General features: G+C 72.2%; 49 protein-coding genes and 5 tRNA genes (1 of these 54 only partly in view). 26 read left to right on the forward strand and 28 right to left on the reverse strand.

What is annotated here, in order from left to right; genetic code table 11:
• Positions 1 to 577 precede the first annotated feature (577 nt).
• Entirely contained in the window at positions 578 to 1,393 is an 816-nt protein-coding gene (locus D0Y53_RS09040; protein ID WP_199492038.1) for a 2-hydroxyacid dehydrogenase, read from the forward strand.
• Positions 1,394 to 1,534: 141 nt separating this feature from the next.
• Here the strand turns inward: D0Y53_RS09040 and D0Y53_RS09045 are convergent, their stop codons facing one another.
• The 10 genes from D0Y53_RS09045 to D0Y53_RS09090 form a co-directional block, all read right to left on the reverse strand.
• Positions 1,535 to 2,194, reverse strand: coding sequence for a thiopurine S-methyltransferase (locus D0Y53_RS09045; RefSeq protein ID WP_117202910.1), 660 nt, complete (start codon positions 2,192 to 2,194; stop codon positions 1,535 to 1,537).
• Between the two features lie 241 nt (positions 2,195 to 2,435).
• Positions 2,436 to 4,679 (reverse strand): DNA topoisomerase IV subunit A, encoded by a 2,244-nt coding sequence (parC, locus tag D0Y53_RS09050; RefSeq protein ID WP_117202911.1) that lies wholly within the window; start codon positions 4,677 to 4,679, stop codon positions 2,436 to 2,438.
• Between the two features lie 83 nt (positions 4,680 to 4,762).
• Positions 4,763 to 5,902: an acyltransferase family protein gene (locus D0Y53_RS09055; protein WP_117202912.1), complete on the reverse strand. Its 1,140-nt coding sequence runs from the start codon at positions 5,900 to 5,902 to the stop codon at positions 4,763 to 4,765.
• Complete coding sequence (locus tag D0Y53_RS09060) at positions 5,889 to 6,689, reverse strand: M15 family metallopeptidase (protein ID WP_117202913.1); 801 nt, start codon at positions 6,687 to 6,689, stop codon at positions 5,889 to 5,891. The genes D0Y53_RS09055 and D0Y53_RS09060 overlap by 14 nt, the downstream gene beginning before the upstream one ends.
• 9 nt (positions 6,690 to 6,698) lie before the next feature.
• Positions 6,699 to 7,361: a hypothetical protein gene (locus tag D0Y53_RS09065; RefSeq protein ID WP_147319048.1), complete on the reverse strand. Its 663-nt coding sequence runs from the start codon at positions 7,359 to 7,361 to the stop codon at positions 6,699 to 6,701.
• A complete protein-coding gene (locus D0Y53_RS09070; RefSeq protein WP_233511730.1) occupies positions 7,351 to 8,718 on the reverse strand; it encodes an alpha/beta hydrolase in 1,368 nt (455 codons plus the stop codon). The genes D0Y53_RS09065 and D0Y53_RS09070 overlap by 11 nt, the downstream gene beginning before the upstream one ends.
• Positions 8,715 to 8,897 carry a DUF4177 domain-containing protein gene (locus D0Y53_RS09075; RefSeq protein WP_117202915.1) on the reverse strand — a complete coding sequence of 61 codons (183 nt, stop codon included), beginning with the start codon at positions 8,895 to 8,897 and terminating at the stop codon, positions 8,715 to 8,717. The genes D0Y53_RS09070 and D0Y53_RS09075 overlap by 4 nt, the downstream gene beginning before the upstream one ends.
• Complete coding sequence (locus D0Y53_RS09080; protein WP_117202916.1) at positions 8,887 to 9,069, reverse strand: type II toxin-antitoxin system antitoxin; 183 nt, start codon at positions 9,067 to 9,069, stop codon at positions 8,887 to 8,889. Before D0Y53_RS09080 ends, D0Y53_RS09075 begins: the two co-directional genes overlap by 11 nt.
• Before the next feature lie 65 nt (positions 9,070 to 9,134).
• Complete coding sequence (locus D0Y53_RS09085) at positions 9,135 to 9,998, reverse strand: SPFH domain-containing protein (protein WP_117202917.1); 864 nt, start codon at positions 9,996 to 9,998, stop codon at positions 9,135 to 9,137.
• Between the two features lie 282 nt (positions 9,999 to 10,280).
• Positions 10,281 to 11,189 carry a hypothetical protein gene (locus tag D0Y53_RS09090; protein ID WP_117202918.1) on the reverse strand — a complete coding sequence of 303 codons (909 nt, stop codon included), beginning with the start codon at positions 11,187 to 11,189 and terminating at the stop codon, positions 10,281 to 10,283.
• Between the two features lie 96 nt (positions 11,190 to 11,285).
• Here D0Y53_RS09090 and purT point away from each other — a divergent pair, with 96 nt between their 5' ends.
• Together purT and D0Y53_RS09100 are read left to right on the forward strand one after the other, a co-directional pair.
• Complete coding sequence (gene purT / locus D0Y53_RS09095; RefSeq protein WP_117202919.1) at positions 11,286 to 12,497, forward strand: formate-dependent phosphoribosylglycinamide formyltransferase; 1,212 nt, start codon at positions 11,286 to 11,288, stop codon at positions 12,495 to 12,497.
• Between the two features lie 81 nt (positions 12,498 to 12,578).
• Positions 12,579 to 12,965 carry a hypothetical protein gene (locus D0Y53_RS09100; protein ID WP_117202920.1) on the forward strand — a complete coding sequence of 129 codons (387 nt, stop codon included), beginning with the start codon at positions 12,579 to 12,581 and terminating at the stop codon, positions 12,963 to 12,965.
• A gap of 13 nt (positions 12,966 to 12,978) precedes the next feature.
• On the opposite strand, the gene D0Y53_RS09105 is transcribed toward D0Y53_RS09100, so the two are convergent.
• From D0Y53_RS09105 to D0Y53_RS09120, 4 genes are all read right to left on the reverse strand, one after another.
• Complete coding sequence (locus D0Y53_RS09105) at positions 12,979 to 13,728, reverse strand: arginyltransferase (protein WP_117202921.1); 750 nt, start codon at positions 13,726 to 13,728, stop codon at positions 12,979 to 12,981.
• Positions 13,729 to 13,803: 75 nt separating this feature from the next.
• Positions 13,804 to 14,580 carry a hypothetical protein gene (locus D0Y53_RS09110; protein WP_117202922.1) on the reverse strand — a complete coding sequence of 259 codons (777 nt, stop codon included), beginning with the start codon at positions 14,578 to 14,580 and terminating at the stop codon, positions 13,804 to 13,806.
• Position 14,581: 1 nt separating this feature from the next.
• Positions 14,582 to 15,475: an acyl-CoA thioesterase gene (locus tag D0Y53_RS09115; RefSeq protein ID WP_117202923.1), complete on the reverse strand. Its 894-nt coding sequence runs from the start codon at positions 15,473 to 15,475 to the stop codon at positions 14,582 to 14,584.
• Between the two features lie 203 nt (positions 15,476 to 15,678).
• A complete protein-coding gene (locus D0Y53_RS09120; protein ID WP_117202924.1) occupies positions 15,679 to 16,257 on the reverse strand; it encodes a peptidoglycan recognition protein family protein in 579 nt (192 codons plus the stop codon).
• Positions 16,258 to 16,313: 56 nt separating this feature from the next.
• Between D0Y53_RS09120 and D0Y53_RS09125 the strand changes: the two genes are divergently transcribed.
• The 4 genes from D0Y53_RS09125 (at position 16,314) to D0Y53_RS09140 (ending at position 20,668) form a co-directional block, all read left to right on the forward strand.
• Positions 16,314 to 16,838, forward strand: coding sequence for an alpha/beta family hydrolase (locus D0Y53_RS09125; protein WP_117202925.1), 525 nt, complete (start codon positions 16,314 to 16,316; stop codon positions 16,836 to 16,838).
• A gap of 53 nt (positions 16,839 to 16,891) precedes the next feature.
• Positions 16,892 to 19,051 carry a bifunctional 23S rRNA (guanine(2069)-N(7))-methyltransferase RlmK/23S rRNA (guanine(2445)-N(2))-methyltransferase RlmL gene (gene rlmKL, locus D0Y53_RS09130; protein WP_117203002.1) on the forward strand — a complete coding sequence of 720 codons (2,160 nt, stop codon included), beginning with the start codon at positions 16,892 to 16,894 and terminating at the stop codon, positions 19,049 to 19,051.
• A gap of 35 nt (positions 19,052 to 19,086) precedes the next feature.
• Positions 19,087 to 19,701: a class I SAM-dependent methyltransferase gene (locus D0Y53_RS09135; protein WP_117202926.1), complete on the forward strand. Its 615-nt coding sequence runs from the start codon at positions 19,087 to 19,089 to the stop codon at positions 19,699 to 19,701.
• 94 nt (positions 19,702 to 19,795) lie between these two features.
• Positions 19,796 to 20,668 (forward strand): pirin family protein, encoded by an 873-nt coding sequence (locus D0Y53_RS09140; RefSeq protein ID WP_117202927.1) that lies wholly within the window; start codon positions 19,796 to 19,798, stop codon positions 20,666 to 20,668.
• A gap of 204 nt (positions 20,669 to 20,872) precedes the next feature.
• Here D0Y53_RS09140 and D0Y53_RS09145 read toward each other — a convergent pair whose 3' ends face one another.
• The 5 genes from D0Y53_RS09145 to D0Y53_RS09165 all read right to left on the reverse strand — a co-directional run bounded on the left by D0Y53_RS09145 (position 20,873) and on the right by D0Y53_RS09165 (position 27,262).
• Entirely contained in the window at positions 20,873 to 21,394 is a 522-nt protein-coding gene (locus D0Y53_RS09145; protein WP_117202928.1) for a hypothetical protein, read from the reverse strand.
• Between the two features lie 92 nt (positions 21,395 to 21,486).
• Positions 21,487 to 22,347, reverse strand: a complete 861-nt coding sequence (locus D0Y53_RS09150) for a pirin family protein (RefSeq protein ID WP_117202929.1) — start codon at positions 22,345 to 22,347, stop codon at positions 21,487 to 21,489.
• Positions 22,348 to 22,476: 129 nt separating this feature from the next.
• A complete protein-coding gene (locus D0Y53_RS09155; protein WP_147319049.1) occupies positions 22,477 to 22,881 on the reverse strand; it encodes a hypothetical protein in 405 nt (134 codons plus the stop codon).
• Between the two features lie 233 nt (positions 22,882 to 23,114).
• Positions 23,115 to 26,585, reverse strand: coding sequence for a transcription-repair coupling factor (mfd, locus tag D0Y53_RS09160; protein ID WP_117203003.1), 3,471 nt, complete (start codon positions 26,583 to 26,585; stop codon positions 23,115 to 23,117).
• Positions 26,586 to 26,725: 140 nt separating this feature from the next.
• Positions 26,726 to 27,262, reverse strand: a complete 537-nt coding sequence (locus D0Y53_RS09165; protein WP_117202931.1) for a GNAT family N-acetyltransferase — start codon at positions 27,260 to 27,262, stop codon at positions 26,726 to 26,728.
• A 187-nt stretch (positions 27,263 to 27,449) separates the two neighbouring features.
• Between D0Y53_RS09165 and D0Y53_RS09170 the strand changes: the two genes are divergently transcribed.
• Positions 27,450 to 28,376 (forward strand): cation diffusion facilitator family transporter, encoded by a 927-nt coding sequence (locus D0Y53_RS09170; protein ID WP_117202932.1) that lies wholly within the window; start codon positions 27,450 to 27,452, stop codon positions 28,374 to 28,376.
• 124 nt (positions 28,377 to 28,500) lie between these two features.
• Here D0Y53_RS09170 and D0Y53_RS09175 read toward each other — a convergent pair whose 3' ends face one another.
• Complete coding sequence (locus D0Y53_RS09175) at positions 28,501 to 29,361, reverse strand: 23S rRNA (adenine(2030)-N(6))-methyltransferase RlmJ (protein ID WP_117203004.1); 861 nt, start codon at positions 29,359 to 29,361, stop codon at positions 28,501 to 28,503.
• Between the two features lie 54 nt (positions 29,362 to 29,415).
• On the opposite strand from D0Y53_RS09175, the gene creB reads away from it, so the two are divergent.
• From creB to D0Y53_RS09215, 8 genes are all read left to right on the forward strand, one after another.
• On the forward strand, positions 29,416 to 30,081 hold the full coding sequence (creB, locus tag D0Y53_RS09180) for a two-component system response regulator CreB (RefSeq protein ID WP_117202933.1): 666 nt from the start codon (positions 29,416 to 29,418) through the stop codon (positions 30,079 to 30,081).
• A gap of 13 nt (positions 30,082 to 30,094) precedes the next feature.
• Positions 30,095 to 31,540 (forward strand): two-component system sensor histidine kinase CreC, encoded by a 1,446-nt coding sequence (gene creC / locus D0Y53_RS09185; protein ID WP_117202934.1) that lies wholly within the window; start codon positions 30,095 to 30,097, stop codon positions 31,538 to 31,540.
• Between the two features lie 87 nt (positions 31,541 to 31,627).
• Complete coding sequence (gene creD, locus D0Y53_RS09190) at positions 31,628 to 32,998, forward strand: cell envelope integrity protein CreD (protein ID WP_117202935.1); 1,371 nt, start codon at positions 31,628 to 31,630, stop codon at positions 32,996 to 32,998.
• A gap of 196 nt (positions 32,999 to 33,194) precedes the next feature.
• A complete protein-coding gene (locus D0Y53_RS09195) occupies positions 33,195 to 34,796 on the forward strand; it encodes a M20/M25/M40 family metallo-hydrolase (RefSeq protein ID WP_117203005.1) in 1,602 nt (533 codons plus the stop codon).
• Positions 34,797 to 34,940: 144 nt separating this feature from the next.
• Positions 34,941 to 35,351, forward strand: coding sequence for a GntR family transcriptional regulator (locus D0Y53_RS09200; protein WP_117202936.1), 411 nt, complete (start codon positions 34,941 to 34,943; stop codon positions 35,349 to 35,351).
• A 21-nt stretch (positions 35,352 to 35,372) separates the two neighbouring features.
• The gene (locus tag D0Y53_RS09205; protein ID WP_117202937.1) at positions 35,373 to 36,290 is read left to right on the forward strand and encodes an ABC transporter ATP-binding protein; all 918 of its coding nucleotides are present in this window, start codon (positions 35,373 to 35,375) and stop codon (positions 36,288 to 36,290) included.
• A complete protein-coding gene (locus tag D0Y53_RS12900; protein ID WP_158550634.1) occupies positions 36,287 to 38,131 on the forward strand; it encodes a hypothetical protein in 1,845 nt (614 codons plus the stop codon). The genes D0Y53_RS09205 and D0Y53_RS12900 overlap by 4 nt, the downstream gene beginning before the upstream one ends.
• Entirely contained in the window at positions 38,128 to 40,191 is a 2,064-nt protein-coding gene (locus D0Y53_RS09215) for a S9 family peptidase (RefSeq protein WP_117202938.1), read from the forward strand. Before D0Y53_RS12900 ends, D0Y53_RS09215 begins: the two co-directional genes overlap by 4 nt.
• Before the next feature lie 30 nt (positions 40,192 to 40,221).
• Here D0Y53_RS09215 and D0Y53_RS09220 read toward each other — a convergent pair whose 3' ends face one another.
• From D0Y53_RS09220 to D0Y53_RS09250, 7 genes are all read right to left on the reverse strand, one after another.
• Entirely contained in the window at positions 40,222 to 40,773 is a 552-nt protein-coding gene (locus D0Y53_RS09220) for a phosphatase PAP2 family protein (RefSeq protein WP_117202939.1), read from the reverse strand.
• Complete coding sequence (locus tag D0Y53_RS09225) at positions 40,751 to 41,902, reverse strand: glycosyltransferase family 4 protein (protein ID WP_117202940.1); 1,152 nt, start codon at positions 41,900 to 41,902, stop codon at positions 40,751 to 40,753. Before D0Y53_RS09225 ends, D0Y53_RS09220 begins: the two co-directional genes overlap by 23 nt.
• Before the next feature lie 401 nt (positions 41,903 to 42,303).
• Positions 42,304 to 43,851: an exopolyphosphatase gene (gene ppx / locus D0Y53_RS09230; RefSeq protein ID WP_117202941.1), complete on the reverse strand. Its 1,548-nt coding sequence runs from the start codon at positions 43,849 to 43,851 to the stop codon at positions 42,304 to 42,306.
• 8 nt (positions 43,852 to 43,859) lie between these two features.
• A complete protein-coding gene (gene ppk1, locus D0Y53_RS09235; protein ID WP_386724626.1) occupies positions 43,860 to 45,950 on the reverse strand; it encodes a polyphosphate kinase 1 in 2,091 nt (696 codons plus the stop codon).
• A 47-nt stretch (positions 45,951 to 45,997) separates the two neighbouring features.
• On the reverse strand, positions 45,998 to 47,338 hold the full coding sequence (phoR, locus tag D0Y53_RS09240) for a phosphate regulon sensor histidine kinase PhoR (RefSeq protein WP_117202943.1): 1,341 nt from the start codon (positions 47,336 to 47,338) through the stop codon (positions 45,998 to 46,000).
• Between the two features lie 49 nt (positions 47,339 to 47,387).
• On the reverse strand, positions 47,388 to 48,089 hold the full coding sequence (gene phoB, locus D0Y53_RS09245) for a phosphate regulon transcriptional regulator PhoB (RefSeq protein ID WP_117202944.1): 702 nt from the start codon (positions 48,087 to 48,089) through the stop codon (positions 47,388 to 47,390).
• A gap of 220 nt (positions 48,090 to 48,309) precedes the next feature.
• Complete coding sequence (locus D0Y53_RS09250; RefSeq protein WP_117202945.1) at positions 48,310 to 49,905, reverse strand: M48 family metalloprotease; 1,596 nt, start codon at positions 49,903 to 49,905, stop codon at positions 48,310 to 48,312.
• Between the two features lie 160 nt (positions 49,906 to 50,065).
• Between D0Y53_RS09250 and grxC the strand changes: the two genes are divergently transcribed.
• The 3 genes from grxC to D0Y53_RS09265 all read left to right on the forward strand — a co-directional run bounded on the left by grxC (position 50,066) and on the right by D0Y53_RS09265 (position 51,991).
• Positions 50,066 to 50,362: a glutaredoxin 3 gene (gene grxC, locus D0Y53_RS09255; protein WP_117202946.1), complete on the forward strand. Its 297-nt coding sequence runs from the start codon at positions 50,066 to 50,068 to the stop codon at positions 50,360 to 50,362.
• Between the two features lie 97 nt (positions 50,363 to 50,459).
• Positions 50,460 to 50,852: a carboxymuconolactone decarboxylase family protein gene (locus D0Y53_RS09260; RefSeq protein ID WP_117202947.1), complete on the forward strand. Its 393-nt coding sequence runs from the start codon at positions 50,460 to 50,462 to the stop codon at positions 50,850 to 50,852.
• A 131-nt stretch (positions 50,853 to 50,983) separates the two neighbouring features.
• Positions 50,984 to 51,991: an isocitrate dehydrogenase gene (locus D0Y53_RS09265; protein WP_117202948.1), complete on the forward strand. Its 1,008-nt coding sequence runs from the start codon at positions 50,984 to 50,986 to the stop codon at positions 51,989 to 51,991.
• A 146-nt stretch (positions 51,992 to 52,137) separates the two neighbouring features.
• On the opposite strand, the gene D0Y53_RS09270 is transcribed toward D0Y53_RS09265, so the two are convergent.
• Positions 52,138 to 52,893, reverse strand: a complete 756-nt coding sequence (locus D0Y53_RS09270; RefSeq protein WP_117202949.1) for a Bax inhibitor-1/YccA family protein — start codon at positions 52,891 to 52,893, stop codon at positions 52,138 to 52,140.
• A 145-nt stretch (positions 52,894 to 53,038) separates the two neighbouring features.
• Here D0Y53_RS09270 and D0Y53_RS09275 point away from each other — a divergent pair.
• The 7 genes from D0Y53_RS09275 to clpP all read left to right on the forward strand — a co-directional run.
• Positions 53,039 to 53,115: transfer RNA gene (locus D0Y53_RS09275), tRNA-Pro, on the forward strand.
• A gap of 41 nt (positions 53,116 to 53,156) precedes the next feature.
• A tRNA-Arg gene (locus D0Y53_RS09280) sits at positions 53,157 to 53,233 on the forward strand.
• Positions 53,234 to 53,252: 19 nt separating this feature from the next.
• A tRNA-His gene (locus D0Y53_RS09285) sits at positions 53,253 to 53,329 on the forward strand.
• A gap of 31 nt (positions 53,330 to 53,360) precedes the next feature.
• Positions 53,361 to 53,436: transfer RNA gene (locus D0Y53_RS09290), tRNA-Lys, on the forward strand.
• Positions 53,437 to 53,513: 77 nt separating this feature from the next.
• Positions 53,514 to 53,598 (forward strand) — tRNA-Leu (locus D0Y53_RS09295).
• A 356-nt stretch (positions 53,599 to 53,954) separates the two neighbouring features.
• Positions 53,955 to 55,277 carry a trigger factor gene (gene tig / locus D0Y53_RS09300; protein WP_117202950.1) on the forward strand — a complete coding sequence of 441 codons (1,323 nt, stop codon included), beginning with the start codon at positions 53,955 to 53,957 and terminating at the stop codon, positions 55,275 to 55,277.
• A gap of 67 nt (positions 55,278 to 55,344) precedes the next feature.
• On the forward strand, positions 55,345 to 55,722 hold the 5' portion of the coding sequence (clpP, locus tag D0Y53_RS09305; RefSeq protein WP_117203006.1) for an ATP-dependent Clp endopeptidase proteolytic subunit ClpP. Its footprint extends 249 nt past the window's final position; only the first 378 of its 627 coding nucleotides appear in the window; its start codon is at positions 55,345 to 55,347; its stop codon lies beyond the right edge, outside the window.

A 55,722-nucleotide genomic window follows, 5' to 3' on the forward strand; every position in this document is an offset into this window, starting at 1 on the left:
TGTGCGGGACCGTCGGCGGCATGGATGCCGCCGAGGAGCCTACAGGGACGTATTCACGGCGTGTCCCGCACAGGCCGGGCCACCGGCTTCCTCCACGGAAGCTTCCGCACTTGAAGGGAAGTCTCACGGCGTGTCCCGCGCAGGCTGGGCCACCGGCTTCGTCCGCGGAGATTCCCGCACTTGAAGGATGTATTCACGGCGTGTCCCGCACAGGCCGGGCCGCCGGCTTCCCCCGCAGATGTTTCCGCACATGAAAAATGGATTCACGGCGCGATGGATTCACGGCGCGCCCCGCGCAGACCGGGTCGCAGGCTTCCCCCGCGAAGGTTTCCGCACTTTGGAGCAGTCCCGCGCAGGCTGGGCCACCGGCTTCCCTCGCAGAGATCCGCACTCGGGAAGACCCCTTTGAAAAGGGGGATGACCGGTGCGCTTTGGATGCTGCGACAATGCCGCCGCGTCGTTTCCGGAAGTCGCGATGGATGTCCTGATTTGCACGGCCAAGGAGCAGGACGAGTGGCGCGATGCGCTCGCCGGATGCTTGCCGGAAGCCCGCGTTCACGTCGGACCCGATGCTCCCGTGTGCGATTACGCCGTGGTGTGGCGGCCGCCTGCGCGGTTGTTCGAGCGACAGCATCGGCTCAAGGCGCTGTTCTCCCTGGGCGCGGGCGTCGACGGCTTGCTGGCCATGCCGTCCCTGCCGCGCGAAGTCCCGCTGGTGCGCATGGAAGACTGCGGCATGGCGGCGCAGATGATCGAATACGCGCTGTACATCGCGCTGCGCCGCTTCCGGCGTTTCCCGGAATATCGGCAGGCCCAGGCGCAGCTGCGCTGGGCGCCGCAGCCGTTGCGCCTGCGTTCGGAGTTCCGGATCGGCGTCCTCGGCCTCGGCGTGCTGGGCGGCGCCGTCGCCCGCACCCTGGCCGATTTCGGGTTTTCCGTTGCCGGCTGGAGCCGCAGCGCCAGGTCGGTGCCCGGTGTGCATTGCGAGCACGGGCCGGGCGGGCTGGATGCGGTGCTCGCGCGCAGCCGGCTGCTGCTGGTGTTCCTGCCGTTGACGGACGCGACCCGGGGCTTGCTGGATCGCGTCCGGCTGGCGCGGTTGCCGGCCGGCGCGGTCCTGGCCAATCTGTCGCGCGGTGAAGTCCTGGACGAGGTGGCCCTGCTCGAGGCCCTGGATGCGGGCAGCCTCGCCGAGGCCCACCTCGACGTGTTTGCGCAGGAGCCGTTGCCGCCGGATCATCCCTTTTGGCGGCATCCGCGAGTGCGCATGACCCCGCATGTGGCCGCGCTCACGCCCCATGCCGTGGCTTGCCGCCAGGTCGCCGACAAGATCCGGCAGCTGGAAGCCGGCGCGCCGGTCGGCGGCGTGGTGGATCGGGCGCGCGGCTACTGAGCGGGCGCCGGGCTCGGGCGCCGCTCCAGCCGCGCACGAGGAGGCCGTCGAGGCCGTGTCGCCGCCGAAGCGGAGCTGGGGTCGTGCGTGCGCGTACGGCGGGTTTCGGAGCGCAGGCGGCCGCCCGGCACGTTGCGGGTGTCAGGCGGTCCGCTGCAGCCGGTACACCACCGTCTCCAGCGCGCTCACGCCCTCGGCGACGAATCCTGGCTGCTGGGCGAGGATGTCGCGGCGCTCCAGCGTGGTCACCTCCCAGTCGCGGCCGTACAGCTCGCGCACTTCGGCCTCCGGCACCGTGAACGGCGGGCCCTGTTTTTCCTGCGGCGGGTATTCCAGGGTGATCAGCAGGCCGCGGCAGCCGGCGGGAAGCCGCGCATGCAATTCGCGCACGTAGCGCCGGCGCAGCGGCGGCGGCAGCGCGATCAGGGCGGCGCGGTCGTAGACCGCCGCGCAGTCGGCCAGGGCTTCGGCGTCGAGGCCGAAGGCGTCGCCGCAGATCACCTCGATGCCGTCGGCGACGTGATGGCGGCCGTAGCGCGAGTCGTGCACCTGCGGCGTCAGGCCCTGTTCGGCGAAGAATTGCGCGACCGCCAGCGGCGACAGCTCCACCGCCAGCACGCGGTGGCCCTGCGCCGCCAGCCAGACGAGATCCAGCGATTTGCCGGCCAGCGGCACGAACACCCGGCTGCCGGCGGGGAGCGCCAGCGTCGGCCAGTGCTTGAGCAGCAGCGGCATCGGCTTGTCCTGGTGGAAGCCGATGCGGCCTTCGCGCCAGCGTTGTTGCCAGAAATCCGGATCCATGGGCCATCTCCGCGAGTGGAATGCAGCCTAACTCCGGACGGTGGAAGTTGGGCAAGCCGGCGACGCGATTTCGGTGGTTGCGCGGGGTCCCGTCTGTAATACCGACCCGGCCGCGGAGCGCCCCTCATCCGCCTTCGGCACCTTCTCCCCGCAAGCGGGCAAAGGAAGGGCCTGGCGACGCCTTTGCCGCGATCCGCCTGCGACGGCCGCAGTGCGCCGCCGCGCGCGGCGCTTCGCGCGACTAGACGACGGCCAGCCCGTCGACCTTCTGCCATCCGCGCGGCAACAACCCGCCGCGCGTCGCCCGCGGACCGGCGTAGGCATCCAGGTCCCGGAACGACAGCGTCATCGTGCGCGCGCCCGAGTGCACCGCCAGCGCGCCGCCGGGCGGCACCACCGCGACCGCGACCACGCGCTCGGTGCCGCGCTTGCCGCGCGGGATCTCGATGATCTTGTTGCCCTTGCCGCGGTCGAGTTCCGGCAGCTCCGACACCGGGAACGCCAGCAGGTGGCCGGCGCTGGTGACGGCGACCACGCGGTCGGTCGTCGGATTGCCCACCGCGGCCGGCTGCAGCACCTTCGCCCCCGAGGTCAGCGTCTTCAGCGCCTTGCCCGCCTTCTGCCGCGACAGCAGGTTCTCGAACCGGGTGACGAAGCCGTAGCCGTGGCTGGAGGCGAGCACGAAGCGGCTGTCGCTCTCGCCGGTGACCAGCGCCCGGAACGACACCCCCGACGCCGGCGAGAAACGCCCGGTCAGCGGCTCGCCGTTGCCGCGCGCGCCGGGCAGGGTGTGCGCGGCGGTGGAATAGCTGCGGCCGGTGGAATCGATGAACGCCACCTGCTGTGTGCTGCGGCCGCGCACCGCCGCCAGCAGGCCGTCGCCCTCGCGGTAGGACAGCGTCGCCGGATCGACGTCGTGGCCCTTGGCCGCGCGCACCCAGCCCTTGTCGCTGAGCACGATGGTGAGCGGCTCGCTGGGGACCAGTTCGGTCTCGTCGATCGCGTGGGCGGCCTCGCGCGCGACCAGCGGCGAGCGCCGCGCGTCGCCGAATTTTTTCGCGTCGGCCAGCAGTTCGTCCTTGATCAGCTTCTTCAGCTTCGCCTTGCTGCCGAGGGTGGCGATCAGGCGGTCGCGCTCGCTGTCCAGTTCGTCCTGCTCGCCGCGGATCTTCATTTCCTCCAGCCGCGCCAGCTGCCGCAGCCGCGTGTCGAGGATGTAGTCGGCCTGTTCCTCGTCCAGGCCGAAGCGCGCCATCAGCACGGGTTTGGGCTCGTCCTCGCCGCGGATGATGCGGATCACCTCGTCGAGGTTGAGAAAGGCGACGAGCAGGCCTTCGAGCAGGTGCAGGCGACGCTCGACCTTGTCCAGCCGGTGCTGCAGGCGGCGGGTGACGGTGTCGGCGCGGAACGCGAGCCATTCGCCCAGCAGCTGCTTGAGGTGCTTGACCTGGGGACGGCCATCGCGGCCGATCACGTTCATGTTGACCCGGTAGCTCTTTTCCAGGTCGGTGGTCGCGAACAGGTGGCCCATCAGCTGCGCGGCGTCGACCCGGCTGGAGCGCGGGATCAGCACGATCCGGGTGGGGTTGGCGTGGTCGGACTCGTCGCGGATGTCCTCCAGCCACGGCAGCTTCTTCGCCCGCATCTGCGCGGCGATCTGCTCGATCACCTTCGACGGCGAGACCTGGTAAGGCAGCGCGGTGACGACGATGTTGGCGTGCTCGCGGGTGAAAGTGGCGCGGGCGCGCACGCTGCCCAGGCCGGTTTCGTACAGCGCCAGCAGGTCGGCCGCCGGGGTGATGATCTCCGCTTCGGTCGGGTAGTCGGGGCCGCGCACGTGCTCGCACAGGTCGCGCACGCTGGCCTCGGGGTCGTCCAGCAGGCGCACGCAGGCGCTGACGATCTCGCCCAGGTTGTGCGGCGGCACGTCGGTGGCCATGCCCACGGCGATGCCGGTGGTGCCGTTGAGCAGCAGGTGCGGCAGCCGCGCCGGCATCCACGCCGGTTCCTCCAGGGTGCCGTCGAAGTTGGGGGTCCAGTCGACCGTGCCCTGGCCGAGCTCGCCCAGCAGCACCTCGGCGATCGGGGTCAGCTTGCTCTCGGTGTAGCGCATCGCCGCGAACGACTTCGGGTCGTCGCTGGAGCCGAAGTTGCCCTGGCCGTCGATCAGCGGATAGCGGTAGGAGAACGGTTGCGCCATCAGCACCAGCGCCTCGTAGCAGGCGCTGTCGCCGTGCGGATGGTACTTGCCGATGACGTCGCCGACGGTGCGCGCGGATTTCTTCGGCTTGGCGGTCGCGGCCAGGCCGAGCTCGCTCATCGCGTAGATGATCCGCCGCTGCACCGGCTTGAGGCCGTCGCCGAGGAAGGGCAGGGCGCGGTCCAGGACCACGTACATCGAGTAGTCGAGATAGGCGCGCTCGGCGTACTCGCGCAGCGGGATCTGCTCGAAGCCGTGGAACACGGGTCGGACGGTGTCGTTCATGGGGGCTGGACTGCGGAATCGGCGGCCGGAGGCACGGCGGTGATTCTAGGGCATTGCTGTCGCGGCGGCGGCGGACACCGCCCTCAGGCGGCCGCGACGGCAGCTGGGGAGGCCGCCGGCGTACGCGTGCCGAAGCGTTTTTTCAGTCGCAGCGCCGGGCGCTCGACCAGGAACCACGACAGCGCCGCCAGCACCAGCGCCAGCGCCGTGGCCCAGGCCATGTTGGCCAGCGGCCGGGTGTCGTGCGTGGCCAGCAGCACCAGCTGCTGCGCCGGCCAGCCGTACAGGTAGAGGCCGTAGGACAGGTCGGTGTGGCGGATCATCGGCAGCTTCGGCACGAACGCGACGAACAGCGTGCCGTAGCACAGCAGCAGGTAGTAGGGAATGTGGAACCACGGCCCGCCGCGGGTGAACGCGGCGGCGACGACCAGCGCCAGCAGCGCCCACCACGACAGCCGCACGCGCTCGCGGTTGAGCCACAGCGCGGTGCCGCTGATGAAGAACGCGGTGCACCAGGCGTAATTGGCGATGTGGTCGGGCAGCGGCGCCTTCCAGCGCGCCAGCGCGTAACCGGCGACCATCGCCAGCAGCCACAGCGGCGTGTAGCGGCGCCGGGTGAGCAGACCGAGGCTGCCGGCCAGCAGCAGCGCCAGGTACAGCCGCGCCTCGATCGGCAGGGTCCACAGCGAGCCGTTGATCGCGGTGCGCGGCAGCGCTTCGAACACCCCCGGCAGGAAGAACTCGCTGGACTTGAGCGTGGCGTTGACCCAGAAGTAGCGCCACACCTGCGGCTGCTGCCAGTAGTCGGTGGCGGTGGTCAGCAGCGGCCCGAGCACGAACGCGCCCAGCGCCGCGCACACCGCCAGCGCCGGCAGGATCCGCAGGGCGCGCGAGGCGAGGTAGCTGCCGATGCTGTTGCGCTGCAGGCTGGCGGCGATCAGGAAGCCGCTGATCACGAAGAACACGTCCACCGCCACGCCGCCGGCGAACTTGAACTGCGTCAGCCGCGTGACCAGGTCGGCGCCGGGTGCGGCGGTGATCGCCCAGGCGTGGCCGTAGATCACCATCCACGCCGCGACCAGCCGCATCAGGTTGAAGTTGTTGCGGTTCGTCGCCCAGCCCGACGCGATGCTCGGCGCATCGCGCCAGCCGGTGGACCAGCGCGGCCGCAACGGTGCGCAGCGATCCGCGGCGCGGGTGCGGGCGTCGTCAGCCGGGCGCATACGCCCAGTGCCAGGGCTCGTAGACGATGCCGTGCGGGTTGTCGCGCGGATAGCTCATGCCGAATCCGTGGCCGGCGGCGTGCGCGCGCAGCCAGGCGAACGCCGGCGTGCGCTCGAAGGATTCCTCGGCCGGCGGTTCGTCCGGCGTGCCGAGGTCCAGCGCCAGGCCGCCGTGGTGCTCGGAGTAGCCGGGCGCGGCGTTGACGGTGAGGATCTCTTCCACGCTCAGTCCGCGCGCCAGCTTGCGCTCGAAGATGCCGAGCTGGTAGTCGTGGCTGCGGTAGCCGGAGATCGCTTCCAGCACCACGCCGTCGCGCAGCGCGGCCGCGCGCAGCCGCGTCCAGGCGCGCGCGGCATCCGCACGCAGCCACAGCGGGCGCCGGTAGCGGTCGCGGCCGGCGAGCGCGAGCCGGTCGGGTTCGGGCACCAGCGGCAGGCCGCTGCGGGCGCCGTAGCCGTCGTCCAGGCCGAGCGTCTGCAGGCGCTCGCGCAGGCGCTGCAGCGGCAGCGTCGCCACCGCGTCGATGCCGGGGCGACGCGGTGCGCGCGCGCGCCGCAGCGCCGCCAGCGCGGCGTCGATGCCGGGTTCGCGCCGCAGCGCCGGCAGCAGCGGCTGCAGGCCTTCGGGCAGGTCGGCGGCGAGGTAGCGGCCGTCGCGCTTGCGCCGCAGGACGTGGCGGGCGCGGGCCAGCAGGCGGGCATCGGCGTTGCTGCGCGCGCGCAGCAGGCCGCCCGGCCAGATCTCGATCCGATCGGTGTTGAGCAGGATGCCGGCGACGGCGCGCATGCGCGCAGGTTACCGGGCGCGGGGGCGTGCCGTCATCCCGGCCACGGGCGTCGCGTCGGCGGTGAGCGCGCGCAGGCGTTCGAGCAGGAGTTGTGGCTGCCGCACCTGCAGCAGCAGGGCGTGGCCGCGGGTGGTGGGCAGCCACAGCAGGCGCTTGCCGCCGGCGCTGGCAACGAACAGCTTCTTGAAGGTGCGCGAGCGGAACCAGCCGCTTCGGAAACCGGGCAGGGCCATGCCGTTGGACTTCAGCATCGGCTTGAGCTCGGGGTGCTCGTCGATCGCGATCACCCGTGCGGCGTCGAGCCGCAGTTCCGGCAGCGCCAGCTGCTGGCGGTAGAACGTGGTGACGATTCCGAGCCTGGCGCCATCGAGCCGCAGGCGATGGCGGTGCATCAGCCGATCGAGCGCGAACCAGATCGCGCCGGTGACGGCCGCCACCAGCAGCGGTCCCAGCAGCAGGTCCAGCCATTCCGGCGCGGCCAGGCTGTCGGCGAACCAGCGCAGTGCCGGCGGCTGGCCGCCGTCCGCCAGCAGCGGCAGCAGCAGGCTCAGCAGCACCGGCAGCGCGACCGTCAGCAACAGCAGCCACAGACGGCTGCGGCCGCTGGCCGGCTCCAGCTGCAGGCGCGGATCGTCGATCGAAGGCGTGCGGGCTGCCACGTCAGTGCGCACCGATCCATGCGGCGACATCGGCGACCAGGCGCGGATCGACATGGCCGGGAACCGCGTACTGGCCGAGGCCCGGTTCGCCGTCGACCGCGATGCCGAGGTGGTTCAGCCCGTCGTACAGCTTGAACGCGACTGCGGGGTCGGCGTGAAAGGCGCCTTTCCAGCGTTGCCAGTCGGCGTCGACCACCTGGATGTCCTGCGCGCCCTGCAGCACCAGCATCGGCAGCGCGACGGCCTGCGCCTCGGTCACCGCATCGACCGCATCGGTGCTGCGCCAGTAGCCGGCGGGCAGGTTCAGCGGCGTGGCTGCGACTTCGCCGCCCCCGCGGATGTCGCGGACCTGCGCGCGCAGTACATCGATCGCGGCGTGCTCCTCGTCGCTGGTATGCGCATCGTCGAGCACCGCCAGGCGCCGGTTCTGCTCGACGATGATGTCCAGCAACTTGCGCGCGGGCGCGGCGAACAGCACCAGCCCGGCGACCGGCGCTCCGGCCTCGAATGCGTATGCGGCGATCCGCGGCGCCAGCATCCCGCCCTGGCTGTGGCCGAGCACGAACACGCGCGCGTCGTCGACTTCCGGCACCGCGTGCAGCGCCTGCACGGCCAGCACCGCGTCGTCGGTGGTCTCGCTGTCGATGGTGAGCTTGCCGTCGGCGTAATCCTGCGGACGCACCTTGCTGCGCTTGTCGTAGCGCAGCACCGCGATGCCCTGCGCGGCGAGGCCGCGGGCGATGTCGAGGAACGGGCGGTTGGGCCCCACGGTCTCGTTGCGGTCGTGCGGACCGGAGCCGTGCACCAGCACCACGGCGGGGAAGGGGCCGTCGCCGTCGGGCAGCGCGAGGGTCGCGGGCAAGGCGCGCTCGCCGTCGCCGATCGCGATCTCGCGCTCGCTGAAACCCGCGTCGGCAGGCACCGGCGCCACCGGCGCGCTCGCTGCGGCCTGCGCCGGCTGCACCCGGAAGCCGGCGACCTTGCCGTCGGCCGTCACCGCGATCTTTGCGATCAATTCGGCGTTCGCGTAATGCAGCGGCACCGTCACCAGGGTGGCGCCGTCCGCTGCGCTTGCCTGCACCTTGCCGCGGCCCTGTGCCGGCCCGGCCTGCGCGGGCAGCGATTCCCACACCGCCTGCAGGCGCTCGGCGGGCACCGCGGCGGCCATCTGCGCGGTGAGCAACGCCTCGGCGGCGGCGTAGTCGCCCGCGTCGAGACGGTCGAGCAGCGCGGTCGCGATCGTCGCTGCGGCGGGCGCTGCCGTGGCGTCCGGCGCCGGCAGGGCGGGCGCCGTCGCGGCCTGGGCCATGGCCACCCGCGGCGTGGCGGCCAGCAGCGCGGCGAGCAGCAAGATCTCCGGCGTCTTCATGGCATCGCCTTCTTCAGGTACAGCTGCACCGGCGCGAAGCGTTGCGGTTGCACCGCCGACACGAGTTCCCAGCCCTGCAGGCCGAGCTGGGTGAGGCGTTCCTGCGCGGCCTGGCGGGTTGCGCCGAGGAAACTGGCTTTCACTTCCACCACCTGGTAGCTCCAGCGCTCACTTGCCATCGTCTTCTCCCTGGTTGCCGGCCGGCTTCAGCCGCCCGGCCTTGCGCAGCGCATCGCGCAGCACGTATTCGATCTGCGCGTTGAGGCTGCGCAGCTCGTCGTCCGCCCAGCGCTGCGCCGCCGCGAGCACGTCGGCGTTGATGCGCAGCGGATAGGCCTTCTTTTCTGCCATGGGTAGGCGCTCTTCCTGTTGAAAGTCCGCACATGGATGTGCGGGTTCTTGCGCAGGATGCGCGATCAGTAAAGCGTGCCGGCGTTGACGATCGGCTGGGTCGAGCGCTCGCCGCACAGCACCACCAGCAGGTTGCTGACCATCTGCGCCTTGCGCTCCTCGTCCAGTTGCACCACGCCGTTCTTCTGCAGTTCGGCCAGTGCCATCTCGACCATGCCCACGGCGCCGGCGACGATGCGCGTGCGCGCGGCGATGATCGCGTTGGCCTGCTGCCGCTGCAGCATCGCCTGGGCGATCTCGGGGGCGTAGGCGAGGTGGCTGATGCGCGCGTCCAGCACCGCCACGCCGGCGTCGGCCAGGCGCTCGGACAGCTCCTCGCGCAGGTGCTTGCTGATCTCGGTGGCGTGGCTGCGCAGCGCGACCTGGCCGTCCTCGTGCTGGTCGTACGGATAGCTGGTCGCCATCGTGCGCAGCGCGGATTCGGACTGGATGTGGACGAAGCTCTCGTAGTCGTCGACGTTGTAGACCGCCTCGGCCGAATCCACCACCTGCCACACGATCACCGCGGCGATCTCGATCGGGCTGCCTTCCAGTTCGTTGACCTTGAGCTTGCCGCTCTCGAAGTTGCGCACGCGCTGGCTGACCTTGCGCTTGCCGAAGAACGGGTTGTTCCAGCGCAGGCCGTTGTCCTTGACCGTGCCGACGTACTTGCCGAACAGGCTCAGCACCGCGGCCTGGTTGGGCTCGACCATGTACAGGCCGATCAGCACGAAGATGCCGAGCGCGGCGAAGACGACGGCGGCGATCGGCGCGGCCGGCATGCCGGCCTGGATCCCGACGAAGAACGCCCAGGCGCACAGCAGCTCCAGCAGGATGACGCCCAGCAGCACCGGAATGCCGGGTAGGGAGCGGATCGGGTTCTCTTTCATGACGCAGTCTCGGGGAGCGGCCAAATCGCCGTGAGATAGTGATATCAGATTGATATCAGATATGCAAACGCGATGATCGGGGGCCCGCCCCGGGCAGGGTCCGACTTGGCAACCGCTCGCCAGCCCGCTCCGCGCCCCACGGCGGCGGGATGGCGCCCCGCTCATGTCGTTGGCCCGGCAAGCTCGCGTGGCCCGGGGTGCCAGCGCAGTGCGGCCGGGGCCGGTCGCTGCCCCCCTGGAAGCGCGCGCAAGGCCGCCCGCGGCGCGCGGCGCTTGCCCGGGCTACGGGTTCAGGTACAGCAGCGGTGCGGGGCTGAGTTCGCCGGTCGCGTACAGGGCGCGGCTGTCGGCGCTCCAGGCCAGGGCTTCGGCTTGCGGCAGCCAGGGCAGCGGGTGCACCTGCGGCGGCCGCGCCAGCGCCTGCGCCCAGGATTCGCGGTTGCGCCGCGGATAGACCAGCACGTCGCGATAGGTCAGCACCGCCATGGCATGGCTGTCGGGGGCGAGATCGGCGGCGGTGACCTGGCTGCGGATCCGCGCCAGCCGGGGGTTGGCGCGGACTTCCTCGGCATCGGCCTGCGGCACGCCGGCCAGGGTACCGAGCGCGCGCGCGACCTGCAGCCCGGGGTCGCGCGGCCGCAGCGGCAGCGCGAACAGTTCCGGCGGCCGCCGCCGCTTGGACAGCAGCAGGATCTGGCCGGCGGCGGCGTCCACCGCGACCGCCTCGCAGTCGCGGGCGCCGTCGGGCCAGCGGAACACGATCGACCAGGCCGGCCGCAGCGTGGCGTCGGCCAGCGTCGCCGGCTCCTCGATCGCGTGCAGCTGCAGCGTCCGCCGCAGGCCGCCGTTGTCGCCGGTGTCGGCGATCAGCAAGTAGTGGCGACCGTCCAGCTCGAACGCGGCGAGATCTTCCCAGTCGGTGTTGTCGACGCCGTCGATGCGCAGCGTCGCCAGCCGGCTGCCGCGGCGGCTGACCGCATACAGCTGCGCCGGGTTGCCGCCGTCGTTGAGCATCCACAGCGTGTCGGGATGGCGGCGCGAGACGGCCAGGCCGCTGACCTCCTGCAAATGCGCGTCCAGCAGCAGCCCGGACAGTTGCGCGAACGGCGGCGGATCGCTGCAGCCGCCGCCCAGGACGCCCAGCAGGACGGCGAACAGCAGGGCAGGGAGCGGGCGCAGTCGCGGGGCCATCGCGCAAGCATGGCATGGCCCGCCGGGCCCGCGAAGCGCGCCGGCGCCCGCGCCGGCCCGGCTAGAATGGGGCGCCAACCGTCCGCGAGCCCGCCCATGCCCACGATCGGCACGCCGCTCACTCCAGGCGCCACCCGCGTGCTGCTGCTGGGTTCGGGCGAACTCGGCAAGGAAGTGGCGATCGAACTGCAGCGCTTCGGCGTCGAGGTGATCGCGGTGGACCGTTATCCGGATGCGCCGGCGATGCAGGTCGCCCATCGCAGCCACGTCATCGACATGCTCGACGGCGCCGCGGTGCGCGCGGTGATCGAACGCGAACGCCCGCACCTGGTGGTGCCGGAGATCGAGGCGATCCACACCGACACCCTGGTGGCGCTGGAGCGCGAGTGGACCGCGGCGGCCGGCGACGGCGCGCCCGCCGCGCGGGTGATCCCGACCGCGCGCGCCGCGCGCCTGACCATGGATCGCGAAGGCATCCGCCGGCTGGCGGCCGAGGAACTCGGCATCCCGGTGTCGCCGTATCGCTTCGTCGACAACCGCGACGACTACCGCGCCGCGGTCGCCGCGCTCGGGCTGCCGTGCGTGGTCAAGCCGGTGATGTCCTCCTCCGGCCACGGCCAGAGCCTGGTGCGCGACGCCGACGACATCGACGCGGCCTGGGACTACGCGCAGACCGGCGGCCGCGCCGGCGCCGGCCGGGCAATCGTCGAGGGCTTCGTCGATTTCGACTACGAGATCACCCTGCTGACCGTGCGCCACGCCGGCGGCACCGGCTTCTGCGAACCGATCGGCCACCTGCAGCGCGAGGGCGACTACCGCGAGAGCTGGCAACCGCAGCCGATGCCGGCGCGGGCGCTGCAGCGGGCGCAGGCGATGGCGCGGCAGGTGTCCGACGCGCTCGGCGGCCGCGGCGTGTTCGGCATGGAATTCTTTGTCAAGGGCGAGCAGGTGTGGTTTTCGGAAGTCTCGCCGCGGCCGCACGACACTGGCCTGGTGACGCTGGTGTCGCAGGACCTGTCGGAGTTCGCGCTGCATGCGCGCGCTATCCTCGGCCTGCCGATTCCCGTCATTCGCCAGCTGGGGCCTTCGGCCTCGTGCGCGCTGCTGGCGCAGGGCCACGGGGTGCCGGTGTTCGGCAACGTCGCCGCGGCGCTGGCCGCGCCGGATACCGCGCTGCGGCTGTTCGGCAAGCCGCGTGTGGCCGGCCATCGCCGGGTCGGCGTGACCCTGGCGCGCGGCGCGGACATCGACGATGCCCGCCGCATCGCGCGCGAGGCGGCCGCGGCGCTCACGATGGAACTGGTTTGAGTCATTCCGCCTCTTTGCATCATCCGCGTCCGATCCGGTAGAGCCGGTCGGTCCGCATCGCATCCGGCACAGGACCCCGCCATGAACGACAGCAACGGCTATGCCGTGTTTTTCTTCCCGCAGGCGCTGGAGGCGCTGGGCGAGGCGATCAAGCCCTACCTGCAGGACAGCCCCGCCGGGCCGCACCTGGTGTGCAAGTCGATCGACACCGGCGGCGCGTTGCTGGAGATGACCCTGGAAGGCATCACCGCGGAAGGCAGGAACGTGCAGGTGGAATTGATGGTGCCCGGTTCGATGGTGCGGATGATCGTGTCCAGCCCCAGCGACGGCAGTTTCTTCGGCTTCGGGCCGCGCACGGCCCCCGCCGCGCTGGTAGGGACGACGCCGGCGGCCGCGCCCGCCGCACCGATGCCGCCGAGCGGCGAACCGGAACCGGGCGCGCCGGGCACGGCCGCACCGGCGCCCTGAGCGCGCGCCCGGCTCACGCCACGAATTGCAGCGGCCGCCAGCCGCGGCCGTCGAACGCCTCCAGCGGGCGGAAGCGGCGCTTGTAATCCATCTTGTCGTGGCCGGCGATCCAGTAGCCCAGGTACAGGTGGCGGCGACCCTCGCGCCGTGCCCACTGCAGTTGCCGCAGGATCGCCAGCGTGCCGAGGCCGCGCGCGTGCGCGTCCGGATCGTAGAAGGTGTACACCGCCGACAGCGCGTCGTCGCCGACCAGATCGGTGACCGCGACCGCCAGCAGCCGGTGGCTGGCGCCGTCGCGCAGTTCCAGGAACCGCCCCTGCGACCAGCTGCCGACCAGGAACTGGTCGAACTCGACGCCGCCGTGGTCGTCCATGCCGCCGCCCGGATGCCGCGCCACGAGGTAGCGGCGGTACAGGGCGAGCTGCTCGTCGGTGCGCTGCGCCGGCAGCACCCGCATCACCACGTCGGCGTTGCGCGCCAGGCAGCGGCGCTGGCTGCGGTCGGGCGCGAACTCCGCCACCGGGATCCGCACCGCCACGCAGGCGCGGCAACCGCGGCAGTGCGGGCGGTAGACGATGTCGCCGGAGCGGCGGAAGCCCCAGCCCAGCGCCAGCGGGTACAGCTGCGGCAAGCGCGCGTCGCGCGGGTCCAGCACCAGGTCGCGGGCGCTGCGCTCGGGCCAGTAGCCGCAGGCGTGCTCGCCGGTGTGGAACACGCGCAGGTCCGAGCGCGGATCGTCGTCATGGAGGGAACTGCCGCCCATCGCCGCAGCATAGCGCCGCGGGCCGGGCCCTGCGCCGCGGGCCGGCCGCTGAATGCGGCTTGCGACGGCGCGCGGCTACAGCAGCTCGACCACGCGCCAGCCCCTGGCGCCGTGGCTCACCTCGTAGCGCTCGAGCACCGGCGGCGCGTCGGCGTCGCGGGCGCGCGACAGGGTGATGCTGCCGGCGCCGCCGGCCGCGTGCACGCGGTAGTCGGCGATCGACAGCCGCGGCAGGTCCGTGGTCGGGCATTGCGACAGGGGGATCACCCGTCCGGGCGTGGGCGGCAACGCGGCCAGCAGCGCGGGCGCGGGATCGTGGCCGTCGACCGACAGGCACAGCGCCTGGTCGGCGCGGGTCGGCAGTTCGCCGGCCAGCACCGCCACCGCCAGCGCGTCCGGGGTCGGCGACACGCCCGCCGGCAGCGCGGCTGCGGTCGGCGGCGGCGTCCCGGGCGCGACAGGCCCCGGCCCGACTTGCGAGAGCAGCGCCAGGGCGATCGCCACCACGACCGCCAGCAGCAACCAGAGCTTGAGCCGGAACGGCGACTTGTGCCCCGGCGCGCCGGCCGCCGGTTGCGTGCTGCGGAAGGTGTAGCCGGTCTCGCCGCGGGTGCTGTCCAGCAGGCCGGCGTCGCGCAGGATCCGCCGCGCGGCCGGCTGGTCCTCGGAGCGGATCACCCAGACCGCCGGCTCCGGTTCGGTGCGGGCGGCGTCGCGGTAGCTGAAGTTGCTGCGCCGCCCGCCGCGGTAGGAGCGGCCGTGGGTGATGCGGGTCTGGATGCCGGCCTCGCCCAGCAGTTGCGCCACGCGTTCGACGTTCTCCAGCCGCGGGCTGCTGAAGACCTGGCGCATGTCAGGCGCCGGAGACGCGCGCGGCGGCCGCGGCGTCGGCGACCACCCGGATCAGGCCTTCCTGGGCGCTGCTCGCCACCAGCTTGCCGTCGAGGTCGTAGACCAGGCCGCGCGCCAGCCCGCGCCCGCCCTGCGCGCTGGGGCTGTCGATGGCGTACAGCAACCACTCGTCGGCGCGGAACGGACGGTGGAACCACAGCGCATGGTCGAGCGAGGCCATCTGCACGTTCGGCTGGTAGTAGCTGATGCCGTGCGGGAAGGTCGCGGTGCCCAGCAGGTGGAAGTCCGACGCGTAGGCCAGCAGCGCGCGGTGCAGCTCCGGCGCGTCGCCGACGCGTTCGGACAGCCTGAACCAGACCTGCTGGAACGGCGGCCGTTTCGGCGGGTTGAGTTCGTCGCGCGGATAGACGTGGCGGAACTCGAACGGCCCCATCCGCGACAGCCAGCGCTGCACCTTGGTCGACAGCCGCGCGAACACCTCCGGCGCCAGCGCCGGCGCGGGCTCGATGTCCTCGGGCCGCGGCACCTCCGGCATCGACAGCTGGTGCTCGCCGCCGGGCTCGTGCTCCTGGAACGAGGCGGCGCAGAAGAAGATCACCTGGCCGTGCTGGATCGCGGTCACCCGCCGCACCGAGAAGCTGCCGCCGTCGCGGGTGCGGTCGACGTGGTAGACGATGGGATGTTCGATGTTGCCGGCGCGCAGGAAATACGCGTGCAGCGAATGCGCCTCGCGCGGCTGCGCCAGGGTTGCCTGCGCCGCCGACAGCGCCTGGCCCAGCACCTGGCCGCCGAACACGTACTTGGTGCCGATGTCGCGACTCTGGCCGCGGAACAGGTTGTCCTCGAGGCGCTCGAGCGAGAGCAGTTCGATCAGCTCGGAGACGGGGGAGGTCATGCGCGCGGCGGCCGGCGGGAGTGGCCGGCGATTATAGCGGGCGGGTGCCGGGCGCCCCGGGCACGGCCGTCCGGCATCCGCGCAGGCTTCGCGGCGCGATCGGTCGGTCGTGGCAGCGGCGGGAATCGCGACGGGCGACGGGACCGCAGCCCGTCGCGACTGCCGTCGCCCGTGCCGCGCATCCGGATCGCGGCCGGGCCGTCCTAGGAGCCGGGTCCAGGCAGGCGTTGCAGCGCGACCTGCGCCAGCACCGTGTCCCACGGGAACCATGGCCCGGGATCGCGCTTGCGGCGCACGCGCTGGCCGGGATCGTCGCTGGCCGGCACGTCCTCGCGGTCGAGGTCTTCGTGCCCGGCGATGAAACGCAGCGACGGCAGGTCTTGCCGCAACTGCCGCAGCAGCGCCAGCAGCGCGGCGATTTGCGCGTCCGGATACGGCTCGGCCATCGCCTGGTGGTCGGCATCGAGCCAGCGCGGCCAGCGCCCGCGGTTGACCAGCTCGATCCCGATCGAACGCGGGTTGTGGCCGCGGACGTGGTGGGCGACGCGGTCGGTGTCGACCCAGCGCTGCACGCCGCCGTCGCGGTCGATGTAGTAATGGCCGCTGTTGCCGGTCTGCGATTCGGGATACAGGATGCGCTCGCCGTAGACGCGTGCGGTCGCCAGGTCCGGCAGCTCGGTGCAGTGGACCACCACCAAATCGATCTGCGCGCGCAGCCGCGGCTGCAGCCGGGCCTGGTAGGGCAGCGGGTCGACGTGCACGGCGAGCGGCGCGGGAGGCATCGCGCGGATGCTAGCATCGCCGCTGCCGCGATCCGCGGGCGTTGCCTCTTTCTCCCATGCGCGGCCACTGCATCCTGTCCCACGGTTTCGAGAGCGGACCCGACGCGACCAAGGTCACGGCGCTGGCCGCGGTCGCGCAGCGCTGCGGCTGGAGCCACGAACGCCCGGACTACACCGACCTGGACGCGCGTCGCGAGGCCGGTGCGCTGGGCGACGTGCCGGCGCGGCTGCAGCGCCTGCTCGAGCTGGCGCGCGCGGCCGCCGCGGACGGCCCGGTGCTGCTGGCCGGCTCCAGCCTCGGCGCCTGGATCTCGGCGCGGGTCTCGCTGCAGGTGCCGGTCGCCGGGTTGTTCCTGCTGGCGCCGCCGGTGCGGATGGCGCCGGCGCCGGCCCTGGAGGCCGCGCAGGTACCCACGTCCATCGTCCACGGCTGGGACGACGAGCTGATCCCGGCTGCCGAAGTCGTCGCCTGGGCGCAGCCGCGGCGCGCACGCCTGCTGCTGGTCGACGATACGCATCGGCTGGCCGGCCACGTCGCCGCCAGCGCCGAGGCGTTCGCGGCGTTGCTTGCGGATCTTTAGCCATCCGGATGCCCGCCCGCGCGGGCGCGACGGCGGAACGAGATGAGGTGCACTTGAAGTTTTTCGCCTCCTGCGGCAAGGGCCTGGAATACCTGCTGGCCGACGAGCTGCGCGCGCTGGGCTGCGCGCGGGCGACCGCGACCGTCGCCGGAGTCAATGTCGAGGGCACGCCGGCCGACGCGCAGCGCGCGGTGCTGTGGTCGCGCCTGGCCAGTCGCGTGCTGTGGCCGCTGGCCGAATTCGATTGCGCCGACGAGCACGCCCTGTACGCCGGTGCCGCGGCGATCGACTGGCCGGCGCAACTGGATCCGGCGATGACCCTCGCGGTGGATGCGCACGTTTCCGGCGCCACCATCACCCACGCGCACTACGCCGCGCAGCGGGTCAAGGACGCGGTCGTGGACACGATGCGTGCCGCCACCGGCGCGCGCCCGGACGTCGATACCCACGCGCCGGACCTGCGCCTGAGCCTGGTGCTGCGCAAGGGCCGGGCGGTCGTGTCCGTCGACTTGGGCGGCGGCCCGCTGCACCGGCGCGGCTGGCGCGCAAGCCAGGGCGAGGCGCCGCTGAAGGAAACCCTCGCCGCTGCGGTGCTGCTGCGCGGCGGCTGGCCGCAGCTGTATGCCGACGGCGACGCGCTGCTGGACCCGATGTGCGGCAGCGGCACGCTGCTGATCGAGGGTGCGTTGATGGCCGCCGGGGTCGCGCCCGGGCTGCAGCGCCACGCCGACGCGCGGGGCGCGGTGCCGCCGCCCACGCGCTGGCGCGGCTTCGATGCCGGCGCCTGGGACGCGCTGGTCGTCGCGGCGCGCGAGCGCGAGCGCAGCGGCCGCGCCGCGTTGCGCCCGGTGTTTTCCGGCAGCGACCTGGATCCGCGCGCGATCCGCGCGGCGCAGGAGAACGCCGCGGCCGCGGGCCTGGCCGGGCGGATCGCGTTCGAACTGCACGACCTGCCGGCATTGCCGGTGCAGGCCACCGCACGTGGCCTGGTCGCCTGCAATCCACCCTACGATGCGCGCCTGGCGGCCGATCCGGCGCTGTACCGCGCGCTCGGCGACGCCCTGAGGCGGGCCACGCCCGGCTGGCGCGCCAGCCTGCTGTGCGGCGACCCCGCGCTGGCGCGCGCCACCGGCCTGCGCGCGGCGAAGAAGTACCAGCTGTTCAACGGCGCGCTGGAATGCACCCTGATCGTGGTCGACCCGGTCCTGCCACCCGCGCGAGAAGATGCCGACGCGCCGCCGCCGTTGTCCGAAGGCGCGCGCATGGTCGCCAACCGACTGCGCCGCAACCTGCGCAAGCTCAAGGCCTGGCGCGAGCGCGAGGAGGTGGCCTGCTACCGCGCCTACGACGCCGACCTGCCCGAATACGCCGCCGCGATCGACGTCTATGCCGAGGCCGACGACCCCGCGCGGCAATGGCTGCACGTGCAGGAATACGCCGCGCCTGCCGACATCCCCGAGGCGCTGGCGCGGCGCCGCCTGGGCGAACTGCTCGCCGCCGCGCGCGAGGTGTTCGCGCTGCCGCGTGAACGGATCGCGCTGAAAACCCGCGCGGTCGGCAAGGGCGGCAGCAAGTACGCCGGCGGGTTCGAGCGCCGCGGCGAATTCCTGGTGGTGCGCGAAGGCAATGCGCGCTTGCGCGTGAACCTGTTCGACTACCTGGACACCGGCCTGTTCCTGGACCACCGCCCGCTGCGCCTGCGCATCGCCGCCGAGGCGCACGACACGCGCTTCCTCAACCTGTTCGGCTACACCGGCGCGGCCACGGTGCACGCGGCGCTGGGCGGCGCGCGCAACACCACCACGGTGGACCTGTCGGCGACCTACCTGGAATGGTGTGCGGCCAACCTGCAGGAGAACGGCCTCGGCGGCGCCCGCCACCGCCTGGTGCAGGCGGACGCCCTGCAGTGGCTGCGCGCCGACACCAGCCAGTACGACCTGGTGTTCTGCGATCCGCCGACGTTCTCGAACTCCAAGCGCGCGGGGGACTTCGACGTGCAGCGCGCGCACGTGGAGCTGCTGCGCGCCGCCGTCGCCCGGCTGGCGCCGGGCGGGGCGCTGTATTTCTCCAACAACTTCCGCCGTTTCCGGCTCGACGCGGAGGCGGTCTCGACCTTCGCGGTCGCCGAGGACATCGGTCCCGCGACGATTCCGCCGGACTTCGCCCGCGACCCGCGCATCCACCGTTGCTGGCGGCTGCAGCGGCGCGGTTGACGTCCGCTGCATCCGTCCTCGCGCAGACTGCATCCATGCAGATCCAGGCCCGCCACCGCTGGCGCTACGCCCGCCACTGGGATTTCTTCCGCCGCTGGATGCGCAATCCGCGTACGGTCGCGGCAGTGGCGCCGTCCAGCCGCGAACTGGCGCAGCGGATGGTCGACGAGCTGCCCGCCGGCGCCCGCCGGGTGATCGAGCTCGGCCCCGGTACCGGGGTGATGACCCGGCTGCTGCTCGCCCGCGGCCTGGGGCCCGATGGCCTGCTGGCGGTGGAGCTCGACCCGGCGCTGCACGCGCGGCTGCAGGCGCGGTTCCCGCAACTGCGCGTGCTCCACGGCGATGCCCGCCGCCTGGACGCGCTGGCCCGGGGGTTCGTCGCACCGGGCGAGCTCGACGCGGTGGTCTCCAGCCTCGGCCTGCTGGGCATGGACGAAGCCGGCCGCGGCGCGGTGCTGGCGGCGGCATTCGCCTTGCTGCGCGCGCAGGGGTGCTTCGTCCAGTTCACCTACGGCGCCCGCTCGCCGGTGTCGGCGGCGCAGCTGCGCGGGCTGGGCCTGCAGGTGCGTCGCGGCGCCTTCGTCCTGCGCAACCTGCCGCCGGCGACGGTCTACGTGTACACGCGCCGGCAGGACGGTGCGCCGCGCTGAGGCCTGGGGTGCAATCCACCGTTCCAGCGGTGGCGCTGGTCGCGCGCCGCCGCCGCCACGATCCTGAGAGCATTGCAATGCCCGAGGAGGGCCGATGAACGCCACCGCTTCCGCTCCCGCCCACGTCGCCCGGATCGTGCGCGGCGTCCCCACGTCCGACGGCGCCGGGGTCAAGCTGACCCGCGTGATCGGCTCCCCGCAGCTGGACATGCTCGATCCGTTCCTGATGCTGGACGAGTTCGGCACCGACCGCGCCGAGGATTACATCGCCGGCTTCCCGGACCACCCCCACCGCGGCTTCGAGACCGTCACCTACATGCTCGACGGCCGCATGCGCCACAAGGACAACCACGGCAACGAAGGCCTGCTGGTGCCCGGCAGCGTGCAGTGGATGACCGCCGGCCGTGGCCTGGTGCATTCGGAAATGCCCGAGCAGGAGGAAGGCCGCATGCGCGGCTTCCAGCTGTGGGTGAACCTGCCCGCCAGCGCCAAGATGGGCGAGCCGCGCTACCAGGAGTTCGCGCCCGAGCGCATTCCGCTGGCGGCGCCGGCGGGGGGCGTCGCGGTAAAGGTGATCGCCGGCGTCGTGCCCGATGCCGACGGCACGCCGGTGCGCGGCCCGATCGAGCAGCCGGCGACCGCCCCGACCTACCTCGACATCGCGCTCGAGCCGGGGGCCGGCTGGGAATACCGCCTGCCCGAGGGTCACAACGCTTTCGCCTATGTGTTCGAAGGCGCGGCGGCGGTCGGCGTCGGCGAGGCTGCGCGCACGCTGGCGACCCACGAGCTCGGCGTGCTCGGCGGTGGCGACGCCTTTCTCGTGCGCGCCGATGCGCAGGGCGCGCGCCTGATCCTGGTCGCCGGGCGCCCGTTGCACGAGCCGGTCGCGCGCTACGGCCCGTTCGTGATGAACACCCGGGAACAGGTGATGCAGGCGTTCGTCGATTTCCAGGAAGGGCGTTTCTAGGAAACACGTTTCTAGGAAACGCGTTTCCGGGATACGCCCGGGCCACGCGGCCCTCGGCCGTCGTCGTCGCGTAGCGGGATTTCGGCGGACGAATGCGCCGCGGGGGGCTGATGCCGCCGGATCCTCGCCCTTCGACGGGCGCGGGGCAGGCCTTCGTCGGGACGATGCCAACCGCCCCGCGGTCTCCGGGGCGCCGGGCGACGCTCAGTCGCCTGCGGCCTGCTCCGGAGCGCCGCCGCCGAAGCGCAGGCTGGCCAGCAGCTGGTAACCGGCGGCGAGCGCATCGACCGAGTCGGCCTGCAGCCAGATGTGCGCATGGCGGCCGTCGGCCAGCGGCAGCAGCGTTTCGCGCGCCTGCACGCCCGGGTTGGTGGCGATCTCGGCGCGGTACCAGATCACGCTGTGGCCGTCGATGCTGCTGATTTCCTCGCGGTTGCGCGGGCTGGGCTCGAAGCTCGGCTGCGCGGTGATGTACAGGCCGAAGGCTTCGGAGCCGTCGCTGCGCAGCGCCCGGCAGAAATCGCCGGCGGAGCTGCTGCGGGCTTCCCAGACAAGGCCGGCCGCAGCCGGCAGTTGCGGACAGAACGCCGGCTGCGGTGCCGGCGCTGCTTGCGCCTGTTGCGCGGGATCCTGCGGCGCGGCTTGTGCCGGGTCCTGTTGCGCGTGGACGTGGCCGGCGAGCAGCAGGCCGGCGAGCAGCGGCAGCGATGTCGTGATCCGGTTCATGCGATCACCCTCGAGAGCGGACACGGCCCGAACATAATCCAGATCGACGGGCGCAGACAAACGCCGCTCCGGCATTGCGACCGCCGCGCCGTTCAGCGTTCCGGCAGCGGAATGCGCTCCTCGTCGCCCGGTACCGCGCCGAAGCGCCCCGCCTCCCAGTCCAGCTTGGCCTGCTCGATGCGCTCGCGCGAGGAGGACACGAAGTTCCACCACAGGTGCCGGGGGCCATCCAGCGGTTCGCCGCCGAGCAGCATCGCCTTGAGCGGCGTGCGCGCACGCAGGACCGGACGCGTGCCCGGGTCCAGCACCACCAGGTGTTGCGGCGGCAGGTCGGCGCCGTCGAGCTGCGCGGCGCCCTCCAGCAGGTACAGCGCGCGCTCCGGGTGCGAGGGCTCCAGCACGAGCTCCGCGTCCGGCGCCAGGTCCAGGGCGACGTTGAGGGTGTCGGCGAACACGCGCACCGGCGCCTCCAGCCCGTAGCCGCGGCCGGCGATCACCCGCAGCCGCGCGCCGCCATGCTGCGCCTGCGGCAGGGTCGCGGCGGGGTGGTGGTGGAATTCCGGCGCGGTTTCCTCGTGCGCGCGCGGCAGCGCCACCCAGGTCTGCATGCCGTGCAGCGGGTGTTCGCCGCCGCGCAGGGCCTGCGGCGAACGCTCGGAGTGGGCGATGCCGCGGCCGGCGGTCATCCAGTTGACGTCGCCGGGGGTGATGTCCTGCAGGCTGCCGAGGCTGTCGCGATGGGTGATGGTCCCCGCCCACAGGAAGGTCACCGTGGCCAGGCCGATGTGCGGGTGCGGGCGCACGTCGATGCCGCGCCCGGGCGCGAACACGGTCGGGCCCATGTGGTCGACGAACACGAACGGGCCGACGCTGCGCGCTTGCAGCGACGGCACCGCGCGCCGCACCTGGAAACCGCCGAGGTCGTGCACGCGGGGAGCGACGAGGAGGGTCATGGCGGTGCTCCGATGGCAGGCATGGCCCAGCATGCCAGCCGCGCGGGCGCGGTCAATCCGCTGCGGCACGACACTGCGTTCCCCCGGTGCCCGCTGCGGCCGGCCGCCGGGCGCCGCCGGGACCTGTGTTCAGGGTGCGATGTCGATGTGCAGCTGCGCCTGCGGGGCATCGCCGCGCGCCAGCGACCGCAGCGTCAGCATGCGGGTACCGAGCCGGTGCTGTTTGTCGCCGACCGTGGTGTGCAGGCTGAACGTCGCGCGCGCGCCGGCTGCGTCGTGCCATGCGAACGCGATCTCGGCGTTGCCCGCCCAGATGCACTGCACGTCGGGCGGGCAGCGCGAGTCGTTGACCAGGCGCAGGTAGCGCAGCGTGCTGCGGTCGGCCAGCGTCACCGTGTCGCCGGGGCGCATGCCGAAGTCGGTGCCGTCGGCGATCATCGGCTCGCTCCTGCCGCTGTCGCCATGGGCGGCCACGCCGGTGCAGGCGGCCAGCGCAAGGCAGGCGACGGCGAACGCGGGACGCAAACAGGACATGCGGGACTCCTGTGGAGGGAACGCCAGAGTCTAGGGCCGGAATGGCGGCTGGGGAGTGAATGCCGGCCTTGGCGGCCTGACAGCCCAAACGTGGCCGCAGCGGACGCAGCGGTGGCGAGGGCGGGCGCCGCGACCGCTGCCGTCGCGTACGGCAGCGGCGCGCGCGGCCGTGCGGGAGGCGCGGGGGGCGGGCATCGCGTCATGCCGTGCATCGGCGCTGCGCCCGCGACGCCCTATGCCGCCGGCGCCAGCGCCGCCAGCAGTCCGCGTGCGGCCTGCAGGCGACTGGCGGCGTCGGGCAGGTCGAGTTTCAGCCGCAGCTTGTCTGGGCCGTCCATCGCGTAGCGCTTCGGCTGCTGCTGGATCAGCTGGATCACGGTCAGCGGATCGACGTGCGGCTTGGCCTCGAACTGCACGCGGCCGCCGGCCGGGCCGAGGTCGAGCTTGCGGATGCCCAGCGCGGAGGCGTCGTGCTTGAGCCCGGCGACCGCGAACAGGTGCTTCGCCGGTTCCGGCAGCAGCCCGAAGCGGTCGATCATTTCCACCTGCAGTTCGCGCAGTTCCTCGGCGTCGCGCGCGCTGCTGATGCGCTTGTACAGGGTCAGCCGCGTGTGCACGTCGGGCAGGTAGTCTTCGGGGATCAGCGCCGGCAGGTGCAGTTCGACCTCGGCGCCGTGCGCGGCCGCGGCGTCGGTGTCGGGCAGCTCGCCGCGGCGGATCGAGCGCACCGCGCGCTCCAGCAGCTCGGTATAGAGGCTGAAGCCGACCTCGGCCATCTGCCCGCTCTGGTCCTCGCCCAACAGCTCGCCGGCGCCGCGGATCTCCAGGTCGTGGGTGGCCAGGGTGAAGCCGGCGCCGAGCGCGTCCATCGAGGCGATCGCCTCCAGCCGCTTGCGCGCGTCGCTGCTGATGCTGCGCTTGTCCGGCACCACCAGGTAGGCGTAGGCGCGGTGGTGCGAGCGGCCCACGCGCCCGCGCAGCTGGTGCATCTGCGCCAGGCCGAGCTTGTCGGCGCGGTTCATGATGATGGTGTTGGCGTTGGGGATGTCGATGCCGGACTCGATGATGGTCGTGCACAGCAGCACGTTGAAGCGCTGCTTGTTGAAATCGAGCATCACCCGTTCCAGCTCGCGCTCGGGCATCTGGCCGTGGGCGACGCCGATGCGCGCCTCCGGCACCAGCTCCTGCAGCTCGCGTTGCATGCGGCCGATCGATTCGACGTCGTTGTGCAGGAAGTACACCTGGCCGCCGCGCGCCAGTTCGCGCTGGTGCGCCTCGCGCAGCTGCGCCCCGTCCCACGGCACGACGAAGGTCTGCACCGCCATCCGGTGCGCGGGCGGCGTGGCGATGATCGACAGGTCGCGCAGGCCCGCCATCGCCATGTTGAGCGTGCGCGGGATCGGGGTCGCGGTCAGGGTCAGCAGGTGCACGTTGGCGCGCAGCGCCTTCAGCGCTTCCTTCTGGCGCACGCCGAAGCGCTGCTCCTCGTCGACGATCACCAGGCCCAGGTCCCTGAAGCGCACGTCCTTCTGCAACAGGCGATGGGTGCCGACGATCACGTCGATCTCGCCGCGCGCCAGCTTCTCCAGCTCGGCCTTGATCTCCTTGGCGGTCTTGAAGCGCGACAGCACCTCCACCCGCAGCGGCCAGTCGGCGAAGCGATCGCGGAAATTGCGGTAGTGCTGCTCGGCCAGCAGCGTGGTCGGCACCAGCACCGCGACCTGCCTGCCGGCGGTGGCGGCGACGAAGGCGGCGCGCACCGCGACCTCGGTCTTGCCGAAGCCGACGTCGCCGCAGACCACGCGGTCCATCGGCTGCGACGAACCCAGGTCGCGGATCACCGCCTCGATCGCGGCGTGCTGGTCCGGCGTCTCCTCGAACGGGAACGCGGCCGCGAACGGCTCGTACAGCGCTCGGTCCACGGGCAGCGCCAGGCCCGCCCGCGCCTGGCGTTTGGCCTGGATCTCCAGCAGCTCGGCGGCGACGTCGCGGACCTTCTCCGCGGCTTTCTTCTTGGCCCTGGCCCATTGCTCGCCGCCGAGCGAATGCAGCGGCGCGGTCTCCGGCGAGGCGCCGGAATAACGGTTGATCAGGTGCAGCTGCGCCACCGGCACGTACAGGCGGTCGCCCTTGGCGTATTCGATCTCCAGGTATTCCCCGGGCAGGCCGCCGGCCTGCAGCGTCACCAGCCCGCGGTAGCGGCCGACGCCGTGGTCCTCGTGCACGATCGGCGCGCCTTCGCTGAGCTCGCCGAGCTCGCGGACGATCGCCTCGGGCTCGCGCCCGGCGCGCTTGCGCCGCCGCGGCGGCGGCGCGCGGTCCGGGAACAGCTGGCGCTCCGTGAGCACCGCGACCGCGCCGCCATCGCCGTCGAGCGCGAACCCGTCCTCCAGCGGCGCGACCGCGAGCGCGAAACGCGCGTCGCCGGCGAGGAACTCCGGCCAGCCCGGCAGCGTCTGCGGGCGCAGCTCCGCGGCCAGCAGCAGCTCGCCCAGCGCTTCGCGGCGGCCCGGGGAATCGGCCGCGACCAGTACCCGGCCCGGGTAAGCGGCCAGGAACGCGCGCAGCGCGGCCGCCGGCGGGCCGTCGCGGGCCGCGACCGGCAGATCCGGCGGGCGCTGCACGGGCAGCGGCTGCGCCTCGGCGTGGCGCGGATGCTGCGCATCGCAGACCTCGATCCGGGCGCCGGCGTTGAGGCGTTCGCGCAGCGCCTGCGGCGACAGGTACAGCTCGGCCGGCGGCAGCAGCGGGCGTTCCAGGTCGTGGCGGCGCTGCTCGTGGCGCTCGCCGGTCTGCTGCCAGAACTGCTCGGCGGCCGCCAGCGCGCCGTCGGCGAGCAGCGGCAGGACCGAGGCGTCGAGATAGTCGAACAGCGTCGCCGTGGACTCGAAGAACAGCGGCAGGTAGTACTCGATCCCGGCCGGGGCGATGCCGGCTTTCAGATCCTGGAACAGGCCGCTGCGGCGGGTGTCGATGTCGAAGCGTTCGCGCAGCGCCGCCAGCGCGCGCCGGGTCGCGGCCTCGTCCAGGGGCACTTCGCGGCCGGGCAGCAGCCGCACCGCGTCGACCTTGTCGAGCGAGCGCTGCGTTTCCGGATCGAACGCGCGGATCGAGTCGATCGCGTCGTCCAGCAGTTCGACCCGGTACGGTTCGACCGCGCCCATCGGGTAGACATCGAGCAGCCCGCCGCGCACGGCGAAGTCGCCCGGGTCCAGCACCTGCGGCACGTTGCGGTAGCCGGCGGCCTCGAGCCGGCGCTTCTCGGCGTCCAGGTCCAGTGTCTGCCCGACGCGCACGTCGAAGCTGTTGCCGACGACATGGCGCAGCGGCGGCAGCCGTTGCAGCAGGGTCTGCACCGGCACCACCACGATCCCGCGGCGCAGCGCCGGCAGCCGGGACAGCGCCGCCAGGCGCCGGCTGACGATCTCCGGGTGCGGGCTGAAGCGGTCGTAGGGCAGGGTTTCCCAGTCGGGGAAGGGCACCACCGGCAGCGCCGCATCCTCGCCGAGCAGGGTGCGCAGGTCGGCGGCGAGCTGCTGCGCGCCCTGGTTGTCGCGAGCGACCGCCAGCAGCGGGCCGACGTGCGCCTGCGCCGCGCGGGCGACCGCCCAGGCCAGCGCCGACGCCGATTCCGGCGCGCGCCAGTAGCAACGCAGCTGGCCGGCCTGCGGCAGCGGCGGGGCGGGGAAGGACGGGGCTGGCATCGGGACGGGATCTCGCGCGAAAACGACGGCGGCGCCGGCGGCCATCGCCGCCAGCGCAGGAAACCGTCGATTTTACGCGAGCGCCGCTGCGGTCACGGGGCGTCGGCTTGCGGGCCGTGCCGCGACGCGGCCAGCGCGGCTCAGTGCAGGTCCAGCACCACCCGCACCAGCCCGGGCGTCTCGGCGGCCTCGCGGCGGAAGCCCAGCGACTGCGCCAGCGCCAGCATCGCGTGGTTGTGCTCGAGCACGTCGCCGTGGATGCGCTCGAGTTTCTTGCCGCGCGCCCAGCGCACCAGGCGCCGCATCAGGTGCCGGCCCAGGCCCATGCCGGCGATGAAATGGCTGACCAGGATCGCGAACTCGGCCTGCCGGCTGCCGTCGACGATCGCGATCCGCGCGACCGCGCCGACCAGCGCCTCGCCCGGCGGCAACGGCTCGGCGGCGACGATCGCGAACTCGCGGCGCGGGTCCGGCCGGGTCAGGCGCTCGGCCTGGTCCGCGGTCAGCTCCTTGACCGAGTGCAGGAAGCGCTGGCGGATCTCGTCGGGCTGCAGCAGCGGGAACCCGGCGCGCAACGGCACCGCGTCGTCGGGGCGGATCGGGCGGATCAGGACCTCGCGGCCGTTGGCCAGGCGGATCATCTCGTGCCAGGGCGGGAGGCGGTTGCGGGTGGCCATGTCGGGATGCTCGCACGAACCAGGTGAAGCCTGAATGCACGTTTTCTTCACGCCGGGCCGCGGGCGGGCGGCGACGGCGGCGGCGCGCTTGCTAGACTTCCGGGCTGCCCGCGCACCCGCGCACCGCCTTGCGACCGGCCGCCGCGTCGGGCGCGGCGGCATCCCGCCCACCTTTCCGGACCGGCCCATGGCTAGCAGCGGCGACTCCACACGCGCGATCCTGTTCGCGCTCGGCGCCAACCTGGCGATCGCCGTCGCCAAGGGCGTGGCGGCGTATTTCACCCGCTCCAGCGCGATGCTGGCCGAAACCGTGCACTCGCTGGCCGATTGCGGCAACCAGCTGCTGTTGCTGCTGGGCATGAAGCAGGCCACGCGTCCGGCCTCGCCCGAATACCCGCTGGGGCACGGCAAGGCGGTCTATTTCTGGTCGTTCCTGGTGGCGGTGATGCTGTTCACCGTCGGCGGCATGTTCTCGCTGTACGAGGGCATCCACAAATTCCAGCATCCCGAGCCGTTGCGGCAATGGTGGTGGGCCGCCGGGGTGCTGGCGTTCGGCATCGCCGCCGAGTCGGTGTCGATGCGTGCCGCGCTGCAGGAGATCGACAAGACCCGCGGCGAAGCGAGCCTGTGGCAGTGGTTCCGGCACAGCCGCCAGAGCGAGCTGGTGGTGATCTTCGGCGAGGACCTGGCGGCGCTGTGCGGCCTGTGCTTCGCCCTGGTCGCGGTGCTGCTGACGGTGGTCACCGGCAACCCGCTCTGGGACGCGATCGGCACCATCGCGATCGGCGCGCTGCTGATCGTGGTGGCGGTGCTGGTGGCGATCGAGGTCAAGGCGATGCTGATCGGGCAGAGCATGGACCCGCAGCGGCAGGCGCGGATGCGCGAGTTCCTCGCCTCGCGGCCGGAAGTCGCGCGGATCCTCAGCCTGATCACCTTGCAGTTGGGCAAGGAGGCGATGGTGTCGGTGCACCTGCAGATGCGCGAGGCGCACGATGCGCAGGCGCTGGTCGACCAGATCAACGCGATCGAGCGCGCGCTCAAGCGCGAGTTCCCGGACGTGCGCTGGAGTTTCTTCGAGCCCGACCTCAAGCCCACGCCGTCGGCGCTCGCCTGAGCGCCATGCCGCGCCGGCGGGCACGCCGGCACGTGCGACATTGCGGCGAAACGGCGTGCAGGCCGTGCGCGGGCGCGGTGTACAGCGAGCCCGGCCCGCGGATCCCGCAGCCGGGGGCGCGGCGCTAACCGGCGCCTTTGAGCCAGTCCAGGCGCGGCGCCGGCGCCGGCACGGCGGCAAGCGCCGCGGCCAGCGGCGGCAATGCCGACGCCAGCGTCGCCTGCAGACCGTACGGCGGATCGAGCAGCAGCAGGCCGCTGCCGTTCATCCGCAACGGCGAGTCGTCGGGCCGCACCAGCAACTCCACCCGCAGCGTGGATTGCGCCGGCAACGCCGCGGCCCTGCGGTAGAACGGCTGCAGCGCGCGGCGCCGCTTGATCGGGTACCACAGCGCGTAACAGGCCTGCGGCCAGCGCGTCAGGCCCTCGCGCAGCGCCGCCAGCGCGGCATCGAACTCCGCCAGTTGCGCCTCGTACGGCGGGTCGATCAGCACCAGTCCGCGCGCGTATCGCTGGCTGCCGGCGTGCGGCGGCAGCAGCGCCTTGAGCGCCGCGTAGCCGTCGCGCCGGTGCACCGAGACCCGCGGATCGTCGCGGAAATTCGCCTTCAGCGCGGCGGCTTCCTCGGGCCGCAGTTCGCAGCAGGCGATGCGGTCGTCGGCGCGCAGCGCGTGCGCCAGCAGCCACGGCGAGCCGGGATAGGCGTGCGCGCCGTGCGCGGCGCGGCAGGCGGCGACGGCGTCGAGGTAGCGGGCGATGGCGGGATCGCCGGCGGGCGCCGCCAGCAGCCGCGCCACCCCGTCGCCGGCCTCGCCGGTGCGCTGCGCGGCGTCGGCGTCGAGGGCGTACAAGCCGCGGCCGGCATGGGTGTCGAGCGCGAAGCAGGGCGCCGGCTTGCGCGTCAGCGCGTCGCACAGCGCCAGCAGCACCACGTGCTTGAGCACGTCGGCGTGGTTGCCGGCATGGAAGGCGTGGCGATAGTTCACCGCCACAGGGTAACCTGCCGCCTGGTCCCGGTCCGCGCCACGCCCGAATCCGCCATGCCGCGCATCCTGCTGGTCGAAGACGAAACCGCGATCGCCGACGCCGTGGCCTACGCGTTGCGTGGCGACGGCCACCAGGTGCTGCACTGCCTCACCGGCGGCGAGGCCCTGCGCCAGGCGCGGCACGCCGATTTCGACCTGGCGCTGCTCGACATCGGCCTGCCCGACATCGGCGGCTTCGCGCTGTGCCGGGAGCTGCGCGCCGGCCGGGCGCTGCCGGTGATCTTCCTGACCGCGCAGGGCGCGGAGGCCGAACGCCTGCTCGGTTTCGAGCTCGGCGCCGACGACTACGTGACCAAGCCGTTCTCGCCGCGCGAGCTGGTGGCGCGGGTGCGGGTGGCATTGCGGCGCAACGACGCCGGCGGCACCGCGGCGCGCGGCCTGGAGCACGACGCCGCCGGCCGCCGCATCCGCTACCGCGGCCAGCCGCTCGACCTGACCCGCTACGAATACGGCCTGCTCGCCGCGCTGCTGCAGCGCCCCGGCGCGGTGCTGTCGCGCGCGCAGCTGATGGACCGGGTCTGGGGCGAGGCGCTCGACAGCGGCGACCGCACCGTGGACACCCACGTCAAGACCCTGCGCGCCAAGCTGCGCCAGGCCGGCGCCCCGGGCGAGCTGATCCACACCCATCGCGGGGTGGGTTATTCGCTGACCGACACCTGAGCCGGAGCCGGGCATGAAGATCGGCCTGCGCATCTTCCTCGGCTACTTCCTGATCGTGGCGCTGGCGGCGTGGCTGCTGGCGCGGGTGTTCGTCGCCGAGGTCAAGCCCGGCGTGCGCCAGGCGATGGAGGACACCCTGGTCGACACCGCCAACGTGCTGGCCGAACTGGCGACCGACGACCTGCTCGCCGGCCGCATCGCCGACGGCGCCTTCGCGCGCCGGGTGCAGGCGCTGCGCGGGCGCGACCCGGGCGCCGAGATCTGGGGCTTCGACAAGCGCGCGGCCAGTTACCGGATCTACGTCACCGACGCCGCCGGCAGGGTCGTGTTCGACAGCGACGACGGCCGCGCCGTCGGCCAGGACTACTCGCGCTGGAACGACGTCTGGCTGACCCTGCGCGGCCGCTACGGCGCGCGCTCCACCCGCAGCGACCCGGACGATCCGGACTCGACCGTGATGCACGTCGCCGCGCCGATCCGCGCCGGCGACCGCATCGTCGGCGTGCTGACCGTGGCCAAGCCCAACCGCGCGCTGGCGCCGTTCATCGCCCGCAGCCAGGCGGTGGTGCAGCGCTGGGGCTGGGTGCTGATGGGCACCGCGTTGCTGATCGGGCTGGGCATGGCGTGGTGGCTGGCGCGCCAGCTCGGGGCGTTGCAGCGCTACGCGCACGCGGTCACCGCCGGCGAGCGCGTTGCGCCGCCGCGGGTGGCGGGCGAGTTCGGCGAGCTCGGCCGGGCGCTGGAGACGATGCGCGCGCGGCTGGAGGGCAAGCAGTACGTCGAGCAGTACGTGCACGGCCTGACCCACGAGATGAAGGGGCCGCTGGCGGCGATCCGCGGCAGCGCCGAATTGCTGGAGCAGGCCGACGCCGCGGCGCCGATGCCCGCCGCCGACCGCGCGCGTTTTGCCGCCAGCATCCGCGACCAGAGCGAGCGGCTGGCGCAGATGATCGACAAGCTGCTGGCGCTGGCCGCGGTGGAGTACCGGCAGCGCCTGGAGCAGACGCAACTGCTGGACCCCGCCGTGCTCGCGGACGAGGTCGCCGCGCAGTGCGCGCTGCGGCTGCAGCGGGCCGGAGCGACGCTGCAGCTGCGGCTGGCGCCGGGCTTGCCGCAGCTGCGCGGCGATGCCTTCCTGCTGCGCCAGGCGCTGGGCAACCTGGTCGACAACGCGGCCGATTTCTCGCCGCCCGGCGGCGTGGTCGAACTGCAAGCCGACGCCGCCGGCGGCCGGCTCCGGTTCGAGGTCCGCGACCGTGGCCCCGGTGTCCCCGACTACGCCCGGGCGCGCGTGTTCGAGCGCTTCTACTCGCTGCCGCGGCCCGGCGGCGGCAGCCGCAGCAGCGGCCTGGGGCTGTGCTTCGTGGCCGAGGTCGCCGCCCTGCACGGCGGCACGGCCGCGCTGCGCGAGCGCGAGGGCGGCGGCACGTGCGCCAGCCTGGAACTGCCCGCGGCCTGAGACTTCACCGCCGCTTCACCGCGGCGCCATCGTGCGCGCACCGACGTCGCCGATCCTCTGCCGCCACGGCCACTGCGGAGCGCGGACATGCGACTGGGATGGAAGCTGCTGATGGTGCTGGCGACGACACTGGCGATCCTGCTGCCGCTGGCGATGATCCGCGACCTGATCCACGACCGCCAGGCGCACCGCGCACAGGCGGTCGACAGCATCGCGCGCAGCTACGCCGGCGCCCAGGCATTCACCGGCCCGGTGCTGGTGGTGCCCTATGTCGAGACCGTCGAAGTCGAGGATCGGGATGCCCAGGGCGTGGCGCACAAGCGGCTGCGCGAGCGGGAAGGGCACTGGACGTTCTTCCCGGAGCGCCTGGAGATCGCCGGCGACCTGAAACCCTCGACACGCCGGCTCGGCCTGCACGAGGTACGGGTGTACGAATGGCAGGCGCGCGCCGCCGCGCGTTTCGACGCGGCGATCCCCGCGGCCGATCCCGCGCGCCCGCGCCGGATCGGCCGGCCCTGGCTCGACTACGGCCTGGCCGACGTGCGCGGCATCCTCGGTACGCCGCGGCTGCGGGTGGACGGCGCCGAGCTCGCCCTGGCGCCCGGACTGGGCGCCGGCGGCGGAGGCGGCGTGCATGCGCGGCTGCCGGTCCCGCAGGCCGGGACGCGGCTGGCGTTCGACAGCCGCCTGGACTTCGTGCTCGGCGGCACCGAGTCGCTGGCGCTGGTGCCGCTGGGCAAGCGCAACCGGTTCGCGCTCGCCTCGACCTGGCCGCACCCGCGTTTCGACGGCAGCTTCCTGCCGCGCACGCGCACGATCGACGATCACGGCTTCCGCGCCGAGTGGGAGGTGTCGTCGCTGGCCACCGCGGCGCGGGCGCAGTACGCCGCCGGCCGCACCATGCCGCGGCCGCTCGCCGGGCCCTCGCGCGACGGGCGCGCGCCGCCGGCCGCCGCGGCGGACGCCATCGACGCGGTCGGCATCGCGCTGGTGGACCCGGTCGACGTCTATACGCAGACCGACCGCGCGAGCAAGTACGGGATCCTGTTCGTGCTGCTGACGTTCGTCGGCTTCTGCATGCTGGAGCTGCTCGAGCGGCTGCCGATCCACCCGATCCAGTACGGGCTGGTCGGGCTGGCGCTGGCGATCTTCTTCCTGTTGCTGCTCGGCCTGAGCGAGCACATCGCCTTCGGCCGGGCCTACCTGGCGGCGGGCAGCGCCTGCATCGGCCTGCTGTGGTTCTACCTCGCCCCGGTGTTGCGCAGTCGCGCGCGCGCGGCCGGGTTCGCGGCGCTGCTGGCGACCCTGTACGCGGCGTTGTACGGCTTGCTGGTCTCCGAGGACAACGCCCTGGTGCTCGGCGCCGGACTGCTGTTCCTGATCCTGGCGGCGATCATGGTCGTGACCCGGCGCGTGGACTGGTACCAGCCCGCCGCCCGGCTGCCCTCGCAGGGCTGAAATCGCGGACGCCGGTGGCGGCGCCGTCCACCGCCGCGCGTCTGCCGTTTGCGACCGGCATGGTTGCCGTCGCCGCGGGAGGCGCGCCAGCGTCCCTCCACGCAACTCCCGCGGCCGCACCATGACCGAAGGCCCGGGTGCCGGCGCCGGCGGCCCGCTTAGACTCGGGGCTACCGGGCAATCCTTGGGGAGCGAGATCTTGAAGCGATACCTGTTGGCCGCATGCACGGCCTTCATGCTGCTGGGCACCGCAGCCGCGCAATCGACCGAGCCGGTGGACCTGGACATGGTCAGCCGCATCCGCCAGGAGGCCTTCCACCACTCGCAGGTGATGCAGACCCTGGGCGAGTTGACCGAAGGCATCGGCCCGCGCCTGACCAACTCGCCGGCCATGGACAAGGCCAATGCCTGGGCACGCGGCAAGTTCGAAGGCTGGGGGCTGGCCAACGTCCACGACGAGGCATTCGAAGACTTCGGCCGCGGCTGGGAATTCAGCCAGGCCAGCGTCGAGATGCTGGCGCCGCGCGCGTTGCCGCTGTTCGCGCTGCCCAAGGCCTGGACCCCCGGCACCGACGGCCCGGTCGAGGGCGAGGCGATCGCCGTCGCCTTCAAGACCAAGGCCGATCTGGAGAAGTACGCGGGCAAGCTGCGCGGCAGGATCGTATTCCTGGACGAACTGCGCGCGTACAAGCCGGGTACCGAGGCCGATTTCCAGCGTCACGACGAGGCCAGCCTCGAGGATCTGCAGGAGTTCGCGGTACCCGCCGACCGCCGCGACGACCGCGCCCGGCGGATCAAGGAATACCGCGAGCGCCAGGACCTGGCGCAGGCGGTGCGCCGCTTCCTGGTGGAGCAGGGCGCGCTGGCCGCGATCAGCATCAGCGATCGCGACAACGGCATCGTCCGCGCCACCGGCGGCGGTTCGCGCAAGGCCGGCGAAGCGGTCGGGGTGCCGGAGTTGGGCATGATCGCCGAGCACTACAACCAGGTGATGCGTGCGCTCGAGGAGGGCCAGAGCGTGCGCCTGCGGCTGCAGGCGGACTCGCGTTTCACCACCGCGGAGGACCGCGCCGGCTACAACACCCTCGCCGAGATCCCCGGCAGCGGCCCGCGCGCCAATGAAGTGGTGATGCTGGGCGCGCACATGGACTCCTGGCACACCGCCACCGGCGCGGCCGACAACGGCGCCGGCGTCGCGGTGATGATGGAGGCCATGCGCATCCTCAAGGCGGTGGGCGCCAGGCCGCGGCGCACGATCCGGGTGGCGCTGTGGAGCGGCGAGGAGCAGGGCCTGGTGGGCTCCGGCGATTACGTGGCCCAGCATCTGGCCGCGTATCCGCAGCCGAGCGATCCGGCGCAGAAGGATCTGCCGTCGTTCCTGCGCGAGAATCGCGGCGCGCTGCAGCGCAAGCCCGCCTACGACAGGTTCTCCGCCTATTTCAACCTGGACAACGGTTCCGGCCGCATCCGCGGCATCTACGCGCAGGAGAACCTGGCGGCGATGCCGATCTTCGAGGCCTGGCTCAAGCCATTCGCCGACGTCGGCGCCACGGTGGTGGTGTCGCGCAACACCGGCAGCACCGACCACATCTCCTTCGACCGCGTCGGGCTGCCCGGCTTCCAGTTCGTGCAGGATCGGCTGGACTATTCCACCAACGTCCACCACACCAATCTGGACACCTACGACCACGTGTCGCCGGAAGACATGAAGCAGGCCGCGGCGATCGTCGCCAGCGTCGTCTACCACGCCGCGATGCGCGAGCAGAAGCTGCCGCGCAAGGCGCTGCCGGCACAGTGACCGCCACCGGGGCGACGGCAGCTGCCGTCGCCCCGGCCGCCGCTGCCCCGCCAGGCAGAGGCGTGCGGGAAGGGGCTTGACAAAGGCTTTCGTACCCACTGTACTAATGTACATAGTACAGTTAGTACGGAACCGGAGTAGCCGATGGCCCGTCCCCAGGCCCTGATGATCCAGATCGCCACCGGCGATCCGCGCCCGATCAGCAAGCAGATCGTCGATGCGGTGCGGATGAAGATCGCCACCGCCGAACTCGAACCAGGCGATCAGCTGCCCAGCGTGCGTGGCCTGGCGCAGCAGCTCACGATCAATCCCAACACCGTGGCCAGGGCCTACGCCGAGCTCACGGCCGAAGGCTGGCTCGATGCGCGCCAGGGCCTGGGCCTGTACGTGGCCCCGCCGCGGCAGCGGCTGAGCGACGCCGAGCGCGAGCGCCGGCTCGACGAGGCGATCCAGCGCTTCCTGCACGACGTGATCGCCCTCGATTTCGCGCCTGACGAGGTGCAGGCGCGCCTGCACCACGAATTTCTCGCGCTGGCGCCCCGCAAGAGCGCCTGACCCCGACCGGAAAGAAGACCCATGACCGACGATTACGTCATCGAAACCCGCATGCTGACAAAGCGCTACGGCCGCAAGCTCGCGCTCGACGCGCTCGACCTGCGCATCCCGCGCGGCCGCATCCACGCCGTGGTCGGCGCCAACGGCGCCGGCAAATCCACGCTGTTCCGGATCCTGCTCGGCTTCATGCCGCAGACCTCCGGTGCAGCGCGCATCCTCGGCCGCGACAGCGACGCGCTGCGGCCGCAGGATCGCGCGCGCATCGGCTTCGTCAACGAGGAGCACACGCTGCCCGGCTGGATGACGACCGGCGCGGTGGCCGCGATGCAGCGCCAACAGTACCCGCGCTGGCGCCAGGATGCCTTCGACGAGGTCATTGGCCACTACCACGTGCTGCTGGACCAGAAGGTGGGCCAGCTGTCGCGTGGCGAACGCGCCGGCTTCAACCTCGCGCTCGCGCTGGCGCAGTCGCCCGAGCTGCTGGTGCTCGACGAACCGACGCTCGGCCTCGACGTGGTCGCCAAGCGCGCGTTCCTCGAATCGCTTCTGTATTCCAACGCCGCCGAAGATTGCACGGTGATCTATTGCTCGCACCAGATGGAGGAAGTCGAGCGCGTCGCCGACAACCTGGTGATCCTGGAGCATGGTCGGCTGGTGAGCATGTCCGCGCCCGACGACTTCCGCGCGCGCGTCAGCCACTGGGTTGCCGACATCCCGTTCAAGGGCCCGGATCCGAGCAGCGTGCCGGGCCTGCTGGAGCAACAGCGCCTCGACGGCCTGCAGCACTACATCGTGCTCGACCAGGACGAGAGCTTCGGCGAATTCCTGCGCGCCGCCGGTGCGCGATCGATGCAGAGCATGCCGGTAAGCCTGGACCGCGCGGTCAACGGCTTCCTGGCGAAGAACCACGCGGCACCGGCCCGGGAGGACCTGCGATGAAGGACCTGTTCAGGGGCGAGTTGCTGCGCTTCCGCAGTTGGGCGATCGCGGCCGCGGCGATCCACGTCGTCAGCCTCGGTTTCATGGCGCGCCTGGTCGATCTGGCGCAGCAGCCGAAGCTGGTGTACCAGGTCTTCGGCATGATCTACGCGATCGCCGGCCTGCTGCTGGGCTTGTACCAGATGGGTACGTACCGGCGCGCCAACCACTGGCTCAACCTGCTGCACCGGCCGCTGCACCGGCTGCGCATCGCCGGCGCGCTCTGCGGTGCAGGCGGCGTGGTGCTGGCGATCGCGGTCGCATTGCCGATCTTCGCGATCGCCGGTTACCAGGAAGCGCTGACCGCGCGCGTGGTCGATATGCGTCACTGGCTGCTGCCGGTGGCGGCGCTGCTGGTCGCCTGCTGCGGCTACCTCGCCGGCGCATACGCCATGCTCGCCAACCGGCGCTGGTCGGCCGCCGCGGCGCTGCTGCCGGCGGCCTTCCTGTTCACCCAGGCGGCGGGCGTAGCCGCGCTTGCGGTGCAGGCGCTGATGCTGCTGATCCTCGCCGTGCTCGTCGGTATCGCCTTCAAGCCGCAGCTCGACGAGCCGCCGCGGCATCCGCTCGCGGTGACGGCGACGGCGCTGCCGGTGCAGGTGGGCGTCTACTTCCTGCTGTGGATGCTCGGCACCGGCTACGAGATCGGCCTGACCGCGATCGGCCAGCACCCGCTCAATGGCGGCCAGCCGGCGGCAGATGGATACATCCAGTCCGCCCGCATGGAGCCGAAGGAGCGCCTGCTGGCAGGGCTGGCGTCGAGCCGCGACGCCGAGGCACCGCTGTGGCGCGAGCAGGTCGCGCTGTCGGACGTGTTCGTGCTGTATCCGATGCGCGAGCTGCCGCGGCGCAACCAGCTGACCGGCACGATGCAGCCGCTGGAGTTTGACGAATCACAGCGGCCGGTGAGGTGGGTGTTCAGCCATGATCGCCTGCGCTTCGTCGGCCGCGGCTCGCTCGACGGCCGGCCGCGCGGCGAACTCGGCGTGGGCGAGGGCAACGCGCCGTTCCCGGGGCCGGCAATGCCGATCGGCGGGGGTTACCTGGCCACGCCGACCGTCGCCTACCAGTACGACGAGGACCAGCAGCGCGTGTTCCCGCGCGTCCGCCTGCCGGTCGGCGAAGTCTTCGCCAGCACGCCGGAAGCCGCCGGCGAAAATGTCATCGTGCTCAGCGACCGCGCGCTGTACGTGTACCCGGGGCGCGAGGCGGCCAATACGCTCGACCTACTGAAGCCGGTGTTGCGCATGCCGTTGCCGGCGCCGATCGGCAGGCTCGGCAGCGCCGAGCTGATCGAGCTGCTGGACGGCTACCTGGTGTCCTTCGACTACGGCAACGGCGCCTGGGCGGGCGAGGCCGTGCCTTACCAGCAGGTGATGCGCATCGACGGCCAGGGCCGCGTGCACGAAGTGGCCAGGCGCGGGCTGTCATTCGACCTGCCGCTGGCCTACACGATGCGCAACTGGTGGCTGTCGCCGGCGCTACGCGAGCTGTGCCTGTCGCTGCGGAGCGCGTTCGCCGCGCCGAATCCGCTGGATGCGGGCGACATCCCGCCGCCGCCGCGCCGCATCGTGGTGCTGGCTGGTGTGCTGTGCTTGCTGTCGCTGCTTGGCGCGATCGCGCTCACCCGGCGCCGCACGTTCACGCCGCTGGCGCGGTGGACCTGGGTGCTGGCCTGCGGCGTGATCGGCGTGCCGGCGCTGGCGAGCCTGTGGCTGCTGTATCCCGCGGCGGAGCGCGACGTGGCAGCCGCACCGGCGCGGGCGCGCGCCGCCGCCGCGCTAGCGGGGAGCGCGCAATGAGGACGATCGCGAAGCTGCTCGCGGGCTTCGTCGGCGCGACGCTGCTGTTCGCCGCGTCCGTGCCCGTGCGCGCCGCCAGTGCCGACGCCGCCGCGGCGCTGCGCGCGGCGGTCGCGGTCGAACGCGCCCGCGCGCCGGCGCCGCGCCAGTCGCGCGAAGCCTTCCTGGCGTCGCCGTCGCTGCCAGTGGTGCAGTTGTCGCCCGATGGCCGCCACGTCGCCTACCTGCGCAACGAGGGCGAGTCGCGCAGCCTCTGGCTGCTGCCCACCGACGGCGGCGCGGCGCGCCAACTCGTGCCCCGCACGCAGGCCGGACAATTGCGCTGGTCGCGCGACGGGCGCTGGCTGTTCGTGTTCGCGCAGCGTTCGCTGTCGACCCTGGAGATCGCGACCGGCGCCGGCATCCGCGTGCCGCTGCTCGGTCCGGCCGAGCGCCGGGTGATGCAGGTCGACCTGTCGCAGCCAGCCGCCGTGATCCTGCGCGAACGCATCCGCAGCGGCATCGCGGAGCGCTGGCGCATCGTGCGCATGGATACGCGCGGGCATCGCACGCAGCTGTGGGAGGACGCGCACTGGGTGCACGACGTCGCCACCGACGCGCGTGGCCGTCTGGTCGCGCTCTCCCGGTTCATGGGCGACCACGACGCAATCGCCGCGGTGGAAGCCAAAGGCCGGCTGCGCGAACTGCGGCGCATGGCGCCGATGGAGAGCGGCATGCTGCTGGGCGTCGCGCGCGACGGAGGCCTGCTGCTTGCGGGCGACACCGGCGGCAACCTGCGACGCGTGCTGCGACTCGACCTCGACGGCACGCTGCGCACGCTGCACGCCGACCCGACGGGCGAGGCAGACCTCGACGAGGTCGTACTCGATCCTTCCGGTTCCGAACCCCTGGTCGCGAGCTATCGCAGCAGCGTGCCGTCGACCTACGGGCTGGGGCCTGCGCAGGCCGGGGTCGCCGTGCTGCGGGCGCGCTTCCCGGGCCGCGACATCGGCATCGACGTCGCCGGCGGCCCGCACCCGCGCTGGCTGGTGTCCGAGCGCGCCAGCACGCTGCGCGACGCGCGCTGGCACCTGTACGATCCCGCGACCGGCCAGTTGCGCACCATCCTGGCCGATGGCGCGCTCGCGCGGCGCCCGCTGCCGGAGGCCGCGCTCGCCCACAAGATCGCTTTCGACTACACCGCGTCCGACGGCAGACGCGTGCACGGCTTCCTGCTGCTGCCGCCCGGCGCGGACCCGGCGCGCGCGCCGCTGGTGGCGAACGTGCACGGCGGTCCGATCAATCATTTCCAGCCAGGCTACGACGCGATCGCGCAGTTGCTCGCTAACCGTGGTTACGCCGTCTTCGAGACCAACTTCCGCGGCTCGACCGGCTACGGGCGCGACTACACCTTCGCTCCGCACGGCGACTACGGCAACGGTCGCGTGCAGCAGGACATCACGGACGGCGTGCGTTACCTGCTGGCGCAGGGCATCGGCGATCCGCAACGCGTCGGCATCGTCGGGCATTCGTTCGGCGGCTATTCGGCGTTGCTGGGCGTGACGTTCCAGCCGGAGTTGTTCAAGGTCGGCGTGGCCGGTTCGCCGCCGCCCGACCTGGCCTGGGGCATGCGCTGGTTGGTGGCTTCCGGCGACCAGGGCGCGTTGCCGGACCGCTCGCTGGCGCTGACGCTGCGCGCGCTGAAGATGGATCCGTCGGACCCCGCGACCTACGCGCGGTTGCATTCGCAATCGCCGTTGGCGAACGCATCGCGGATGCGACGGCCGCTGCTGGTGATGGCCGGCGGCGCCGACCGCACCGTCGCCGCGCGCGGTGTCATCGACTACGTGGCGCGGCTGAAGCAACTCGGTAAGCAGGCCAGCTTGTACGTGGAACCGGGCGGTGGCCATTCGCCGGTCGCGCCGGTCCCGCGCGCGGCCTACGCTTACTTGATGCTGGCGATGCTGCACGCGCACCTGGGCGGGGACGCGCCCGAGGCGCCCGATGCCGAGTTGCGCGCGTACCTGCGCAAGAACCTGCGCTTGGCGGGGTCCGAGTTCGCGGCGCTGAAGAAACGCTGATCCGCGTCTCGCGCGCCGTGCCAGCCACGTTCACACGAACAGCGACACCCCCGGCACCAGCCACAGCGACAGACCGGCCAGCGCGCTGCCGATCGCGGTCGCGGCCAGCACGTCGCTGGGATAGTGCAGCCCCAGCACCACCCGCGAGACGGCGACGCTGGCGCTGAAGGGGATCAGCAACCACGCCAGCGCCGGGTAGTGCGCGAGCGCCACCAGGCTGAAGGCGACCGCATGCAAGGTGTGTCCGGACGGAAAGCTGAACTCGTCCAGCGGCGCCACCCAGGCGCGGATGCGCACGTCGCTGGCGAACGGCCGCGGCCGCCGCGTCCAGCGCTTGAGCAGCTTGTAGACCAGCAGCGCGATCGCGCCGGTGGCGGCCAGGTGCAGCGAGGCGGACACGCCGGCGCGCCCGTCGAGCAATACCAGCAGCGCCATCAAGCCGTACCAGAACGACCCGTCGCCGAGACGGCTGCTCGCGCCGAAGAACACGCGCAGGCCGTGGCGCGCGCACAGGCCATTGGCCCGCAGGCACCAGCCGCGCTCGCCGGCGCGCAGGCGCTCATGCAGTGGCGGCGCGTGCATCCGGCCTCCGTGCGCGCTGCAACCGTTGCAGGATGGCGTCGAAATCGGCGGCGACCCGCTCCGGCCGCAAGCCCGCGACCGCCGCGGGCGTCGCCCCGCGCAGCCGCGCGCGCAGCGCGTCGTCGCTGCCGATGCGCACGCAGGCGGCGATGAAGCCGGCGTCGTCGCCGTCGGCGACCGCCGCGCCGTGCACGCCATCGCGCAGGTGCTCGCGTGCGGCACCGTAGTCGAACGCCACCGTCGGCACGCCGCTGGCCAGCGCTTCCAGGGTGACGTTGCCGAAGGTCTCGCTGCGGCTGGGGAACAGGAACAGGTCGGTGCTGGCGAAATGCCGCGCCAGCGCCTGGCCGCGCTGCACGCCGCAGAACACGAAATCCGGATGCTCGCGCGCCAGCCGCGCGCGCTCGGGGCCGTCGCCGACCCAGACCAGGCGCGCATCCGGGCGTTCGCGCTGCAGCGCGCGGAAGCCGCGCACGGCCAGGGCGAGGTTCTTCTCCGCGGCGATGCGGCCGACATGGATCGCGACCGGCGCCTCGCCGACGGCGTCCCAGGCGGCACGCAATGCGCGGTCCCGGTGCTGCGGGCGGAACAGCTGCGTGTCCACGGCACGCGGCAGCCGCAGCACGTTGGCGAAGCCGCGCGCCTGCAGCAGGGCCTGCAATTCGCGCGTCGGCACCAGGGTGGCGTCGGCGCCGTTGTGGAAACGCCGCATCCAGTGCAGCGCGGCGCGCTCGAGGAAGGCGACGCCGTAGGCGCGCATGTAGGCGTCGAAGCGGGTGTGGAAGCCGGTCGCCGCGGGAATCCCCAGGCGCCGCGCGGCGCGCAGCGCCGACCAGCCCAGCGGGCCTTCGGTGGCGACGTAGATCGCGTCGGGCGGCGCCGTCCGCCAGGCCGCCAGCAGACGGCGCGTCGCCGGCAAACCGAAGCGCAGCCCCGGATAGCGCGGCAGCGGCGCGCCGCGCAGCAGCCATTCGTGCGCCAGGCCCGTCGCGGTTTCGCCGGCCTGGCGCGGGCGCAGCAGGGAGACCTTGTGGCCGCGCGCGCGCAGGCCCTGTTCCAGCCCCTGCACGGTCAGGGCGACGCCGTTGATTTCCGGCGGATAGGTTTCGCTGACGATCGCGTAGCGCATGCGGCGGCCCCGGTTTCGCCAAGGCTGCGCCGGCGGCATGAAGCGCCGATGGCGGTGCGATGACCGCGCGATGACATGATTTGCGCCCCTCACCCGCGTTCGGGCCGCATGTAGCGCGGTCCCTGTACGATCCGCGACCGCGCCACACACCCCTCACCCTGCTTCGCTGCGCGAAGCGGTCCCTCCCCGCAAGCGGGACGAGGGTGAGGCCGCTCCTTCTCGCTGCCGGCGGGACGGGTGAGGCCGTTCCTGCTCCCCGCTTGCGGGGAGCAGCTGCCGAAGGCGGGTGAGGGGCTGGCGGAGCGGCGAGCTCCTGCCGCGCCGTGCGGTCCGCACCCGCGCCACGCCCCCATCAGCTCCTTCGAGCGCGAAGCGGTCCCGCAAGCGGGACGAAGGGGCGCTCAGGCGGTCTCGACCCGCAAGGCGATCCCCAGCGCCGCGAAGGCTTCGGGTTCCTCGGCGAGATCGGCGTGCAGCAGCGGCCGCGCCTCGAGCCAGCGCCGGGGCAGCGTCAGTACCAGGCTGTCGCCATGCGCGTGCAGGCGCGGTTCGGGCAGGGCGGCGGTTTCGTGCGAGCGGTGCAGCAGCACCGCCAGCCGCAGCAGCGCGGCCTTGCGCCGGGTAGGGAGAAGCAGACGCTCGGGCAGCAGCTCGAAGGCCGCTTTCGGGACGCCGCGGCGGTGCGTGCGCACCAGCGCCGCCAGCACCCGCTGCTCCTGCATCGAGAAGCCGGCGATGTCGGAATGCTGCAGTACGTAGGCGCCGTGCACCTGGTACTGGCTGTGGGCGATGGCCAGGCCCAGTTCGTGCAGGCGCGCGGCCCAGGCCAGCATCAGCCGGTCGTCGGGGTCGAGCTGCCAGTCGCCGCAGACGCGATCGAACAGCTGCAGCGCGGTGTCGGCCACGCGCGCGGCCTGCACCGGGTCGACGCCGTAGCGCTGCATCAGCGCCTGCACCGAGGCGTCGCGCGGGTCGTCGGCGCCGCCGCGGCCGAGCATGTCGTACAGCACGCCCTCGCGCAGCGCCGCCTTGCTCACCGCCATCCGCTCCAGCCCGAGCGCGGCGAAGGCCGCTTCCAGCACCAGCACGCCGCCGGCGATGATCGGGCGGCGCTCGGCCGACAGCGCCGGCAGGGCGATGGCGTCGATGCGACCGGCGTCGAGCAGGCGTTCGCGTACCTGCGGCAGCGCCTGCGCGGTGATCGCGCCCTTGGTCAGCTGCATCGCCGCGCAGATCTCGCCGACCGCCTTGATCGTGCCGGAGGCGCCCAGCGTCTCCTGCCAGCCCAGGTGCCGGTAGACGCCGGCAAACTGCTGGAACTGCGCGCCCACTTCCAGCAGCGCCGCCTTCCAGCGCTTCCTGCCCAGCTTGCCGTCGCCGAAGAAGCGGGCGGTGGTGGCGACGCAGCCCAGTTGCAGGCTCTCGCGCTCGACCGCGTCCAGGCCGCTGCCGATGATGCATTCGGTGGAGCCGCCGCCGATGTCGATCACCAGCCGCAACTGCCCGGGACGGGGCGGTTGCGCGTGCGCCACGCCCAGGTAGATCAGGCGCGCTTCTTCGCGGCCGGAAATGACCTCGATCGCGTGCCCGAGCGCGGTTTCCGCCGGCACCAGGAACGCCTGCGGCGCGGCCAGCGCGCGCACGGTATTGGTCGCGACCGCGCGCACCCGCTGCGGAGGGATGTCGTGCAGGCGCTGGCCGAAGCGCGACAGGCACGCCAGCGCGCGCTGGCGCACCGCCGGCGTCAGCCGGCCCTGGCCGTCCAGGCCCTCGGCCAGGCGCACCATTTCGCGCAGGCGGTCGACGATGCGCAGCTGCCCGAGCACGTAGCGCGCCACCACCATGTGGAAGCTGTTGGAGCCCAGGTCGATGGCGGCGAGCAGATCGCCGTCCTGCAGCGGCAGCGCGGCCGAGTGCCGGTGCAGGTGGGTGTGCGGGCCGTCGCGCATGCGCGTGCTCAGCCGCAGAGCCTGGCCAGCAGCGTGGCCTGCGCCGAGTGCGGCATGGCGTCGGCCTCCGGCGCCAGCCGGCGGTAACGGCCGTCGGCCTGCAGTTCCCAGGCGTTGAGGTTGTCGGCGAGGTAGTTGTCCAGGGCCTCGTCCACGACCCGCGCCGCGAGCTCCGGCGGCAGGATCGGGAAGCAGACCTCGACCCGGCGCAGCAGGTTGCGTTCCAGCCAGTCGGCGCTGGCGCAGAACAGTTCCGGGTCGCCGTCGTTGCCGAACCAGTACACGCGGCTGTGCTCGAGGAAGCGGCCGACGATCGAGCGCACGCGGATGTTGTCCGACACCCCCGGCACGCCCGGGCGCAGGGTGCAGGCGCCGCGCACGATCAGGTCGATCGACACCCCGGCCTGCGAGGCGGCGTACAGCGCGCGCACCACCTGCGGCTCGTTGAGCGCGTTCATCTTGGCGACCAGGCGCGCCGGCCGCCCCGCGCGCGCATGCCGCGCCTCGCGCTCGATCCGCGCCAGCACCCCTGCGTGCAGGGTGAAGGGCGACTGCAGCAGGCGCTCGAGCCGGGTCGCCGGCGCCAGCCCGGACAGTTGCTGGAAGACCTGGTGGACGTCGCTGCCGATCTGCGGGTCGGCGGTGATCAGGCCGATGTCGGTGTAGGCGCGCGCGGTGCCAGCATGGTAGTTGCCGGTGCCCAGATGCACGTAGCGGCGCAGCTGGCGGCCCTCGCGGCGCACCACCAGCAGCATCTTGGCGTGGGTCTTGTAGCCGACCACGCCGTACACGACCTGCACCCCGGCTTCCTGCAGGCGGTCGGCGAAACCCAGGTTGGCTTCCTCGTCGAAGCGCGCGCGCAGCTCCACCACCGCGGTCACGTCCTTGCCGTTGCGCGCCGCCTGCACCAGCGCTTCCACGATCGCCGAGTCCTTGCCGGTGCGGTACAGGGTCTGCTTGATCGCCAGTACGTTCGGATCCTCGGCCGCCTGCTTGACCAGCTCCAGCACCGGGGCGAAGGCGTCGAACGGGTGGTGCAGCAGCACGTCGCCCTCGCGCACGCGCTCGAACATCGCGTCGCTGCCGGCGAGCTTGCGCGGCTGGAACGGCGGGTATTTCAGCTCCGGGCGCTGCACCAGGTCGTAGACCTGGATCACGCGATTGAGGTTGACCGGGCCGTCGATCCGGTACACCGCCTCCTCCGGCAGCTCGAAGTTCTCCAGCAGCGTGCGCACGATCGGCTTCGGGCAATTGCGTGCGATCTCCAGCCGCATCGCCCGCAGGTAGCCGCGCCCGACCAGCTCGTCGCGCAGGGCAAGCGCCAGGTTCTCGACTTCCTCCTCGTCGACGATCAGCTCGGAGTTGCGGGTGACCCGGAACTGGTAGGCGCCCTTGACCTCCATCCCCGGGAACATCTCGTCGACGAACGCCGACAGCACTGCCGACAGGAACACGAAGTCGTGTTCGCCGCCGGAAACCTTCGGCGGCAGCTGGATGATCCGCGGCAGCGAACGCGGCGCGCGCACGATCGCCAGGTGCCCGGCGCGGCCGAAGGCGTCGCGGCCCTTGAGCACGACCACGATGTTGAGCGACTTGTTGAGGATCTTCGGGAACGGATGCGCCGGATCCAGCCCCAGCGGCGACAGCACCGGCATGATCTCGTCGCGGAAATAGGCGCGCAGCCAGCGGGTCTGCCGGGCGTTCCAGTGATCGCGCGCCAGCACCCGCACCCCGGCCTGCGCCAGCGCCGGGCGCAGCACTTCGTTCCAGCAGCGGTACTGCGCCTGCACCAGCTCCGCGGCGCGGTCGTGGATGCGCCGCAGCACCACCGCCGGCGGCAGCCCGTCGGGTCCCGGCGGCGTGTTGAAGTCCAGCGCGTGGCGCACGGTGGCGGCGCGGATCTCGAAGAACTCGTCGAGGTTGGTGCAGGAAATGCACAAGAATCGCAGCCGCTCCAGCAGCGGCACCGCTGGATCCTGCGCCTGCGCCAGCACCCGGAAGTTGAAGTCCAGCTGCGACAGCTCGCGGTTGGCGTGCAGCGCCGGATCGCGCAGCGGATCGTCCGGCGCCGTGGCGTCGGCGACCGCGGACGCCGGCACGCGCGTGCGGCGGGTGGCGCGCGCCGGCGCTGCGGACGGGCGCCGGCTCATGCCTCGCTCCAGCTGTCGTGCCCGCGCGGGCGCACCCGCTCGGGGCCGAAATGGCAGGAGAAGGTGCTGCCGCGTCCGACCTCGCTGGTCACCTCCAGTCGCGCCTGGTGCAGGCCCAGCACGTGCTTGACGATCGCCAGGCCCAGGCCGGTGCCGCCGCTCTCGCGCGAGCGGCTGGTGGAGATGCGGTAGAAGCGCTCGGTGAGCCGCGGCAGGTGCGTGGCGGGGATGCCGTAGCCGCTGTCGCGCACCGACAGCACCGCGCCGCCGTCGGCCGCGCGCGCGAAGCCGATCGCGATGCTGCCGCCGGCCGGGGTGTAGCGCACCGCGTTGCCGACCAGGTTGGAGAACGCGCTGTGCAGTTCCCGGGTCGAGCCCCACAGGTCGACCCCGGCGCCGTCTTCCACGGTGATCGCGTGCCGCTGCTGGCTGAGCGCCTGCGCCTCGCGCCCGAGCGTGGCCAGCAGCGGGGCCATCGCCACCGCCTCGTCGACCAGCGCGTCCTGCGCTTCCAGCCGTGACAGCGTCAGCAGGTCCTCGACCAGCTGGGTCATGCGCTGCGACTGGCGCCGCATCTCCGCCAGCATCGGCGCCCATTCCTGCTGCGCGGCCGGATCGAGCCCGCTTTCGTCCAGCATTTCCAGGTAGCCGTGGACCACGGTCAGCGGGGTGCGCAGCTCGTGCGAGACGTTGGCGACGAAGTCGCGACGCATCTGTTCCAGCCGCGTCAGCCGGGTGATGTCGCGTGCGACCAGCAACCACAAGTCCTCGGAATAGGGGATCAGGCGCAGGCTCAGGCGCAGGTCGGGATCGCCCGGGGAGGCGGTATCGGTCAGCGGTTCGGCGTTGCGGCCGGCGGCCAGCCAGTGCGCGATCGGCAGCGGTTGCAGGCGTTCGCCCAGCGGCGCGGCGATGTCGCGCGGATAGTGCAGGCCCAGCAGCCGGGTCGCGGCGGCATTGAACCAGGCGATGCGCTGGCTGTTGCGTTCCACCACCACCACCGCGTCGGGCAGCGCGTCGGCGACCGCGCGGTAGGCGCGCAGCATCCCGATCAGGCGCCGCTTGCGGTCGCGCATTTCCTGCTGGCCGCGGTACAGCAGGTGGTCGAGTTCGTTCCAGACGCCGTCGCCCGCGGGCGGGGCGATGCGCCGGCGCGCGGTCAGCCGCAGCAGCACGCCGCGCAGTTTCCAGTAGTGCCAGGCGACCACGCCGAGCGCGGCCAGCGCCAGCACCAGCCCGACGTGCCCGAGCAGCAGGCCCGTCGCCAGCGCAAGCGCCAGCACCAGCGCGAGCAGGCCGAGCGTCTTGAACCAGGCGGAGCGGGTGTGGGGCGGCATGGGGCTAGTCTAGGCGGTCGCGACGCTGCGTGGCCGCTGCTGCCGCGGATCAGGTCGCGGCGGAGAAACGGTAGCCGGCGCCGCGCACGGTCTGCACCATCGGGTCCAGCCGCGCCGGTTCCAGGGTCTTGCGCAGGCGGCGGATGTGCACGTCCACCGTGCGTTCCTCGACGTACACGCTGCCGCCCCAGACGTGGTCGAGCAGCTGCGAACGGGTGTAGACGCGCTCGGGATGGGTCATGAAGAAATGCAGCAGACGGTATTCGGTGGGGCCGATCGCGACCGGCTCCTCGCGGTCGTCCACGCGTGCGTACACGCGGTGCGCGGCGCCGTCGATGCGCAGCGCGCCGACCGCGATGCTGCCGTGCTCGTCGTCCTCGCGCGCGCGGCGCAGCACCGCGCGGATCCGCGCCAGCAGTTCGCGTGCGGAAAACGGCTTCACCACGTAGTCGTCGACCCCGGCTTCGAGACCGCCGACGCGGTCGTTCTCCTCGCCGCGCGCGGTCAGCATGATGATCGGGACCTCGCGGGTAAGGGCGTCCTTGCGCCAGCGCCGCGCCAGCTCCAGACCGCTGGTGCCGGGCAGCATCCAGTCCAGCAGGATCAGGTCGGGGACGCGGTCGGCGATCGCCGCCTGCGCCTGGCGGGCGTCGCCGGCGTGGACCGGGTCGTAGTCGCCCTTGCGCAGGGCGAAGGCGACCATGTCGCGGATCGCGGGCTCGTCGTCGACGATCAGGATGCGTTTCTGCATGGCAGTGCGGTCACGGCTCCGGGTGCCGGCATTAGACGACAGTTTTGTGACTGCCCGGTGACAGTGCGCCGGGCCCGTCGGGTCGCGGCAATGCATGCAATCCGACCCCGGCTCTCCCTTGGCTGGGAGAAGAACCGAAATCAGCGGTTGTGCGAAGGCCGGGGGATTGCAGCCCAACCGGATGAGTAACGAGGCGCAATCGACGGGTAGCCGCCGTTGGCTACCTGCGGTCGAGGTCCTCGTCGCGGATGCCCTGGCGGCGCAGCTCCAGCACCGTCGGCGTGATCGCCGCGATCCGGGCATCGATGCGGGCGCGGGCGTAGTAGTCGACGTCGTCACGCTTTTTCAGGATGTTGAGCTGCACCAGTGCCTGTTCCGGGCGGCCGTTGAGGTAGGCGGCCTCGGCCCAGGCTTCGCCGGCGCGGACCGGGTCGCCGGCGATTTCGCTGGCGCGGGCGAAGGTCTGCTGGAACACCGGATCGTCCGCGGCGCTGGCCAGCAACGGCCGCAGCAGCGCCTGCGCGCGCCTGCCCGCGGCCGTGGTGTTGCGCTCGTTGAGCATGCCGGCGTAGGTCAGCGCGACCGCACGGTTGTGGGGCAGGCGCGCCGCCAGCGCCTCGAACCGGGCGTCGGCGGCGGCGATCCGGCCCGCGCGCGCCTCGGCCTGGGCCAGCGCCAGGGTCAGCCACAGGTCGCCGGGGTGGGCAGCCAGCAGCGGCTCCAGCTCGGCCGCCGCGGCCGCGGCCTGGCCGTCCTGCAGCCGCGCCAGTGCGAGCCCGTAGCGCTGGGCATCGTCGAGTGCGCCGGCGCGGGCGATGCGGTTGTATTCGCGCACGGCCGCGGCCGGGGTGTCGGCGCTGAGCACGCGCAGGCGCTCGCGCGCCCACGGGAACTGGCCGCTGGCGCCGCCCGCGCCGGCGCCGGCGGCGATCCGCAGCGACGCCGGCAGCAGCGGATTGTCGCTGGCCGCGGCGACCGGCACGAACGGCCGCTGCGCGCCGGCCATCCGCCCGGCGCGGTCGCGCGCCTCGCTGATGCGGGTGGTGGTCACCGGGTGCGTCTGCAGATAGTCGGGGGTGCGCTCGCGGTCGCCGCCCTGGTTGCTGCGCACCACCGACTGCAGCTTCTCGAAGAAGCCGGCCATGGCCGTGGGGTCGTAACCGGCGCGGGCGAGGGTGCGGATGCCGATGCGATCGGCCTCGGCCTCGTTGCTGCGGGTGTAGTCGATCTGGCGCTGCGCCAGCAGGCCCTGCGCCGACATCACCGCCGCCATCGTCGCGTCGTCGCTGGAGTTGCCGCCGCTGCTCTGCGCCACCGCGATCGCACCCAGCATCGCCAGCAGGATCGGGACGCTGTCGCGCTGGGCGCGTTCGACCGCGCGCAGCACGTGGGTCTGGGTCACGTGCGCGACTTCGTGCGCCACCACCGCCGCGACCTCGTCCTCGCTGTCGGCCGCCAGCACCAGCCCGGCGTTGACCGCGATGTAGCCGCCCAGGGTCGCGAAGGCGTTGATCTGGCGCTCGCGCAGCATGAAGAAGGTGAAGGGCTCCCGGGGCTTGTCGCTGGAGGCGGCCAGGCGGTCGCCGAGCGTCTGCAGCCAGCCGGCCAGCAGCGGGTCGTCGAGGGTGTAGCCGTAGTTGCGCAGCTGGCTCAGCGTCATCGCGCCGTACTGCGCCTGCTGTGCCGGCGACAGCACGCTGCCGGCCGAGGAGCCGATGTCGGGCAGGCGGCTGTCCTGCGGCCGGGCGCCGGCCGCAGGCAGCAGCAGGCCGGCGACGGCGAGGGTCAGGACGGCAGCGGCGTAGGCAGGGCGCATGCGGGCTCGACAGGCGAAAGCTGGAGGATGCCCGGCGCCACCGGCGCCGGCGTGAACCCGCGGTTAATCCGCGGGGCGCGGCGTCGACTGGAAAAGCGTGCAGGCCGGGCCCATATTGGACCTCTGTCCATCCGGCAAGTTTCCACTTCGGAGAATCTCCTTGAGCGCGCAACCCGGTCCCGGCGATGCCGAAACTCCCCTGATCACCCTGTACACCTCGGCCACCTGCGGCTACTGCACGGCCGCCAAGAATTTCCTGAAGAGCCGCGGCCTGGCCTGGCACGAGGTGCGGATCGACCTGGATCCGGCCGAGCGCGAGCGCATGATCGCCCGGGCCCGGCGCACCAGCGTGCCGCAGATCTTCATCGGCCAGACCCACGTCGGTGGCTATGACGACATGATGGCACTGCACCGCGCCGGCAAGCTCGAACCGCTGCTGGCGGCGGAAGCGGCGTAAGCCGGCCGCGAGCGCGGCAGCCGCGCGCCGGAGCGCGGATCGGAAGCGGCAGGACTGGAATCGGCGCGGGGCCTGGACCCGGCCCACGGGGGGAGACATGAGCGGCAACGACGAAAACGATCGCATCGCGCAGTTCACCGCGTTCCGCCAGCGCATGAACGAACGCATCCTGGCCGAGCCCAACCAGGTCGTGCGCCGCTTCTTCGCGCTCGACACCCAGACCTACCAGGCCGGCGCGCTGGACGTGAAGACCAAGGAGTTGCTGGGCCTGGTCGCCTCGCTGGTGCTGCGCTGCGACGACTGCATCAGCTACCACGTCGCCCAGTGCCGGGACGCGGGCGTGAGCCGCCAGGAGATGTTCGAGGCGTTCTCGGTCGGGCTGGTGGTGGGCGGCTCGATCGTGATCCCGCATCTGCGCCGGGCAGTGGATTTCCTGGACCGGCTGGAAGGCGGCGCCGCCGCGGTCCCGGACCCGCACGCACACGGCTGACGTCGACCGGATCTGGCACCAGCGGCCGGCACCAGCGGCCAGCCGGCCGCGCGCATCTGGCATAATGACGGGCTGCCTTTCCCCCTTGGCGCCGCGTGTTCGCGCGGTGCTTCCCTGTTCGGATATTGCACATGACCCAGACGATCACGGTCATCCGCGGCGATGGTATCGGCCCGGAGATCATGGAGGCCACCCTGCACGTGCTCGAAGCGCTGCAGGTCGGACTCGCGTACGAATTCGCCGACGCCGGCCTGGCCGCGCTGGAAAAGACCGGCGAGCTGCTGCCCGCGGCGACCATGGACTCGATCCGCCGCAACCGCGTCGCGCTCAAGAGCCCGTTGACCACTCCGGTCGGCGGCGGTTTCTCCTCGATCAACGTCGAGTTGCGCAAGCGCTTCGACCTGTACGCCAACGTGCGCCCGGCCAAGTCGTTCCCCAATACCAGGTCGCGCTTCCCCTCGGGCGTGGACCTGATCACGGTGCGCGAGAACACCGAGGGCGCCTACAGTGCCGAGGGCCAGGAGCTGTCGGCCGACGGCGACACCGCCACCTCGATCACCAAGACCACGCGCCGCGGCTCCGAGCGTATCGTCCGCTACGCCTTCGACCTGGCGCGGCGCACCGGCCGCAAGCAGGTCACGGTGGTGCACAAGGCCAACATCCTGAAGTCGACTTCGGGACTGTTCCTCAAGGTCGCGCGCGAAGTCGCCGCGCAGTACCCGGACATCGCCTGCAACGAGCTGATCGTCGACAACTGCTGCATGCAGCTGGTGATGCGCCCGGAGCAGTTCGACATCATCGTCACCACCAACCTGTTCGGCGACATCATCTCCGACCTGTGCGCCGGCCTGGTCGGCGGCCTGGGCCTGGCGCCGGGCGCCAACATCGGCACCGACGCCGCGATCTTCGAGGCCGTGCACGGCACCGCGCCGGACATCGCCGGGCAGGGCAAGGCCAATCCGTGCGCCTTGCTGCTGGGCGCCGCGCAGATGCTCGACCACCTGGGCATGCCGGACAAGGCGACCCGCCTGCGCGCGGCGATCGTCGCCACGCTGGAGGCGAAGGATTCCCTGACGCCGGACCTGGGCGGCAGCGGCAACACCATGGCTTTCGCCCGGGCGATCGCCGGCCGCCTGTAAGCGCGGCGCGGCATCGCCGGCGCCTTGCCGTCGGGCGTTCGCGCCGTCGCCCGCAATGCGCCGCCAGCGCTGCGCTTGCCGGCGGGCGCGCGGCAACGAAAAGGGCGCCTCGCGGCGCCCTTTTTCGTGTCCGGGGGATGCGCGGATCAGTCGCGCGACTGCAGCTTGGCGAGCAACCGCAGGATCTCCAGGTACAGCCACACCAGGGTCACCAGCAGGCCGAAGGCGGCATACCACTCCATGTATTTGGGCGCGCCGTGTTCCACGCCCTGCTCGATGAAGTCGAAGTCCAGCACCAGGTTCAGCGCCGCGACCACCACCACCACGGCCGAGAACCCGATCCCGACCCAGCCGCTGTCGTGGATGAAGCTCATGCCCTGGAAGCCGAACAGCTGCAGGCCCATCTGCACCAGGTACAGCAGGAAGATGCCGCCGGTGGCGGCGACCACGCCCAGCTTGAAGTTCTCGGTCGCCCTGATCAGGCCGCTGCGGTAGGCCAGCAGCAGCGCGGCCAGGGTGCCGAAGGTGAGCCCGACCGCCTGCATCACGATGCCCGGAAAGCGCTGCTCGAACACCGCCGAGATCGCACCGATGAACAGGCCTTCGGCCGCGGCGTACAGCGGCGCGGTGACCGGCGCCCAGGTCTTCTTGAATACCGTGACCAGCGCCAGCCCCAGGCCGCCGAGGGCGCCGCCCCACACCCAGGGCATCAGGCCCGCGCCGCCGCCGGCGTAGGCCTTGCTCCAGGTGAACATCGCCGCAGCCAGGACCACCACCAGCAGGAACGCGGTCTTGTTGACCGTGCCGTTCAGGCTCATGGCGCTGGCGTCGTGGCGCACCACGGTGCCGGAGCCCAGGTCCAGGAAGGTCGATTCGCTCAATGCCGGGTTGCCGCTGCGCATGGGACTCTCGCTCGTGCCGTGGAAAGGTCGGGGCCAGAGCATACACATCCCGGGCCGGCGTCGCGCCGCGCGTTGACACGCCTGCGCCGGCTCCGGACAATAGCCGGCCTTTCGCAGCGTTGGCGCGCCGCGGGAGCGTTCCACGCGGGGTATAGCGCAGTCTGGTAGCGCGCCTGCTTTGGGAGCAGGATGTCGGGGGTTCGAATCCCTCTACCCCGACCATCCCGGCCCGTCCGGGCCCGGGGTGCGACAATCCGGCCAGGGCGCCCGTAGCTCAACCGGATAGAGCACCGGCCTTCTAAGCCGGTGGTTGCAGGTTCGAGTCCTGCCGGGCGCGCCATCGTTCGACCGTCCCAATGGTGGCTGTAGCTCAGTTGGTTAGAGTCCTGGATTGTGATTCCAGTTGTCGGGGGTTCGAGTCCCCTCAGCCACCCCAGATCCGGTTTTGTTGGTACAATTTTTTGCACGGGCCGTTAGCTCAGTTGGTAGAGCAGTTGACTCTTAATCAATAGGTCCAAGGTTCGAATCCTTGACGGCCCACCACCCGTGAAACGCCCGGCCCGCGCCGGGCGTTTTTTTGCGTGCCGCTCCCGCCGCACGGCCGTAGAATCGCGGCGATCGCGAAAGTGGCGGAATTGGTAGACGCCCTGGTTTTAGGTACCAGTGCCGCAAGGCGTGGGGGTTCGAGTCCCCCCTTTCGCACCAGCAGGACGCTGGCCTGGCGTCTCGATGTGCGCATCCAAGCCTGCTATCGGCTTGCGCGCGGGCGCCGGCTTCCGCGCCGGTTGCCTGCAAGTCGGCATTTCCGGCGCGCGCGCCGGACCGGCGCCGGGGCCGGGGGCCAGAAGCCGGGGCTGGGCCGGGCCCCGCCTCCGCAGCGTGCCGCGTCGGGCGCCGACGCGCCGGGAAAGGCGGCGCGGCCGTGCTGGCGGCGGGCCGGCAAATCGGCCAAACTAGCGCGTTCCGCCGCTTCCGGACGCGTGTCGATGCCGCCCGGCCGCCGGTCCGACAAATCAATGTAACTTTCGCCGTGGCCCGGAGCCACGGTCGCAGGAGTGGGTATGCCAGCTTCAGATACGCAGGTTTCGGTCGAATCCGTCGGGCGCCTCGAACGCCGCATGACCCTCCGTCTCCCGGCGGAACGCCTGGAGAACCAGGTCGGTGGCCGCCTGCGCGAGATCGCGCGCACGGCCCGGATCAAGGGGTTCCGACCGGGCAAGGTGCCGACCAAGGTGGTCGAGCAGCGCTACGGCCAGCAGGTCCGCGCCGAGGTGTTGGACGGGCTGCTGCGCGAGGGCTTCGACGAGGCGGTGCGCGACAACGCGCTGCGCATCGCCGGCAACCCGCGGATCGAGCCGGCGGACGCGGACGCCGGCGCCGGCGAACTGTCCTACGTGGCCACGTTCGAGCTGGTGCCGGAATTCGGCGAGATCGACGTGACCAAGCTGCAGGTCGTGCGCCACAGCGCCGAGGTGGCCGAGGCCGACATCGACCGCATGATCGAGAACCTGCGCCAGCAGCGTCGCAGCTGGAGCGCGGTCACGCGGCCGGCGCGCGAAGGCGACGCGGTCGATGTGGAGACCTGGTCGCAGGCCGGCGACGAGCGCCTGCCCGCGCAGGGCGTGGAGCGCGGCGTCGACGTGATCGGCAGCGGCGCCATGCTGCCGGAGATCGAGGCCGCCTTGACCGGCATGTCCGCCGGCGAGGAGAAGTCCATCGAGGTCGTGTTTCCGGAGCAGTGGCGGGTGCCGCAGCTGGCCGGCAGGACGGTGCAGGTGCACCTGAAGGCCGAGCAGGTCTCGGAGCCGGTGCTGCCCGAGGTGGATCCCGCATTCATCCGCAGTTTCGGCGTCAAGAGCGGCGAGCTGGCGCAGTTCCGCACCGAGATCCGCAACAACCTGGAGCGCGAGCTCAAGGGCGCGCTGATGAACCGCCTGCGGCGCGAGGTCGGCGAGCAGCTGGTCGCGGCCTATGCGGAGGTGGAACTGCCGCCGCGGCTGGTCGAGCAGGAGGCTCGCGGCATGGCGCAGCAGGCGCTGCAGCAGGCGCGCCAGCAGGGCCAGCAGATCGCCGCGCTGCCGGACAATGCGCACGAGCCGTTCCTGGATGCCGCCCGCAAGCGTGTCCTGGTCGGGCTGCTGGTGGGCGAGGTCGCGCGCCGCAACGAGTTGCGCCTGGATCCCAAGCGCCTGAACGAACTGCTGCGCCTGATCGCCTCCACCTACGAGGAGCCGCAGCAGGTCATTGAGTTGTACCGCAACGATCCCCAGTTGATGTCCGGGCTGCAGGCGCGGGCGATGGAAGAGCAGGTGATCGACTGGATCGCCGAGCGCGCGCAGCACACCGAGCAGGCCTTGACCTTCCAGGAAGCCATCGGCCCGTAAGGCGAGTCCCTTCGCAAGGGTCCGCGCGTCGTGCGCGGACTTCCCAGCAGACAGACAGGTGGCAAACGTGGACAACCGGACCAAAGCCCTGAACCTGGTGCCGATGGTGGTCGAACAGACCAGCCGCGGCGAGCGCGCGTACGACATCTACTCGCGGCTGCTGAAGGAGCGGGTGATCTTCCTGGTCGGCGGCATCGACGACCACGTCGCCAACGTCATCGTCGCGCAGATGCTGTTCCTCGAGGCGGAGAACCCAGAGAAGGACATCAGCCTGTACATCAATTCGCCCGGCGGCATCGTCACCGCGGGCATGGCGATCTACGACACCATGCAGTTCATCAAGCCGGACGTGAGCACCATCTGCGTCGGCCAGGCCGCCTCGATGGGCGCGTTGCTGCTGGCCGCCGGCAGCAAGGGCAAGCGTTACGCGCTGCCGAACTCGCGG

It is taken from the genome of Cognatiluteimonas weifangensis, from assembly GCF_003416885.1.
Classification (GTDB): Bacteria; Pseudomonadota; Gammaproteobacteria; order Xanthomonadales; family Xanthomonadaceae; genus Cognatiluteimonas; species Cognatiluteimonas weifangensis.

Excerpts from the sequence above, each read along its gene's own strand:
- D0Y53_RS09265 (WP_117202948.1), top strand. The coding sequence starts at position 50,984 with ATGACCCAGACGATCACGGTCATCCGCGGCGATGGTATCGGCCCGGAG.
- D0Y53_RS09135 (WP_117202926.1), top strand. The coding sequence starts at position 19,087 with ATGCAGATCCAGGCCCGCCACCGCTGGCGCTACGCCCGCCACTGGGAT.
- D0Y53_RS09105 (WP_117202921.1), bottom strand. The coding sequence starts at position 13,728 with ATGGGCGGCAGTTCCCTCCATGACGACGATCCGCGCTCGGACCTGCGC.
- creD (WP_117202935.1), top strand. The coding sequence starts at position 31,628 with ATGCGACTGGGATGGAAGCTGCTGATGGTGCTGGCGACGACACTGGCG.
- D0Y53_RS09060 (WP_117202913.1), bottom strand. The coding sequence starts at position 6,689 with ATGCGCGCCGTCGCCGGCATCCTGCTCAACACCGATCGGATCGAGATC.
- D0Y53_RS09090 (WP_117202918.1), bottom strand. The coding sequence starts at position 11,189 with ATGGCCCCGCGACTGCGCCCGCTCCCTGCCCTGCTGTTCGCCGTCCTG.
- D0Y53_RS09220 (WP_117202939.1), bottom strand. The coding sequence starts at position 40,773 with ATGCACGCGCCGCCACTGCATGAGCGCCTGCGCGCCGGCGAGCGCGGC.
- D0Y53_RS09125 (WP_117202925.1), top strand. The coding sequence starts at position 16,314 with ATGCGCGGCCACTGCATCCTGTCCCACGGTTTCGAGAGCGGACCCGAC.
- D0Y53_RS09165 (WP_117202931.1), bottom strand. The coding sequence starts at position 27,262 with ATGGCCACCCGCAACCGCCTCCCGCCCTGGCACGAGATGATCCGCCTG.
- tig (WP_117202950.1), top strand. The coding sequence starts at position 53,955 with ATGCCAGCTTCAGATACGCAGGTTTCGGTCGAATCCGTCGGGCGCCTC.
- D0Y53_RS09270 (WP_117202949.1), bottom strand. The coding sequence starts at position 52,893 with ATGCGCAGCGGCAACCCGGCATTGAGCGAATCGACCTTCCTGGACCTG.
- phoR (WP_117202943.1), bottom strand. The coding sequence starts at position 47,338 with ATGCCGCCCCACACCCGCTCCGCCTGGTTCAAGACGCTCGGCCTGCTC.
- D0Y53_RS09070 (WP_233511730.1), bottom strand. The coding sequence starts at position 8,718 with ATGAAGACGCCGGAGATCTTGCTGCTCGCCGCGCTGCTGGCCGCCACG.
- mfd (WP_117203003.1), bottom strand. The coding sequence starts at position 26,585 with ATGCCAGCCCCGTCCTTCCCCGCCCCGCCGCTGCCGCAGGCCGGCCAG.
- creB (WP_117202933.1), top strand. The coding sequence starts at position 29,416 with ATGCCGCGCATCCTGCTGGTCGAAGACGAAACCGCGATCGCCGACGCC.
- D0Y53_RS09200 (WP_117202936.1), top strand. The coding sequence starts at position 34,941 with ATGGCCCGTCCCCAGGCCCTGATGATCCAGATCGCCACCGGCGATCCG.
- D0Y53_RS09250 (WP_117202945.1), bottom strand. The coding sequence starts at position 49,905 with ATGCGCCCTGCCTACGCCGCTGCCGTCCTGACCCTCGCCGTCGCCGGC.
- D0Y53_RS09170 (WP_117202932.1), top strand. The coding sequence starts at position 27,450 with ATGGCTAGCAGCGGCGACTCCACACGCGCGATCCTGTTCGCGCTCGGC.
- D0Y53_RS09080 (WP_117202916.1), bottom strand. The coding sequence starts at position 9,069 with ATGGCAGAAAAGAAGGCCTATCCGCTGCGCATCAACGCCGACGTGCTC.
- D0Y53_RS09225 (WP_117202940.1), bottom strand. The coding sequence starts at position 41,902 with ATGCGCTACGCGATCGTCAGCGAAACCTATCCGCCGGAAATCAACGGC.
- phoB (WP_117202944.1), bottom strand. The coding sequence starts at position 48,089 with ATGCAGAAACGCATCCTGATCGTCGACGACGAGCCCGCGATCCGCGAC.
- D0Y53_RS12900 (WP_158550634.1), top strand. The coding sequence starts at position 36,287 with ATGAAGGACCTGTTCAGGGGCGAGTTGCTGCGCTTCCGCAGTTGGGCG.
- D0Y53_RS09110 (WP_117202922.1), bottom strand. The coding sequence starts at position 14,580 with ATGCGCCAGGTCTTCAGCAGCCCGCGGCTGGAGAACGTCGAACGCGTG.
- D0Y53_RS09045 (WP_117202910.1), bottom strand. The coding sequence starts at position 2,194 with ATGGATCCGGATTTCTGGCAACAACGCTGGCGCGAAGGCCGCATCGGC.
- purT (WP_117202919.1), top strand. The coding sequence starts at position 11,286 with ATGCCCACGATCGGCACGCCGCTCACTCCAGGCGCCACCCGCGTGCTG.
- D0Y53_RS09055 (WP_117202912.1), bottom strand. The coding sequence starts at position 5,902 with ATGCGCCCGGCTGACGACGCCCGCACCCGCGCCGCGGATCGCTGCGCA.
- D0Y53_RS09150 (WP_117202929.1), bottom strand. The coding sequence starts at position 22,347 with ATGACCCTCCTCGTCGCTCCCCGCGTGCACGACCTCGGCGGTTTCCAG.
- D0Y53_RS09215 (WP_117202938.1), top strand. The coding sequence starts at position 38,128 with ATGAGGACGATCGCGAAGCTGCTCGCGGGCTTCGTCGGCGCGACGCTG.
- D0Y53_RS09155 (WP_147319049.1), bottom strand. The coding sequence starts at position 22,881 with ATGTCCTGTTTGCGTCCCGCGTTCGCCGTCGCCTGCCTTGCGCTGGCC.
- D0Y53_RS09085 (WP_117202917.1), bottom strand. The coding sequence starts at position 9,998 with ATGAAAGAGAACCCGATCCGCTCCCTACCCGGCATTCCGGTGCTGCTG.
- D0Y53_RS09260 (WP_117202947.1), top strand. The coding sequence starts at position 50,460 with ATGAGCGGCAACGACGAAAACGATCGCATCGCGCAGTTCACCGCGTTC.
- D0Y53_RS09120 (WP_117202924.1), bottom strand. The coding sequence starts at position 16,257 with ATGCCTCCCGCGCCGCTCGCCGTGCACGTCGACCCGCTGCCCTACCAG.
- ppx (WP_117202941.1), bottom strand. The coding sequence starts at position 43,851 with ATGCGCGACGGCCCGCACACCCACCTGCACCGGCACTCGGCCGCGCTG.
- D0Y53_RS09205 (WP_117202937.1), top strand. The coding sequence starts at position 35,373 with ATGACCGACGATTACGTCATCGAAACCCGCATGCTGACAAAGCGCTAC.
- D0Y53_RS09100 (WP_117202920.1), top strand. The coding sequence starts at position 12,579 with ATGAACGACAGCAACGGCTATGCCGTGTTTTTCTTCCCGCAGGCGCTG.
- parC (WP_117202911.1), bottom strand. The coding sequence starts at position 4,679 with ATGAACGACACCGTCCGACCCGTGTTCCACGGCTTCGAGCAGATCCCG.
- D0Y53_RS09145 (WP_117202928.1), bottom strand. The coding sequence starts at position 21,394 with ATGAACCGGATCACGACATCGCTGCCGCTGCTCGCCGGCCTGCTGCTC.
- D0Y53_RS09115 (WP_117202923.1), bottom strand. The coding sequence starts at position 15,475 with ATGACCTCCCCCGTCTCCGAGCTGATCGAACTGCTCTCGCTCGAGCGC.
- D0Y53_RS09140 (WP_117202927.1), top strand. The coding sequence starts at position 19,796 with ATGAACGCCACCGCTTCCGCTCCCGCCCACGTCGCCCGGATCGTGCGC.
- creC (WP_117202934.1), top strand. The coding sequence starts at position 30,095 with ATGAAGATCGGCCTGCGCATCTTCCTCGGCTACTTCCTGATCGTGGCG.
- D0Y53_RS09075 (WP_117202915.1), bottom strand. The coding sequence starts at position 8,897 with ATGGCAAGTGAGCGCTGGAGCTACCAGGTGGTGGAAGTGAAAGCCAGT.